Here is a 56363-nt window from a genome sequence, read left to right on the forward strand (position 1 = left end):
CTGCCTGGACATCACAACTAGGCGGCGGCGATCCAGAGCACGGCGCCGTCGCGCCAGCCCAGACCGGCCCTACCCTCAGGGATCGGCTCCTCGTGCCGCGGGCGGACGACGCGCATCCGCTTACCCGCAAGCTCCACGATGTAGACGATGTCGGCGCCGCGGTAGACGTGCGCGACGACCTCGACGCTCACCGGGGCATCCGCACCCACGACGGGGGAGAGGCGCAGGTCCTCCTGGCGGAGCACCACTTCTCCCGCTCCATCGGGACCGGCGCCGGTCATCGGCACCCGGATCGTGGTGCCGTCGAGGGTGGCCACCGCTCCGGAACGGGTCGCCGGAAGCAGGTTCGCCGCGCCGATGAAGTCGGCGGCGAAGGGGGTGCGGGGAGCACCGTAGAGCTCGGCGGGTGCGCCCTCCTGCTCGATCACGCCCGCGTTCATGAGCACGATGCGGTCGGAGAGGCTCATCGCCTCCTCCTGGTCGTGCGTGACGAACACGGTCGTGAGCCCGAGCGTGCGGTGCAGTTCCTTCAGCTCGACCTGCATGTCCTCACGCAGACGGGCGTCGAGGTTCGACAGCGGCTCGTCGAGCAGCAGTACGCGGGGCTCGAACGCGATGGCACGGGCCAGAGCGACGCGCTGCTGCTGTCCGCCCGAGAGCTGCGCAGGCATCCGATCGGCGAGGTGGCCCATCTGCACGCGCTCCAGCGCCCGCACGGCGAGCTCCTTCTGCTCGGCCTTCGACTTCTCGCCGGACATCCGCAGGCCGAAGCGCACGTTCTCGGCGACGCTCATGTGCGGGAAGAGCGCATAGCTCTGGAACATCATGCCGAGGTGCCGCTTCTCGGGCGGGAGCTTGGTCACATCCTGCCCCGCGATCTCGATCGTGCCGCTCGTCGGCGACTCGAGGCCCGCGATGCAACGCAGCAGCGTCGTCTTCCCGCACCCCGAGGGGCCGAGCAGGGAAACGAACTCTCCGGACTGCATGGAGAGATCGATGCCCTTGAGCACCGAGGTCCCCTTGAAGTCCTTGGTGAGTGAGGTGATGGTGAGTGTTGTCATCAGACGAACAACCTTCCCAGGCCGATGATGCGTTCGAGCACGATCATGAGGACGACGGTGAGCAGGACCATCAGGGTCGAGACGGCCGCCACGGTGGGCGACGTGCTGAACTCCAGCTGGCCGTAGATGGCGATGGGCAGCGTCTCCAACTGCGGGGTGCGCAGGAAGAGGGCGATGACCGCATCGTCGAACGAGATGTTGAAGGCGAAGAAGGCGCCGGCCGCGATACCGGGACGGGCGATGGGGAGCACGACCAGGCGATAGCGATTCCAGGTGCTGGCGCCGAGGGTGCGCGCCGCCTCTTCCGTGAAGTGGTCGGCGCGGGTCATCACCCCGGTCACGGTGCGCATGACGTAGGGGATGGCGATCACCACATGGATCGCGATCAGCACACCCACGTTCGGCGCCCCGATCGTGAGGGACGAGATGGACAGCGCCCCGATCGCGAGGATGATCGTGGGGATCGTCAGCGGCGACATCAGCAGACCCTGGATGGCGGCACCGCCGGGAACATTGAAGCGCGTGAGCGCGAGCGCAGCCGCGGTGCCGACGGAGGCGGCGACGATCGCGACCGTGACGCCGACCAGCAGGCTCAATCGGAACGGCTCGAGGTAGGTGTCGGAGGTGAGCGCCTCGACGTACCAGTCGAGGGTGAAGCCCTGACCGGGGAACGTCAGGAAGCGGTTCTCTCCGATGGAGGCACCGGCGACCACCATGAGCGGCACGAGCATGTAGAGCGTCACGACGACGCCGAGGATGATGGCGAGGACCCTGCCGAGGATCGGAACGGAACGGACCATGGTCACACCTTCTGCTTCCCGAGTCGGGACGTGGCCGCGAGCACGAGCATGACCCCGGCGAACAGCAGCACGGCCTGCGCGGCCGCGAACGACCAGTCGAGGTTGGTGGTCGCATCGATGTAGATCGTCTGGGCGAACACCGGGATCTGCGCTCCGCCGATGAAGCGCGGGGTGATGAACGAGCTCACCGAGAGGACGAACACGAGCGAGGCGCCGGCCACGATGCCGGGGATCGCGAGGGGGAGGACGACGTGCCACAGCGTGCGCCAGAACCCGGCACCGAGGGTGCGTGCGGCTTCTTCGAGCTGCGGGCGGATACCCGAGATCACGCCGAGGATGCTGAGCACCGCGAACGGCAGGAGCACCTGGACCATCGCGATCACGACGCCGGTCTCGGTGCCGAGGAAGCCCTGTGTGCCCCCCACGAGGAACTCGGCCCCGGGGATCTTCATCAGCAGCCCTGACGGGCCCATCAGGACCACCCAGCCGAACGTGCGGACCACGACGCTGGTCATGAGGGGCAGGATGACGACGATCAGCAGGAAGGAGCGCACCTTCGAGCCGGCGCGTGCCATGACGTAGGACAGCGGGATGGCGATGATCAGCGTGATCACCGTCTGGATCACCCCCAGGCGGAGCGAACGGAGCGCCGCCTGGAGGTGATATTCACTCGTGAACAACCGGGTGAAGTTGTCGAGGGTGAACCCGCCTGCCGACGACTGCACGCTCATGAGGAGCATGCCGGCCACCGGGGTGACGAAGGCGAGCGCGAGCAGCACGATCGCCGGCAGGAGCAGGAGCCAGGGCTCCCTACGGGTTCGCACACTCATTTGGTGATCAGCGCATTCCACTCATCGGTCCAGGCCGGTCGCGAAGCCGCGACGTCGCCGGGAGCGTAGACGACGACCGTCTCGAGCTCGTCGCCCGTCAGCACGTTGTCAGCGGCTTCGTCGGAGAGCTCGGTCTTGGTGTTGACCGGCGAGTACCGCATGTTCTCCGCGAAGACGGCCTGCGCTTCGGGGCGCAGTTCGAAATCGATGAAGAGCTTCGCGAGGTCGGGGTTGTCCCGGCCTTCGACCACGTTCGCCGTGATGAGAGAGGCGGTGACGCCCTCTTCCGGGACGATGAACTCCACCGGAAGGCCCGCGTCCTGCAGCGTGCCGGCGTAGTCCATCGCGTACGGTGCGAGCCACGTGTCGCGCTGTGCGAACGCGGTCTGCAGATCGGGCGAGGTCGGGACGACGATCGCGTCACCCGACGACGCCAGCGCACCCAGGTCGGTGATCGCCTGCGAGGTGTCGTCGATCCCGCCGCCGAGGGCGTCCGCGACACGGAGCATCGAGAGCACGCCGTACGTGTTCGAGAAGTCCGTGAGTGCGACGTGACCGGCGTAGGCCTCGTCGAACAGGTCGAGCCACGAGGTGGGCGCAGGAGCGTCGGCCTCGGTGTTGTAGACGAGTCCGATCGGTGCGAGCTGGATGACCGGGCCTTCACCGCGCTCGAGCCCGGCGGTCGCCAGGTCGATCAGGTCGCCGGTCTCGGAGAGGTCATCCGCGGCGATCGGGGCGATGAGCCCCTGCTCCGCAGCGGTGAATTCCTGCCCGCCGGAGAAGTGCACGACATCGATCTGCGGGCTCGCCTTCTGGGCGGTGACCTGCGCGAGGGCGTCGGCGCTGTACAGCGTGATCAGCTCGACCTTGGCGCCGGTCTCCTCCTCGAAGGGATCGACGACGGCCTCGATGAAGGCCTTCTCCCAGTCGCCGCCGAACGACGTGACCACGATGGTCTCGCCGGCGAACTCCTTGTCGCCGCCCGACGCTGCGGTGTCGTCACCGGTCGAGCATCCGGCGAGGACGAGGGCACCGGTGGCGACGAGCGCTCCGGCGGTGAGGATTCTTCGGGTATTCATGCACTGCTCCTTCGGGATGGGTCCAGCACTGAGTGAACGCCTTAGACCAGGCGTCCGATGGTGAGCTGCTTCGCTCCGTCGATGCGGATGGCCGCGCTCTCCTTGGCGAACTCGGCGAGTCCTTCGGTGATGCCGCCCCAGATGTTGACGGGTGTCCATCCGAGCGGGCCGAGAGTACGGGCACCACGATCGTAGAAGACGCCGATCTCGTACCACTCGAACGGCAGGCCGCCCATCTGCATGGGACGCTGCCAGTACCACTGCAGGTCACCCGGCGCCGGCACGACCTGCTGGTTCTCGAACGGTACCTTCTCGGGGTCGAAGTTCTGCGCCTCCTCGGGAAGGCCGACCATGACCTCGGGGCCTGCGTACATGGCGTGCATCGCCTGCATGGTGACCGGCTTCTCCAGCGCACCCCACATGGCCTCGCACGTGCGAGGGGCGAGGTCCTCGAACAGGGTGGCGACGGCGCGGACGCCGTTCTCGTACTCGAGGAAGACCTGCTTGGTCATCGTGTTCCTTTCTCTGCCGCGGGGTGTTCCGCTGCTCTTTCACGGGCGGCCGAGACGAACGCCGCGAACAGCGGCATCTCCTCTGCGGCCTCATCGGGGGCGATCATCTTCTCGGGGTGCCACTGCACAGCCCAGAACGGCCAGTCGCCGTCGGCCTCCACTGCTTCGATGATCCCGTCCGGTGCCCAGGCGACCGGGCGGAGGCCGGGTGCGGGGGCGTCGATCGACTGGTGGTGGATGGTGTTCACGGTCCGCTGTCGGGTGCCGTAGAGCGAGGCGAGGCGACTGTCCTCGGCGAGGAGGACCGGGTGCCGCGCCGCGAGCTGCTGGTCGGCGCCGCGCACCGGCTCGTGGTGCTCGGTGGCCGGGATGTCGACGAGGAGTGTGCCCCCGAAGGCGATGTTGCTCACCTGGAGCCCGCGGCAGATCGCCAGGACGGGGATCCCCCGGCGCCGAGCACCGAGTGCGAGCGCGATCTCATAGCCGTCGCGGGAGGGGTCGTAGTTCTTCCCCTCCTGCGGCTCGGCACCGTAGCGGGAGGGGTGCACGTCCTCGCCACCGGAGAGCACGAGCCCGTCGAGGCGGTCGAGCACCTCGTCGACCCCCGCCGTGGGAGGCAGCAGCACGACCGCACCGCCGGCCGCCTCGACGGGAGAGGCGTACTCGGTGCCGAGGGTGTGCGCCGGGCGACCGCTGCCCAGGTCGGTGTCGATGGAACGGCGCCAGGTGGTGATGCCGATGAACGGGCGGGTCACGAGAGCTCGATCCACGTGGTCTTCAGGTCGGTGAACTTCTCGAGGGCGTGCAGGCTCTTGTCCCGTCCGAAGCCCGACCCCTTGACGCCGCCGAAGGGGATCGTCATGTCGCCCTCCTCGAAGCAGTTGACCCAGACCACGCCAGCCCGGAGCCGCCGAGAGAGGGTGTGGACGGCGTTCAGATCGTTGCTCCAGAGCGCCGCGGCGAGGCCGTACTCGGTGCCGTTGGCGATGGCGAGCGCGTCTTCCACGTCGTCGTAGGCGATGACCGAGAGCACGGGTCCGAAGACCTCGCGCCGGGCCACCTCGTGCGCGGGCGTGACGCCGAGCACGACGGGGGCGAAGTAGCTGCCGCCGTCGACGGCCTGGAATCGCTCGGCGCTGCCGGCGGCCAGCTCCGCGCCCTCGGCCTGGGCGCGCTCGACGAAGCCCGCGATGCCCGCGAGCTGCTTCTCGCTCACGATCGCCCCCATCGAGGTGGACACGTCGAACGGGTCGGCGGGAAGGCTCGTGCGGGCGACCTCGGCGGCGATCTCCAGGGCGAGGTCGCGCTGGGAACGCGGTACGAGCAGCCGAGAGGATGCCGTGCACATCTGGCCCTGGTTGTAGAAGCAGCCGTCCGCGGTGGCGCGGACAGCACGCTCGAGATCGGCGTCCGGCAGCACCAGGCTCGCGGTCTTGCCGCCGAGCTCGGGCCAGACGCGCTTGCCGTTCGACGCGGCCGAGTAGCCGAGGAACATGCGGCCGACCTCGGGTGAGCCGGTGAAGGTGACGACGTCGACGTCGTGGTGCTCGCCGAGTGCGCGACCGGCGACCTGCCCGGTGCCCGGTGTGACGTTGAGTACACCGGCGGGGATGCCGGCCGCGTGGGCGAGCTCGGCCAACCGGAGTGCGGAGAAGGTCGTGTGCTCCGCAGGCTTGAGCACCACGCTGTTGCCGACCGCGAGTGCCGGGGCGAGCTTCCAGGCGGTCATGGTCAGGGGGAAGTTCCATGGCACGACGGCCGCGACGACGCCGGCCGGTTCGCGGGTGACGAGCGCGAGGCTGTTCGGGGCGGTGACGGGCATCTCGTCGAGCACCTTGTCTGCCGCCTCGCCGTACCAGCGGAAGCAGTTGACGACGGCGCGGAGCTCGGTCTGCAGCGCCTCGCGCACGGGCTTGCCCATCTCGAGGGAGATCGTGAGGGCGAGTTCTTCGGCGTTGTCGTGGATCTTCTGCGCGAAGGCGATCAGCAGCTGGCCACGCTCCCTGGGGGCGATGCGCGACCAGGCGCCCGAGTCGAAGGCCGTGCGAGCCGACCGGACGGCGCGGTCGACGTCGGCGACGGATGCGGTGCTGATCGGCGGAAGGGCACGACCGTCACGGGGGCTCACCGGGATGAGGGGTGCAGCCGAGCCCTCCTCCCACACGCCGTCGATGAACATGCGCGTGCGCAGGGGCAGGGTCGCGACGCGATCCGCCCAATCGTCTCCAGTAGCCGTGAACACGGTGATCCTCTCCAGGGGTGATGGCCCTGGAGAGGATACTTGCTCTATTTCGCCACTAGGTCAAGCTGTTAAGAACGATCTCGCCATTTCGTTACATGTCAGTAACAGAATCAGACTATAAGCGGATCGCGCCGGTCGGCATATCGTTGGCCAGCGCTTCGGGTGCCTCATCGACGATCAGCGATCCGCGCAGCACCGGAGTGATGACCACCAGCGACTCCACGACTTCGAGGCCCTCGTGACCGGCCACCGCCGGGCCCGTGAGGAAGTCGTAGAACTCATCGGCGTCCTTCACGAGCACGTTCGCGAGCAGCTGTGAGGTGCCCGTGGTGGCGGCGATGAACTTGACCTCGGGCGCGGCCGCCAGAGCCGTGCCGACCTTCTCGAGGCGCGCCATCGGCACCCGAAGCCACACGAGCGCCTCGAGGCCCAGTCCGAACAGACTCGGCACGACCTCGGTGCGCGGATGCATGAGGCCTCGACGGCTCAAGGACTCCATGCGACGCCGCGTGGTCGTCACGTTCAGACCCAGGGAGCGGGCGAGCTGAGCCACCGGCATCCGCCCGTCCTTGAGCAGCAGTCGGATGAGGGCCTCCTCGTCCTCACTCAGGGAGTCGGCGGGATCGACCTCGGAGCCGGAGGACTCGTCGAGCATGCGGGCCTGCTCGTCGCTGAGAACCCCTGCACGCCAGTCGTGCCCCGACCGGAAGAACTTCAGCACCGTCGTGACATTGATCGAGTCGATGCCCTCGAGCTCGGGGAAGTCGGTGAACAGCAGCTCGCGGATCGAGGCGTCATCGTGAGGGAGCAGCATCCCGGCGATGTCGCTGCTGCCCTCGAGCACCGAGACCGAGGAGGCATCCGCGCGCCGGGCCAGGGTGCGCGCGACCTGCCACAGCGCGTGGGGTTCCGTCGTGATGCGGAAGAGCACTGCGCGGGCATGGAGAACGCGGGCGGGATCGACGTATGTGGAGACCCGCACCAGTCCGCGGTCGAGCAGCCGTTGCCCTCGCCGGGCGACCGTGCGCTCGGGCAGGTCGACCACGCGGGCGATCTCACCCCACGACGCGCGGCCGTTCACCTGCAGAGCCGCGGCGACGATCCGATCGGTCTCGTCGGCCATCACATCGTTCGCGGGCACGTGCTCTCCTTCACCGGGGACTCGGTGGAAGGTTATCTCAGTCGGCGGTGCCGTCGCGTGGCGGGAAGGGCTGGGTGGCTGGGGGGGGGCTGGGGCGGAAACGGAGACGATCCGAGCAGCGCAGGGCGTGTCGCGGAGCGAGGCGCCGGGTGCAAGCCCATGGATCTGGGTTTTCACCGGCTTCAGCGGCTGGGAGAGGGGCGCCGCCCGGGGTCGAGGCCCGGACGACGCCCCCTCTCGGACTACTCCGCCTCGGTCGTGTCCACCGTGGCGTGCCGGCGACGGCGGCGCATCGCGAACAGGCCGAGGCCCGCGGCGAGGAGCACGACGGCAGCGGCGATGTAGGGAAGGCTGTCGGCTCCCGTGGTGGCGAGGTCGCCGCCGGTGGAGCCGCCGTTACCTGCGGATCCGCCGTTACCCGCGGAACCGCCGTTACCCGGTGTCGTCGCTCCGCCACCGGACGCGGCCGTGACGCTCAGAGCTGCAGTGGCCTCGGTGCCGTCGGGCTGGATCACGGCGAGCGTGTGCGCACCGGCCGGAGTGTTCGCCGGGATGGTCACCGTGCGCTGGAACGAGCCGTCCGCACCGGCGGTCGCCGTGCCCAGCTGCACCGGGTCGGAACGCAGCTCGAGCCGCAGCTGAGCGCCCTCTGCGAAGCCGCTGCCCGTCACCGTGACCGTGCCACCGGCCTGCACGGATGCCGCGCCGAGTTCGACCTTCGCCGGAGCCTCGGGCTCGGGGGTGACCGGAGGTGTGACGCCGGCCTCGGTCACCCACTTCTCGCCCGCATCCGACTTGGTCACCGTGAACGTGTCGTAGACGGCACCGACGGGGAGGTCCGTCGTGGCGTCCGGCTGCTTCTCGGCCAGGTACGACCGGTAGACCAGCTGATTCTTCGAGACGTCGATCACCTGGTAGGTCGTCACGCCCTGACCGCGCAGCACCTGGGTGGCGCCGTTGTTGGTCCAGACGTTCTTCTCCGGCGTCTCCAGGTCGTAGTGCTTCGCGCCCGAGTTCGAGACGACGTAGACCGGGCCCGTGGTGAGGCCGGGGGTCTCGGTCGCGTCGGTGTTCACGTATCCGCGGGCGTACGTGTGGTCGTGTCCCATGAGAACCAGGTCGATGTCGTTGCGCTGGAAGACCGGCAGCCACTCGGCGCGGAGGATGGGCTCATCGCGCCCGGCCGAGGCCGAGAACACGGGCTGGTGGAACGTGACGACGTTCCACTTCGACGGGCTGTTCTGCAGCAGCAGGTCGAGCCATGCACCCTGGAAGCGCGTCCACAGGGTGCCGATCTGCGACGAGGGGCACTCCGCCCCCGTGCACGACGGGAGGCCGGCCGGGGTGAGGAACGTCGTGTCGCGAGTGGCGTTCAGGGTGATGAAACGCACGCCCTGGTAGTCGGTGTAGTACGCGGTCTCTGCGGCGAACGAGCTCCAGTGGTCGAAGAACGCGCGGTACTGCTGCGCGACCTCGGAGTCGCCCTTCGCCAGGTTCGCGAGTTCGCCGATGGAGCTGGTCGACGGGTTGTTGCGCGGGTACTCGAACGCCGCCTTCCACGCCGTGAGCAGCTTGTCGCCGGAGTACTCGTGGTTGCCGGGGGCGGCCATCACGTTCGTACGGACGGCCGAATCCTTCATGCCCTTGAACCAGTTGACCCACTCGTTCTCGTTGCTCGACGTGTTGATCAGGTCACCCGCGTGCACGGAGCCGATCGAGCGGGGAGCCTGCGCCTCGGCCTGCTTCACGACGCTCGGCCACGTGGTGTCCAGACCGATCTGGGCGTCGCCGTAGTAGATGAACTGGAAGTCGGTCGCGGACGGATCCGCGGTGCGGAAGGTGAACCAGTCGCTCCAGCTTCCGGGCAGGCCGACGCGGTAGCGGTACTCGGTGGCAGCGGTGAGACCCGTCACAGTGGCCGAGAAGTGCTTGTTCGGGTTGCCGTTCACGACACCCGCGTCGTACGCGTCGACCGTGCGGGTCTCTCCGCCGGCGGACGGGGCGATCTCGACCTGTCCGACCGTGTGCGAGGCGTCGCCTGCGAGCCAGGAGAACGACTGCGAGACGGCCGGCTGTTCGGTCGGGGTGAGGATGACGCGCGTCGGGGGTGCGACGACCGGAGTGCCGGGTGCTGAGGCCTTGACGAGGGTCAGCGACGACATGTCGAAGAAGATGTCCGAGCTCGACGCCCGGTCCTGGAAGAGCGACACCGCGATCGTGTTGGTGCCGTCGTGCAGGAGGGTTCCCTCGGCGCTGAACGTGCTCGTGAGCGGGTCGCCGTTGCCATCGCCCGCGTACTCGACGTTGGTGGTGTCGGTGATCCTGCCGTCGACGTAGCGGGCCACCTCCTGGCCGTTGATCCACACGATGATGGCGTCGTCGTAGGTGATGGTGCTCTGCAGGGCGGCGACCTGCTCGGCGACGCCTGCCTCGAGCTCGAACGTCGTGCGGAAGAAGTAGGTCGGCACGGTCGGGGCCGCCGTGCCGTCGAGGTAGTGGTTGAGCAGGGTCTTGGGCGTCTGCGGGCCGACCGGTGCGAGCTTCCCGCCCTTGGCGCCGAACGAGCCCGGAGCCGTCTTCCACGCGCTGTCGTCGTAGGCAGGCAGTGTCCAGTCGCGGAGGGCTGCGGGTGCGGGAGACGGGTCGGATCCGTCGTCGAGGTAGTGCCAGGCGGTGTCGCCGGTGATCAGTGAGCCCGTCGGCACTTCGGGGTCGGGGGCGGCAAGAGCCGCGGGGGCGACGACGGCGCCGCCGAGCAGGGCGAGGAGCGCGACGGACGTCAGTCCGCGACGCCGCCACCGCACCGCAGGGGTGGGGGAGGTCATGTCAGTCCTTCGAGGTGGGGTTCCGTGCTCAGCCGCACGGGGCCCCTCCACCCCATCGAAGCGGGATGACCGGGCGCTGATCTCCTGGCGACAGGAAGGTGAACTCCGTTCACGATGAGCGCCGGGCCGAAACGGAGACCGACTGCGCGGGGAGCGGTGTGTCGAGGGATGGCGCGCCGGCGCGCGGACGGATGGTCGGGGTTTTCGCCGGGGCGGGAGACGGCCCCGGCGCGGACGGCTCGCCCCGGTACGCTGGAACCCATGCTCAACATGGCTGACGGCCTCGCTCGTCTCGGTGCGCTCGCCGAGAACCCGGTCGTCCGCACCCTGGCGACTGCCTTCGACGAAGCGGGCTTCGACCTCGCGGTCGTCGGCGGTCCGGTGCGTGATGCCCTGCTCGGCCGTGACACGCACGATCTCGATTTCACGACGAACGCGTCCCCCGACGACATCCTGGCCATCGTCACGCCCATCTCCACCGCGCAGTGGGACATCGGTCGCGCGTTCGGCACGATCGGCGCACGCGTGCAGCGTGAACAGGTCGAGATCACGACCTATCGCGCGGACAGCTACGACGGTGTGACCCGCAAGCCCACCGTGGAGTTCGGCGACACCATCGACGGCGACCTCGTGCGCCGCGACTTCACCGTGAACGCCATGGCGCTGCAGGTGCCGTCCGTGAAGCTCGTCGACCCGACCGGCGGGGTGGAAGACCTCATCGCCGGCGTCCTGCGCACGCCGGCGGATCCTCGGGTGTCGTTCGGCGACGACCCGCTCCGGATGCTGCGCGCCGCTCGCTTCAGCGCCCAGCTCGGCTTCCAGGTCGAGGAGGCGACGGCCGCGGCGATCACCGAGCTGCGCGAGACGCTGAAGATCGTCAGCCCCGAGCGCGTCCAGTCCGAGCTGGTGCGCCTCATGCAGACCGACGACCCGGTGCGCGGCATCCGCGTGCTGGTGAACACCGGGCTGATCGACGAGTTCCTCCCCGAAGTGACCGAGCTGCGCCTCGAAGTCGACGAGCACCACCACCACAAGGATGTCTACGAGCACTCGCTGACCGTGCTCGCCCAGGCCATCGAGCTCGAGCACTCCCGTCATCCCGGAGCCGTACCGGATGTGCCGCTGCGCATCGCCGCGCTGCTGCACGACATCGGCAAGCCGCGCACGCGCAAGCTCGAGGCCGGGGGCGTCGTCACGTTCCACCACCACGACGTCGTGGGTGCGCGGATGGCGCGCAAGCGGCTGCAGGCGCTGCGTTTCGACACCGAGACCACGAACGCCGTGGCCACGCTCATCGAGCTGCACCTGCGCTTCTTCGGCTACGCCGAGGGGGCGTGGACGGACGCAGCCGTGCGCCGCTACGTGCGCGACGCCGGCGACCTGCTGGAACGCCTGCACATCCTCACCCGTGCCGACGTGACCACACGGAACAAGCGCAAGGCCGGCCGTCTCGCGAGCGCGTATGACGACATCGAGTCGCGCATCGCCGCGCTCCGCGAGCAGGAGGAGCTCGACGCGATCCGCCCGGAGCTCGATGGCAACCGCATCCAGCAGGTGCTCGGGATCGGACCAGGCCGCGAGGTCGGCGAGGCCTATCGGTTCCTGCTCGACCTGCGCCTGGACGAGGGCGTGCTCGGGGCGGATGTCGCCGAACAGCGCCTGCGCGAGTGGTGGGCTGCGCGCGATTGACCGCGCACAGTGACCGCGCTCGGTGGCCGCGCTCGGTGGCCGCACTGTGGTGGCCGAACTGTGGCGGCTCAGACCAGGGGCGAGGTCACGATCGCTGCACTGTCGGGCGGCAGCGTCACGAGCGAGTCCTCCCGACGGAACCCCGACGTGGAAAGCAGCACCCTGGTGCGGGCTCCCACGTCGAACGCCTGCGACGTCGATGCGAGGTTGACCACCACGGAGAGGTCTCCGCGGTCGATGCGGTAGACCCGCCGTTCGGGCGTGCCGTCGGTCTCTCGGACCTCCACCGCGGTGTGCGTGGAGTCGGGGTCGGTGAGGCCGGGCCACTCTCTTCGCAGCGTCACGAGGTCGCGGTACAGGTCGAGCATCCGCGCGTGCTCCGGATCGTCGAGCTCGCTCCAGTCGAGGTGGGAGCGGGCGAACGTGTCGGGGTCCTGTGGGTCGGGCACCGCATCCGGATCCCACCCCATGCGGGCGAACTCGGCGGTCCGCCCCTCGGCGACGGCGCGGCCGAGCTCGGGTTCGGGGTGCGAGGTGAAGAACTGCCAGGGGGTGGACGCACCCCACTCCTCGCCCATGAAGAGCATCGGAGTGCCGGGGGCGGTGAGGGTCAGGACCGCAGCGACGGCCAGGCGATCCGGAGAGAGGGTGGCGGAGAGGCGGTCGCCTGCCGCGCGGTTGCCCACCTGATCGTGGTCCTGCGCGAAGGTCACGAGTCGCCACGTCGGCACTTCGGGTGGGATCGGCGCGCCGTGGGGACGTCCGCGGAAGGACGAGAACGTGCCGTCATGGAAGAACCCGTGCTCGGTCACCTTCGCCAGGGCATTCTCCGCGGCGAAGTCGGCGTAGTAGCCGCCGGTCTCCCCCGTGAGGGCCACATGGACGGCGTGGTGCCAGTCGTCTGACCACTGCGCGGTCAGGCCGTAACCACCGGCCTCACGGGGCAGGATGAGCGTCGGATCGTTGAGGTCGGACTCGGCGATCAGGGCGAGCGGACGATCGAGCTGCACCGACAGCGCGTCGACGCGTTCGGCGAGTTCGCGGAGGATGTGCACAGGGCTCTGATCGTGCAGAGCATGCACCGCATCGAGACGCAGCCCGTCGACATGGAAGTCCTGCAACCACATCAGGGCGTTGTCGAGGATGTAGTCGCGCACAGCCGGTTCGTCGAGGTTGATCGAGTCGCCCCACGCCGTGCTCTCGCCCTCGCGCAGGTAGGGGCCGAACAGGGGCAGGTAGTTGCCGCTCGGACCGAGGTGGTTGTAGACCACGTCCTGCACCACGGCGAGCCCGTGCGCGTGCGCGGCATCCACGAACCGCTGGTACGCGGCAGGGCCCCCGTACGCCTCGTGCACCGCGTACCAGAGCACTCCGTCGTAGCCCCAGTTCCAGCGCCCGTTGAAGGCGTTGACCGGAAGCAGCTCGACGTGTGTCACCCCCAGGTCCGCCAGGTGAGGCAGGCGCGTGATCGCGGCGTCGAGCGTCCCCTCCGGCGTGAACGTGCCGAGGTGCAGTTCGTAGACCAGGCCTCCGGCGAGCTGCCGTCCCGCCCATCCCGCATCGCTCCAGGCGAAGTCGCCGACGTCGAGCGCCGCGGATGCCGCGTGCACACCGTCGGGCTGTCGGCGAGAGCGCGGATCCGGCCGCAGCTCGGGATCGTCGTCGAGGAGGAACCCGTAGCGTTCGCCGGTTTCGAGCTCGTCGCCGGCTCGCCACCATCCGCCTGACGCCGGATCGAGATCGGTCTGCGTCGTGCTGCCGTGTCGAGAGGTTCGTCTCAGCCGCACCCTGCTCGCCTTCGGTGCCCAGACCTCGATCATCGATACCCGCCGTCACCGTGTGCCGTCATCGAGCACACGGATTTCATCGGGCGAGCTCGAGCAGAGCCACCGGATACGTGTTCAGCAGCTCGGCCAGCCGGACCGGCCCCGGTCCGATGCGTCGGCCGGTCAGCAGGTCGGTGGCGGGGAGGTCGGGGCGCATCATGACAGTGTCGCCCCATCCTCCGCGGCGCGCCAGCCCCATCGGAAGACGGGTGGCCACGACGGTGATCCCTCCGCGATGAGCCGCGACAGCGTGGTCGGCTGCCGCGCCCTCGACGACAGCGGGACGGTAGAACCGGAACAGCTCGGGGTTGTCTCGACGGGCGCGCAGTGCTCGCGACGTGACGAGCAGCTTCGCCCGCGCAGAGTCGTCGACGGCGGGGAGGATGCCCCGCGCGACCTCCGCGTCGAGCTCCGCGAGCATCCGCCTCCGCAGCTCGAAGTCGACCGGTCGACGGTTGTCGGGGTCGACGAGGGAGAGGTCCCACAGCTCCGTGCCCTGATACACGTCGGGGACGCCGGGCGCGGTGAGCTGCAGCAGCTTCGCGGAGAGCGAGTTGGAGCGGCCGGCCACCAGGATCTCGTCCATGAAGCGTTCCAGGATCGGTACGGCTTTGCCCTCGAGCGCCTGCGCGATCGTCGCGAGGCCCTCCTCGAACCGCGCATCCGGATGCTGCCAGGTCGTGGCCTCCGCGGCCTCGCGTGCCGCCTTGGTCGCATAGGCGAGGAAACGCTCGGAGGAGAGGGGCCACGCACCGACCGCCGCCTGCCAGAGGAGGGCATCCAGCGGACCGTGGCCGGTGGTCGCGATGGTGCGGAGTTCACCCAGCACCTCGGCCCAGCGCTCGGGGATCTCGGAGAGGACCGACAGTCGGGCGCGCACATCCTCCGAGCGCTTCGTGTCGTGCGTCGACAGCGTGGTCATCGAGTGCGGCCAGGCGCCGAGCCTGGCGTTCTGCCGCCGATGGAAGTCGTCGACCGTCACGGCGGGGATCGCGGGGTCGGCGCCCACCTCGGTGAGCGTTCCCAGTCGGGTCAAGCGGTAGAACGCGGTGTCCTCGACGCCCTTCGCCATCACCGCTCCGGTTACCTGAGGGAAGCGCTGCGCGACCTCGAGTCGGGGGTCGGACAGCAGCGGCTCGAGCTCGGCGAAGGCCGCCGAGAGGTCGGGGCGGCGTCGACGGGCCTCGGTGAACGCGACGCGCAGATGCTCGCGCCCCTCGGGGAGGTACGAGCGATAGACCGGGAAGCACGCCACGAGTTCAGCCAGGGCGTCATCGGCGTGCACGATCCCGTGGGGCAGAGTGCGCACGAGCCGGCGCACCTCCGCCTGCAGCAGCCCGTCGGCGATCATGCGCTTGGTGTCGTGGATCAGGTCAGGCCAGGCGGGGGCGGCCGGGAGCCCGGTCTCCGCACGCAGCCTCTCGTCGAGACTGTCGAGAGCGTCGACTCCCGCACGGTCGACGAAGAGCCGATCGATGTCGGCGAGAGCGTCGTATCCGGTCGTTCCATCGGTGCGCCACCACGCGGGCAGGGCTTCGCCCGGTTCGAGGATCTTCTCGACCAGCGTGTACGCCCGCCCCGTCGCGTCAGCCAGGCGCTCCAGATATCCGGTCGGATCGACGAGCCCGTCGGGGTGATCGACACGCAATCCGTCCGCGAGCCCGCTGCGGATCCATCGGATGATCTCGCGATGCGACTCCGCGAAGACGTCCGGCAGCTCGACTCGGAGGCCGGCGAGCTCGGAGACGGCGAAGAACCGTCTGTAGTTGAGATCGGTGTTCTGCTCCTCCCAGTAGCGGAGGTCGTAATGCTGGGCGGCGAGCAGTGCGGGAAGGTCGTCGGCCAGCTGCGCCGTGCCGGGGGCGAGCGGCAGCACGTGCTCGAAGTACGTCAGTACCCCGTCGGGCGCGTCGGGTGCCGGGGTCGTGTCGACGGCGAAGAGGCGCTCGGTGATCGCCTGTTCCGGTGATGAGCCCAGGATCGGCAGGATCAGACGCCCACCGCCGGCCGCCCAGTCGATGTCGAAGGCCGCCGCGACACGGGTCTCCCTCCCCAGACGCAGCACCTCCCACCACCAGGCGTTCTGGCGTGGGGCACCGACTCCCATGTGGTTGGGCACGATGTCGGCGAGGATCCCGAGCCCTGCGGCCCGAGCGGCGGCGGCGAAGCGCTCGAGTCCTTCCTCGCCTCCACGCTCGGGGTCGACGCGTCCGTGGTCGACCACGTCGTAACCGTGGTTCGAGCCGCTGACCGCCGCGAGCACGGGGGAGAGGTACGCCCAGGAGACGCCGAGGTCGGCGAGGTAATCGGTCACCCCTGCCGCGGAGTCGAGGGGGAAATCGGCGGTGATCTGCAATCGGTAGGTGGAGAGCGGACGCAGGGTCACGACGCCGCCTGCCCGCTCTGGGCGCGGAGGGAGGCGTCGACCGAGTCGTCGGCGGCCTCCGGCACTCCGTCGATCTCCTGCAGCACGAGGGTCGCCTTGCCGTCGAGCGGGATGCCGTCCCCGGGCTCCAGCGCGCGATCCGCGGCCAGTTCGCCTGCGGTGTCGACGACGATCCGCCATTGCGCACCGTGGCGCTCGTCGGGGATGACGAGGTCGATCGGCTCGTCGCCGCTGTTGAAGTAGACGAGGAAGTTCACGTCGGTGACGGGGCGCCCTCGCGAATCGTTCTCGCGGATGCCCTGTCCGTTGAGGAACATCCCCACGGAGCGCCCGAATCCGGAATCCCAGTCCTCCGGTGCCATCGGTCGGCCATCGGGGCGCAGCCAGACGACGTCGGGGATGCGGTCGTCGTCGGAGCGGCCGGGGCGACCGTCGAAGAAGCGGCTGCGGCGGAAGGTGGGATGCTCACGGCGGAGTCGGGCCACGGCGGCGGTGAACTCGACGAGGGGCAGGTCGGCCGCCTCCCAGTCGATCCAAGTGAGCTCGTTGTCCTGCGCGTAGCCGTTGTTGTTGCCGTGCTGCGTGCGGCCGAGCTCGTCGCCGTGGGAGATCATCGGCACGCCCTGCGAGAGCAGCAGCGTGGCGAGGAAGTTCCGCTGCTGACGCGCGCGGCGCCGGTTGATGTCGACGTCGTCGGTCGGTCCCTCCGCGCCCATGTTGTCGGAGCGGTTGTGGGATTCGCCGTCGTTGTTGTCCTCGCCGTTCGCCTCGTTGTGCTTCTCGTTGTACGAGACGAGGTCGCGCAGGGTGAAGCCGTCGTGCGCAGTGACGAAGTTGATCGAGGCGACGGGTCGTCGGCCGGAGTGCTCGTACAGGTCGGCGGACCCGGTGAGGCGGGAGGCGAACTCGCCGAGTGCCTGCGGCTCACCGCGCCAGAAGTCGCGCACGGTGTCTCGGTACTTGCCGTTCCACTCTGTCCACTGCGGCGGGAAGTTGCCCACCTGATAACCGCCGGGGCCGATGTCCCACGGCTCGGCGATGAGCTTCACCTGGGAGACGATCGGATCCTGCTGCACGAGCTCGAAGAACGCCGCGAGGCGGTCGACGTCGTAGAACTCGCGGGCGAGGGTCGCCGCGAGGTCGAAGCGGAACCCGTCGACGTGCATCTCGGTCACCCAATAGCGCAGCGAGTCCATCAGCAGCTGCAGGGCATGCGGGTTGCCCGCGTTCAGACTGTTGCCCGTGCCGGTGTAGTCCGTGTAGTAGCGCTTGTCCTCTTCGAGTCGGTAGTACGCCTCGTTGTCGATACCGCGCATCGAGAGCGTCGGGCCGAGGTGGTTGCCCTCCGCGGTGTGGTTGTAGACCACGTCGAGGATGACCTCGATCCCGGCCTCGTGCAGGGTGCGCACCATCGCCCGGAACTCCTGCACCTGCTGGCCGTGCTCGCCCGTCGCGGAGTAGGTGTTGTGCGGGGCGAAGAACCCCAGGGTGTTGTAGCCCCAGTAGTTCGACAGCCCCTTCTCCTCGAGCACGGAGTCGTCGACGAACTGGTGCACGGGCATGAGCTCCAGCGCCGTGATGCCGAGGCGCTGGAGGTGCTCGACGACGGCGGGGTGGGCGATGCCGGCGTAGGTGCCTCGGAGCTCTTCGGGGATGTCGGGATGCCTCTGGGTGAGCCCCTTCACGTGCGCCTCGTAGATCACGGTCTCGGCATAGGGGGTCTTCAGCGGTCGATCACCCGCCCATTCGAAGAAGGGATTGACCACGACGCTCTTGACCATCGCGGCCGCGGAGTCGTCGTCGTTGCGCGAGTCGGGGTCTCCGAAGTCGTAGCCGAAGAGGGGCTGGCCCCAGTCCATCCGCCCGGCCACGGCCCTGGCGTACGGGTCGAGCAGCAGCTTGTTCGCGTTGAATCGCTGCCCCTGGGCGGGGTCGTACGGTCCGTGCACGCGGTAGCCGTAGAGCTGCCCCGGCTGCACCGTGGGAAGGTAGCCGTGCCAGACGAACGCGTCCACCTCGGTGAGGGGCACGCGGGTCTCCGTGCCGTCCTCATCGAACAGGCACAGCTCGACGCGCTCGGCGCCTTCGCTGAAGAGGGCGAAGTTCGTCCCCTGACCGTCGAAGGTCGCCCCGAGCGGATATGCGGTTCCGGGCCAGATCTCGCCGCTCATCCGGCGACGGTGTGGTTGCGGGTGCCGGCTGCCATGGCATCGACGATACTCACTGCACGCTCGAAATCGTAGACCTGCGCGACCTCCACCGAGCGGGGATACGGGTGGCCCAGATAGCAGACGAAAAGCGGCGGCACGACGTCGATGTAGCCGACGGGACGATCGTGGCTGACGACGTAGCGGTCGAAGCCGACGCGCTCGCACACGGCTTCGACCGCGGGCCGGTGAGCCGGGCTGTCGGCGGGGTGCGCGGAGGCGTGGCGGGCAGAGCCAGTGGGGGTGGGGGTTCGGACGTTCATGGCGCCTCCTGACTCGTGGGGTGCTCCCACGCTAGGAACCAGACCGCCCTTCGGGAACACCGTTGCCAGGGCGGCGAGGAGGAGGTATGGCGCGTCCTTCTCCTCGCCGTCCGGGCGTCAGGTCTCGGCGGGATATCAGCTCTCGTGGGGGCGGCGTTGCAGTTCCGTGACGACGACGCCCGAGTCGTAGGCGACCGTCTGCACCGCATCGAATCGCTCGGGACGGTAAGAGCGCTCACGGAAGAGCGGGATGCCCGCCCCGAAGAGCAGCGGCTGCCGCTTCAGCACGAGTCGATCGATCTCGTCTGCGAGGGTTGCCGCGAGTGCGCCGCCGCCGCACAGCCAGATCGCTGCTCCCTCCTCCTGCTTCAGGCGTCGCACCACCGACACGGGGTTCTCCGCTGTCACTTCGAGGTTCTCGCCGTCCGCTGTCCTCGTACTGCTGAACACGATCTGGCGGAGGTGTCGATAGGGACTCGACAGCCCGCCCACGGCGTAGGTGTTCCACCCCATGAGGACGGTGTCGAACATCTCGCGCCGCTGCGGAACCCCGAGGGCTTCGGCGGCGACGGTCGGCAGCGTGTCGGCGAAGCGGGCATTGATGCCGTCCATGTGGTCGCCCTCGATGAGGAACGCGTCGAATTCACCGTTCGGACCGGCGATGTACCCGTCGAGGCTGACGGCGGCGTAGTACACGAGCTCTCGCATGGTTCTCCAATCACTACATCTGTAGCGGTTACAGTACAACAGGCGTAGTGATTGCGCTAGGGTTCCTTCCATGGTGAAGAACGACTCGCGACGACGGACCATCGCGGATGCGGGACTCGCCGTGCTCGCACGCGAAGGATCACGGGGGCTCACGCACCGAGCCGTCGACGTCGCCGCTCAGGTCCCGATCGGCACGACGTCGAACTACTTCCGCAGCAGGGACGCCCTGATCGAAGGACTGGTCGAGCGGATCGGGGAGCGTCTCGCACCGAGCGCCGATGATCTCGAACGCCGCGCGAAGGCCGAGCCGGGACCCGCGCTCTTCGCCGACTACCTCCGCGACATCGTGCGACGCCTGACCGACGATCGGGACGTGACGCTCGCGCTGTTCGAGCTGCGGCTCGAGGGCGGTCGGCGGCCCGAGGTCGCAGCCGTCCTCGGTGCGTGGCAGCGCGCCGGGTTCGACGCCGACGTGGCTTTCAACACCGCGGCGGGACTCCCGGGAGGACGCCGCGAGATCGCCCTGTTCCACTATGCGATCGATGGACTCCTGCTCGACAGGCTCACGACGCCCATCGATCAGGAGACCTCCACCGACGACGTCATCGACGACCTGGTCGCCGGGCTCCTCCGCTGACCCGACGAGGTGTTCCCTCGGGGGCGCGCTGCTCGTACACTGAGGCAACGCACGCTCTCGACGATCGGAGACCGCTGTGTCTGCGCCGTGGCAGGTATCCCGCGAGTCGCTTCCCCCGACATCGCGACTTCTCATCGAGCGTGCGCACGAGGAGCTGCTCGCCGGGAACCTCGAAGACCGGCGTCTGCAGGAGGTGCGGCCACTCGTCCGGGAGTCGTGGGAGCGGGCATGGCGCAGTCGCGTCGGCCCCGAGGGCGCTCCTCCTCTCGATCTCGTGAGCGACGAGCTGGACGCCTATCGGCTGGCGCATCCGCTCGCCTCCGTCATGGACATGATCCGTGCCCTCCTGCTGCCCGGCGAGGCTCAGGATGCCGGTGTCGTCATCGCCGTCGGCGACCAGGCGGGCCGTCTGCTGTGGATCGAGGGCGACAGGCAGCTGCGGTCGCTCACCGACGACATGGGCTTCGTCGCGGGAGCGAACTGGTCGGAGGATGCCGTCGGCACCAGCGCACCCGGAACCGCTCTGGTGCTCGGACAGTCCGTGCAGATCCGCGGCGCGGAGCACTACAACCGTCTCGTGCACCCCTGGTCCTGTACCGCGGCTCCCGTCCGCGACCCGGAGACGCACCGCGTGCTCGGGGTCATCGACATCACCGGGGGAGCGGAGGTCGTCTCGCTGCAGGCACGGCTGCTCGTGGATGCGACAGCCCGCGCCGTGGAGTCGGAGCTGATGGTGGCGCGTCTGCGGGCGCGCAGTGAGGCGCACCGGCCTCGTGCGTCGGCTGCGAAGTCCCGGGTGCCGGCAACGGCGCGGGCGACACTCCACGTGCTCGGACGCGATCGGGCCCGGTTGGAGACGGAGTCGGACCACGAAGAGTCCGTGATCGAGCTCAGCGCCCGTCATGCCGCGATCCTGCTGATGCTCGGCGTGCACCGACAGGGACTCTCGGCCGAGCGCCTGTGCGAGCTCGTGTACGGACCGGGCGTCTCGCCCGACACGCTCCGCCCCGAGATGGTCCGGCTGCGGAAGGTGCTCGAGCGCACGGCTCCCGACCTCGTGCCGGAGTCGCGACCGTACCGCCTTCCCGTCACCCTCGACACCGATGCGCACGACGTTCTGTCGCTGCTGGACCGAGGTGCCCACAGGGTGGCGCTCACCGCCTACCGAGGACCGGTGCTGCCCGAGTCGACGTCGCCGGGTGTGGAGGAATTCCGCGAGGCGGTGCGCGCGGCGCTGCGGGAGGCGATGCTGTCCGAGGCGAGTCTCGACGTGCTGCTCTCCTATGCGGAGATCCCCGAGGGCCAGGGTGACGCCGAAGCCCTCCGCCTCGCGCTGGAGATGCTCCCCGCCCGGTCGCCGAAGCGCGCGGGACTGGTCGCGCGGATCGAGCGTCTCGAGGCCTGAGGCTCTGCAACCGGTCGCAACGTTGCGCATCGGGTCGCAACGTCGGTCGACCTAGCTTCGGGGAAGAGCCGCAGCACCGAAGCGCGGCGCACCCGTCGAAGGAGACCCCCATGACCATCGTCGAAGAAGACGTGTCCGTCGCCCCGTCGTCCACCGCATACGCCGCCCCCGGGCAGCCCGGAGCCGTCGCGAACTATCGGGCGCGCTACGGCCACTACATCGGTGGCGAGTTCGTGGAACCCGTCAAGGGCCAGTACTTCGAGAACGTCAGCCCCGTCAACGGCAAGCCCTTCACCGAGGTCGGGCGCGGCACCAGCGAAGACATCGACCGGGCGGTCGAGGTCGCCTGGCAGGCATTCGCCGGCTGGGGCAAGACGAGCCCGGCCGAGCGGTCGGTGATCCTCAACCGCATCGCCGACCGCATCGAGCAGCACCTGGAGGAGATCGCGGTCGCCGAGACGTGGGAGAACGGCAAGCCCGTGCGGGAGACGCTCGCGGCCGACATCCCTCTCGCGGTCGATCACTTCCGCTACTTCGCCGGAGTGCTTCGGGCTCAGGAGGGCGGCATCAGCCAGCTCGACGAGAACACCGTGGCGTACCACTTCCACGAGCCGCTCGGCGTGGTCGGGCAGATCATCCCGTGGAACTTCCCGATCCTGATGGCGGTGTGGAAGCTGGCGCCCGCGCTCGCCGCAGGCAACTGCGTGGTGATCAAGCCGGCCGAGCAGACCCCGGCCTCACTGCTGTTCCTGTTCGACATCATCGGCGACCTTCTGCCCGCCGGCGTCGTCAACATCGTCAACGGGTTCGGCATCGAGGCGGGCGCTCCGCTCGCGCAGCACAAGCGCATCCGCAAGGTCGCCTTCACCGGAGAGACCACGACCGGGCGACTGATCATGCAGTACGCATCGCAGAACCTCATCCCGGTGACGCTCGAGCTCGGAGGCAAGAGCCCGAACGTGTTCTTCGAAGATGTCGCCCGCTCGACGAACGACCCCTTCTACGACAAAGCGCTCGAGGGGTTCACGATGTTCGCGCTCAATCAGGGCGAGGTCTGCACCTGCCCGTCTCGCGCCCTCATCCAGCGCTCGATCTATGACGGCTTCCTCGCCGACGGCCTGGAGCGGGTGGGCAAGGTCGTGCAGGGCAACCCGCTCGACCCCGCCACCATGATCGGAGCTCAGGCGTCGAACGATCAGCTGGAGAAGATCCTCAGCTACATCGACATCGGCAAGCAGGGCGGTGCGCGGCTGCTGACCGGTGGCGAGCGCGTCGACCTCGGCGGCGATCTCAGCGAGGGCTACTACGTGGCTCCGACCGTGTTCGAGGGCACGAACGACATGCGCATCTTCCAGGAGGAGATTTTCGGCCCGGTGCTGTCGGTCACCTCGTTCGACGGCTTCGACGACGCGATCTCGATCGCCAACGACACCCTGTACGGACTGGGCGCCGGGGTGTGGAGCCGCAGCGGCGACACGGCCTACCGCGCGGGACGGGCGATCGAGGCCGGACGGGTGTGGACCAACACGTATCACCAGTACCCGGCGCATGCGGCATTCGGCGGATACAAGCAGTCCGGCGTCGGACGGGAGAACCACAAGATGATGCTCGACCACTACCAGCAGACGAAGAACCTCCTCGTCTCGTACGCAGAGGGGCCGATGGGCTTCTTCTGAGTCACCTCTCCGGGCGGGCGCACGAGCGTCCGCCCGGAGATATTCTCTGAAGGGAACGAACCGTGATCGGCGAAGAGACCGTGGAACGCGTGGCCGTGACGGAAGCAGCGGCATCGCTCGTGCGCGACCTCACGGCCCAGCACGGACCCCTCATGTTCCACCAGTCCGGCGGCTGCTGCGACGGCTCATCACCCATGTGCTACCCGATCGGCATGTTCATCACCGGGCAAGGCGACGTGCTTCTCGGGGCGCTCGACGTCGGCCTGGAGCGGCCCGTCGAGGTGTACATGTCGGAATCGCAGTTCGAGTACTGGAAGTACACGCACCTGACGATCGACGTCGTGCCCGGCCGCGGTGCGGGTTTCAGCGTCGAGGGCCCCACCGGCATGCGGTTCCTGATCCGCTCCCGGATGCTCTGACCTACTCCGGTCGCGATATGACAACCGAATCGGCGAATCCAGCTGTCATATCGCGACGGGAGCCGCACTCAGCGCGGCAGCCGAGGAACAGCGTCGACGAGTGCCCGCGTGTAGGGGTCCTGTGGAGCGTGCAGCACGTCGGACGTGGCGCCCTGCTCCACCACGCGGCCGTCCTTCAGCACCACCGTCCGGTCGCAGGCCGAGGCGATCGCGGTGAGGTCGTGCGACACCATCACGAGCGAGAGGCCGTTCTCGCGGCGCAGTCGATCGAGCAGTTCGAGCACCTGCACGCGAGTGGTCACATCGAGCGCGCTGACCGGTTCGTCGGCGAGCAGTGCCCGGGGGCGGGAGACCACGGCTCGGGCGATCGCGATGCGCTGACGCTGTCCACCGGAGAACTCATGCGGGTAGCGGCGTGCGGTGTCGGCAGGAAGCCCGACCGCGTCGAGGGCCTCAGAGATGCGGCGCTGGGCATCCGCACCGGACGCCAGCCCCAGCGACCGCAGCGGTTCGCCGACGATGCGGTCGATGCGCTGTCGGGGGTCGAGCGAGGAGTACGGGTCCTGGAAGATCGGTTGCACGCTCGCGCGGAAGCGACGCATCTGGGCGCGGTCGCGCGGGCTCAGGGCGGTGCCCTCGAACAGCACCTGCCCGCCGAGCGGGGTGGCGAGCCCGAGCAGCAGTCGTAGGATCGTGGACTTTCCCGCACCCGACTCGCCGACCAGGCCGAGCGAATCGCCTTCATCGATGCTCAGAGAGACGTCGTCGAGCACGCGACGGGATCCGTAGGCGAAGCCGGCGCCGTGCAGTTCGAGGAGCGTCATCGTCCGCCCTCCTCGGCGTCGAGGAATGCGTCCAGAGCCCGGGCGCTGTCGACCAGCATCCTCGTGTACGGCTCGGCCGGCTCGTGCAGCACCTGCGCGACCGTACCCGATTCGACCACGAGGCCGTCGCGCAGCACGACGATGCGTTCGACCATGCGCGACACCACGGCCAGATCGTGGCTGATGAACAGCAGCGCCATGCCGCGCTCGTCGACGAGGCGTTCCAGCAGCGCGAGCACGCCGTCCTGCACCGTCACATCCAGCGCGGTGGTCGGCTCGTCGGCGATGAGCAGCTGCGGGCGCGCGGCGAGGGCGATGGCGATGGCCACACGCTGACGCTGACCGCCGGAGAGCTCGTGCGGGTAGGAGCGGGCGATGCGGGTGTCGGTCAGGGCGACCTCGTCGAGCGCGGTGGCGACGGCCCTCGCGAGCTCACCGCCACGCAGCCCGAGATGGCGTCGCAGGGGCTCCGCGATCTGACGCCCCACCCGCATCAGTGGATCGAGCGCGGTGAGGGGCTCCTGGAACACGATCTGAGCGACGGGACCGCGCAGCGGACGCAGCTCCGCATCCCGCGCGCCGACGACCTGGTGCCCGCCGAGCAGCACCGAGCCCGATGCGCTGAGGGCGTCAGGGAGCAGGCCGGTCGCCGCGAGCGAGGTCAGCGACTTGCCCGAGCCGGACTCGCCGATCAGCCCCAGGCGCTCACCCGCCGCGAGGGAGAACGAGACATCGCGCACCAGCGGCCCGGAAGCAGAGCGGACTGTGAGGCCCGTGACGTCGAGAATACTCATCGACTCCTCCGGCGGGTCGGGTCGGCGAGGTCGCGCAGACCGTCGGCGAGGAAGTTCACACCGAGCACCAACGCGATGATCGCGATACCGGGAGCGATGGCACCCACCGGGGCGACGAGGACGGTGCCCTGCGCTTCTTGCAGCATCCGTCCCCACGATGCGTTGGGCGGCGGGGCACCGAGGCCCAGGTACGACAGGCTCGCCTCGGCGAGCACCGCGGCGCCGAACTGCAGCGCAAGACTCACGGCGAGGGTGGGGGCGATGTTCGGCAGCACGTGCTGGAACACGATGCCGAGCACCCCGGTACCGCTCGTGCGCGCGGCGGTGATGTACTGCTCCTGCAGCACGCGGCGCGCCAGGATGCGGGTGAGGCGGGCCACGACCGCCGACATCGCGAGTCCGATCGCGAGCACCGCCGACCACAGCGACGCGCCCTGCACGGCGACGACCAGCATCGCGAGCAGCAGCACGGGGAAGGCGATCACGACGTCGAGTCCCGCCGAGAGCGTGTCGTCGACCCAGGGGCGGGCGAAGGCGGCGATCAGCCCGATGATCGTGCCGAGGAGTGCGGCGATCGCGACGGCACAGGTGCCGACGATGAGGGCGATGCGTGCGCCCCACATCAGCTGCGAGAACAGGTCGCGTCCGAGCCGGTCGGTGCCGAGCAGGTGCAGCGCGCTGGGCCCTTCGAGGCGGCCGCCACTGGTGTCGGCGAGCGGATAGGGCAGCCAGAACAGCGACACCAGAGCGATCAGCACGATGAGACTCGTGAGCACGATGCCGATCAGCAGCGTCGCCTTCGGACGTCGCCGCACGGGTACGGATGCAGTGACCAGCTGTTCGGCGACGCGGCTCATCGGTTCCCCGAGACGCTCGTGCGCAGGCGCGGGTCGATCAGGCGCTGCAGGATGTCGGCGGCGAACCCGACCAGCAGCACGAAGAGGGTGCTGACGACGAGGACCCCCTGGATCACCTGGAAGTCATGCTGCTCGATGGCCGACAGCAGCAGGCTTCCGAGTCCGGGCAGGGTGAAGACGCTCTCGACGACCACCGCGCCCAGCAGGGTGGTGGACAGCTCGATGCCGAGCACCGCGACGACCGGCACCGCGCCGTTGCGCACGCCGTGACGCAGCAGCGCCTCGCCCATGCCGGAACCTCCGGCTCGGGCGGTGCGCAGGTAGTCGCTGCCGAGCACATCGAGGGTGGCCGAGCGCACGTAGCGGCTGAGGGAGGCGCTCATGACGATCACGATCGTGATCACCGGCAGCGCGAGTGAGCGCAACGCGTCGGCCGGATCCTCCCAGTCCTTGCGGGGAAAGCCGCCGGAGGGCAGCACGCCCAGTCCGAGCGCGAACACCCAGACCAGCACCACGCCGACCCAGAACACCGGAACCGCGACGCCGAGCTGTGCGAACCCCGACAGCACGATGCCGTACCAGCGGTCGGACTTCACCGCGGCGGTGATGCCGATCACGAGCGAGACGAGCAGCGCGATCGCGAAGGCGATGAGCGTGAGCGGAAGGGTCACGGCAAGGCGATCGGCGATGTCCGGTCCGACCGGACGCGAGCTGAGGAAGGACTCGCCGAGATCGAAGCGCAGCAGTTGGCCCGCCCACGTCGTGAACTGCTGGAGCAGCGGCTGGTCGGAGCCGACCTGGGCTCGCGCGGCCGCGATCTGTTCGGGGGTCGCATTGACCGAGAGCAGGGCATTCGCAGGGTCACCGGGGAGCAGGCGCAGCAACACGAAGATCGCGATCATCGCGACGACGAGCGAGATCGCGAGGAACGCGAGGCGGCGCAGCAGATAGGCGAGCATGGCTTCTCAGGATGACGTGGGGGGATGCCGACGCGCGGCATCCCCCCACGCACGTCAGGACTTGACGATGTCGTAGGCGAAGAACTGCGAGTTCAGGCCGTTGACGGGGTAGCCGCTGAGGTCGCTGGAGGCGACCACGATCTGCGGGTACAGGTACAACCATACGCTCGCGGCATCAGCGGCGATCTTCTCGTTGACCTGCTTGAGCAGGGCGGTCTGCTCATCCGTCGTGGCTGCCTGCTCGGCGTCGGCGACCCACTTCTGCACGTCGGCGTCGTTGTAGCCCCAGTAGAAGTCGGGGTTGCCGTACCAGACCACATCGCGGTCGTTCACGTGCTCCTGCAGCGTCGCCTGGAAGTCCTGCTCCTTGAAGACCTTCGTGTACCACTCGTCGGCGCTGATCGTGTTGATCTCGACCGCGATGCCGACCTCGGCGAGCTGCGACTGCAGGAACTCCGCGACGGCGGGGTGCGGGTCGTAGCTCGGGGTGTCGAGGGTGAAGGTGAACCCGTCGGCGTAGCCCGCCTCCGCGAGGAGCTTCTTCGAGAGGTCGACGTCGTACGGGTTGACCTGCGTGAGGTCCTCGTACCAGGGGTCGGTGGGCGGCACCATCGATCCGATCAACGTGCCGTAGTCGCCCCAGATCGACTCGAGCAGCTTCTTCGTGTCGATCGCGGAGTAGATGGCCTTGCGCACGAGGGTGTTGTCGAAGGGAGCGACGCGGTCGTTGAAGGCGAGCAGCTCCTTCGTCGTGGACGTGCCCTCGCTGACGACGTAGTCGTCGGAGTCGAACTGCGTGAGCGAATCGGGGCTCTGCACGCTGGTGATGACGTCGATCTCGCCGGTGACGAGGGCGTTGTTCTCGGCCGTCGCGTCGGTGAAGTACGTGTAGACGACCTCCGCGTTCTTGGCCGGGTCGCCCCAGTAGTCGTCCCAGCGCTCGAGGGTGAGGGTCGAGCCCTTCTTCCACTCGTCGAGCGTGTAGGGGCCGGTGCCGTCTTCGGTGGTCGTGATGTCGCCGGCCTCGTCGTTCACGATCCAGACGTAGCTGAGGTTGTACAGGAACGAGATCGATCGCTGCGAGAGCGTGAACACGACCGTCTTGTCATCGGGGGTCGCGATGTCGGAGATCGTCTTGAAGCTCGACTTGCGGGCGGAGACCGAGTCCTCGGCGGTGACGGCCTCGATGCTCGACTTCACGTCGGCGGAGGTGAGCGGGTCGCCGGAGTGGAAGGTCACGTCGTCGCGCAGGGTGATCGTGTACGTCAGGCCGTCGTCGGACACCTGGGCATCTTCGGCGAGGAGCGGCTCGACCTCGCCGTCGTCGGTCAGCCGGTACAGGCCTTCGTAGACGTTTCCGGTCAGCGCTTCGGTCACACCCTGGCCGCCGCCCTGGGTGTTGCTGAGGTTGGTGGGCTCGTACAGCGAACCGATGAAGATCGTGGCGTCTTCGCTCGCGGTGCCGTCGTCGTTCGCGCCGGACGCGCAGCCGGCCACGAGGGCGAGCGTGGCGACGGCGCCGAGCGCGCCGAGGATGCGGGTTCTTCTCATGAGTACTCCAGGGTGAGCGGGTGCGGCGTCACGCCGCGTAGATGTCGAAGCCGTCGCGGAAAACGACGTTCTTCTCGCCTGCTCGGATAGGCAGGGGGAAGCGGTTGGATGCCGGCGGGAGCGGGCAGTTGTACTGGGCGCTGAAGCCGCAGGGAGGCACGAAAGCGCGGTTGAAGTCGAGGACGACGGAGCCTTCGTCGTCACGCAGCTCGACGAACAGGAAGCGCCCGGATCCGTAGGTCTCCGATCCGTTCGTCTGGTCGCCGAACACGAGCAGCAGCGTGCCGCCGTCGTCGAAGGCGGCGAGGGTGTACTCGTGGCCGTCGAGCTCGAGGCGGATGTCGCCGGGGACGACCAGGTCGCGCGTGCCGCCGTTGTCGCGGATGTGCTCGAACGACACCCTGCGGTCGCCGGAGACCGGGGTGAAGTGTCCTTCGAGCACCCATGCCGGGTCGTACTCGTAGGTGTCGATGCGGTCGAAGGCGCGGATGGCGGGGGAGTCGGCGTCCCAGACGCGCAGTCCGTGCTCGGCCGCGCCGGTCTCGATGTTCGTGCGCTCGATCGGCGTCACGGTGACCGTGTCGGCCGCGGCGCGCTGTTCGGCGTCGAGGTCGGGGCGCTCCCCGGTCCAACGGGTCTCGACCAGGGCGAGGTTGCCGGTCGCGGACGTGACGGCGGTGCGGCGCGCGGCCTGCCAGTGGGTGTGATCTTCGCGTTCAGACATCACTTTCAATTCTCTTGCATGCAGAACGCGGTGGGGTCGGGCGCGTCACTCGGGGTAACGCGCGTTGAACGGGAGAGATCCCACTTCGCGTACGGAGATCTGCCGTACACTTGGGTTCCATGACCGTATCTGCATCTCCGCTCAAGAGCGCCCGGCTGGAATTCCGCGTCACGGCGGATCAGAAAGCGGCGATCGAGGAAGCGGCCGCGATCGAGGGTCGCACGGTGACGGACTTCTCCGCGTCTGCGCTCGTGGAGCGCGCGCAGGAGGTCATCGAGCGCGAACGCCGATCGCAGGTCGACGCTGTACGGTTCGAGGCCTTCATCGAAGTCATGGAGCGTCCTGCGCGTTCCATCGATGGTCTGCGCGAACTGTTGCGACGCGAAACCGTCTTCGTTGACTGACTTCCTGACTCCGCGACCGCTCGCTGCCGGTGACCGGCTGTCGGAATTCCGTTGCGGCGAGGAGAGCCTCGATATCTGGCTGCGGGGCCGGGCGCGCTCGAACGAGAAGCGCGGGGCATCGCGCACAATGGTCTCCGCCACGCGGGAAGGGAGAGTGGCTGGCTACTACTGCCTGTCTTCCAGTGCCATCGACCGCGCAGACGGACCGCCGCCACTCGCCGCAGGTATGCCCGCGTCGATCCCCATCGTGCTGCTCGGGCGTCTGGCGGTAGACCTCGAGTATGCGGGCCGCGGGCTCGGCTCCTCGCTTCTGCAACACGCGACCATGCGGGCGCTCGAGGCCGCGGAGGCGATCGGCGTCCGGGCGATCCTCGTGCACGCGATCAACGACGAGATCGTGCCGTTCTACGAGAGATTCGGCTTCACGACATTCCCGGAGGCCCGGCGCACGCTCTTCCTCCTTGTCAAGGACGCGCGCGCGACCCTCGCCATCTGAGGCGAGTGGAGAGACCTCACCCGTTGAGGCGCTCGGTGAGATGCACCGTCACCTCGTCGCCGTCGCTCTTGCCGATGCGCTTGCGGATCGCGGCCGCGATCGGGAGCTTGTGCGTCCCGTCGCCGAGCGCCATGAAAGCTCCCCGGAAAGGCTCGCCGTCGACGGTACCGGCGACCTTCACGAGTCCGCGCGTGCCGAAGATCGTCGCGGAGTCGCCGAGTTGCACGCAGGTCCAGGTGTCGCCTTCGCGCACCTTTCCGAGGGTGGCGGTGAACGTGATGTCGAGTGGCGTGGGCATGGCGGTCTCCTTCTGGATCAGAGGAACGATCCGACGATCGCCCCGATGATGACGAGTTTGAGGGTCCAATCGAGCAGGTGGATGCCCGCCGCAGAGGGTGCGGTGCCCTCGTGTACGACACCGCCCATGAGCAGGGTGAGGGGGAGCGCGCTCAAAGCCAGCCCGAGGAGGGCCCCGGTGCCGATGCCGTGCCACCCGGCCGCGAGCATCAGACCGGCCACGAGGCACGAGGCGATGAGGCTGCGAAGCACGACGGCGTCCATGGACGAGGTGGCGAGGCGAGCGCGCATCTCGAAGGCGTCGCTGTACCGGGAGCACGACTCGAAGTCCGCTCTGTACGCGGCTGTCGTACGACACTGGGCGCTCGCGGGGCGAGACGCCATGCGACCCGCTCTCGAAGCGCTGAAGGCGAACCCCGACATCCGGGCGGGGCTCGTGACGCTCGGTGAGACCATGCGCGCCGGAATGCTGAGCGCTCCAGTCATGGCGATGCGTCGCCTCGTGGTCGCTGAGGCCCCCGCTCATCCCGAGGTCGCGCGAGATTACCTGGCGCAGAGCTGGGACACCAACATCCGCAATCTCGCTGAGGCGATGACCGGACTCTCCGATACGCACGGACTGGTCGTCGACGATGCGGAAGCCCTCGCGAGCGAGTTCACCTGGCTGGTCGTCGGTGCGCCGCTGAACGCCGGGCTTCTCGGTGGGGAGGGCGCTGCGCAGCCGGTGACCAGGGCCGTCGACCTGTTCTTGACCGCCTACGATCGTCGCTAGCTCGGAGCCAGGTACGTCGAGTCTCAGTCGCAACATATTGCAACCTCTGCCGGTATACCATTTGGGCATACGCCCAGCAGCGTCAGTCCCCAGCTGACCGTGGGCGGGGCGGCTCAGCCGTCATGCGGAGGGAGAGCGGATCTCTTTTCGATCCCGAGGGGGGATGGGGTGGGAGCTCGGTCCCCAGCCGGCACCCACCCCCACACTCGGGCTCTCCGCCACCGCCGCTCCGGCGCGAGCAGCTCAGTTCAGTCTGCTCAGGATCCAGAACCCGACGATCGCGAACAGGACGATGACGGGTATCCACGTCCCTCCCCGCTTCAGGCGACGACCCTGCGGTGCGACGCCCGGTGGTGGGATGAGCATGCCCGCGGGTGGGGAGAAAGGGAGGGCGGGCGTCGACGGCAGCGCCGTGGCCGCTGTCTCGGCCGCGAGGCGTTCGTCGCGCCACCGCGCCCACTGATCGAACTTCGTCAGCAGTGCTCCGACGGTGCCGAACAACCAGGCCCAGGTGGCGGGGTCGAGGGTCGCGACCTTGCGCTGCGTGTACAGGAACAGCCAGTCGTCGACGATCTCCACGTCGAGCTCTGCGGCGTTGTCGATGAACCGCGCCATGATGTCGGGCGTGAACAGGTACAGCGCATCGCGTTCGTATCCGCGGGGGCAGTAGAGCGTGAAGTGCTCGTCGAAGTCACCTTCGAGCGACAGCCGTTGGCTCTTCTGGAACGACGCCGGCAGATTCGATCCGAATCCGTTGTTGCCCTTGGCGTCGAGCACGATGTTGGGCAGCGGCACATCGAGCTTCACGGCCACGTACCCCCAGCGATAGGTCGTGGAGTTCTTCCCCGACTGCACCGTGTACTGGTAGTTGCCGAACTCGACGAATCGCGGCCTGGCGCCCCTGATCAGATCGGTCGCCTGCCGTGCGCGCCCCAGGTGGAAGATCACGCCGGGCAGGGGCGGGTCGGCGACCTTCGGCTCATAGGTCATGCCGTTCGCCTCGGCGAAGCCGTGCAGCCGGTACCGCCGCACCCGCGCGTTGCGGACGCTCATCCAGATCATCACCCCGACCGCGGCCAGGAGCAGCGCGATCAGCACGATGGGGATCGCCGCGGCGGCGGGAGACTCGCCGAACGACGCCAGGCTCAGCACCACGCCGACGAGGGTCGGGATCAGGACGACCGCGGCGATCGCGATGGCGACGATCCCGATGATCGTGGAGGCCGAAGGTCCCCCGGTGGGTCGGGAACGGAGCTCGGCCGCGAAGGCACGCACCTTCGCGGGATCGACGGGGTCGGTGAGGGGGCGGGCGTCGAAGCTCATCGGCGGGCGCTCAGCTGTTCACCGTGTCGGCGCCCCAGGTGAGGTCGGCGCCTTCCGGGATGGGGAGGGCTTCCAGCCGCTCGTCTGCGCAGAGCGCCTCGACCAGTGCGGGGGAGCCGGCCACGATCGTGGAGTCGAAGTCGACCTCGCTGACCATGACCCAGGAGCGGTCCTCCGGCCACAGCAGGCTCGGGCTCTGCGCCGAGGGCGGGAACCCGTGCTCCTCGGCAGGGCGATCACGCCACGGCACCTGCAGCACCCACTCCGGATCGGCGAAAGCGCGAGGGGGTGCGGAGAACAGCACGTGGTCGCGGCCGGGCAGTGCGAGCCTCGGGCCTTCGGAGATCTCCCTCGACAGGATGCCCTCCTGCCAGGTGGGCCTGCGGAAGACGTTGTTGAACGGGTCGCGCGCGCTGCGGTCGAGCATCGCCTGATGGTTCGGGTCGTCCGAGAACGCCAGGAAGGATCGTGAGGGGGTGATCCCGAAGAAACCGAGCAGTCCCCCTCGTCCCTCCCACAGCGCGGCGAACCCGGAGTCGGGGGTCTGCGTATGGTCCACGAGGTGCGCGGCGATGGCTGCCAGGTGCGCGGGGTCCAGCTCGCCCTCCATCGGGGCGGAGAAATCGCGACCGTCGGGGGCCATCCTCGTGCGCCAGTCGCTCTCGGGCGGGGTGCGCACCAGTCGCTGCCACTGTGCGAGCGGGTGCAGAGCCGTGCCGAACGCCGCTGCCGTCTCTGCCCACGAGACCTGCTCGTCGACGAACTCGGCCATGAGCGCGTGCTGCTCCGACTCGGGCATGCGCACCAGCTCTTCGGCCGTCGGGAGCGGTCGTCCGGGCAGCGATCTGACGATGGCGGGATGGAAGATGCGCGCGTACGCCGGATACCCGCGAGGCACGACGCCGTGCATGGTCTCGTAACCCGCGTCGAGCCGCTCACGCAGCCATGCCCCCGCCGAGGGATCGGCTATCCACTCCATGCCACCACGCTACCCGGCGTACTGCTGCCCACTACGGTAGGAGTCGCGTCACGCGGGGTGACCGCCGTGGGGGAGGGTTCGCATGCTGAATCAGGCTGAAGCGGTGTCCGGTGAACGGGTGTTCCGCCGGAACCCGCTGCGCTCAGCCGTCGGGGCGATCCTGCTCTCCGCTGCACTGTCGGCGGCGACACTCTTCGTGCTGCCGAAGTTCCTGCCGGGCACCATGAACATCTCCACCCGTGGCGTGGTGGTGCTCGTCGTCGCGATCGCCCTCACCGTGGCGGTGTTCGCAGGCTTCTTCTGGTTCCGCAACATCCGGATCGTGGTGCGCCCCGATGCGGTCGAGATCGGGAAAGCCGGCAGCCGTGAGACGTTCGCGCGCGCGTCGACGCAGTTCCGCTCCAAGATCACCGAGCATCGGACCAACGGACTCCCGAGCGGCACGACGCGCGCCCTGATCGTGCAGACGGGCGGCCGTGAGATCACGATCGAGTTGCCGGGGTACTCGCGGACGATGTTCAACGAGCTCATGGCGACACTGAATCCGATCGCGTTGCCCGTCTTCGACGATCCGGTCGCCGCGGCGCGGGCGGTGTCGCAGCTGCCGACGCAGTTCAGCGTCGACGGCTCCGGTGAGCGGCGCCTCGCCGCTCGGATCACGATCGCCGCGGTCGTCCTCCTCGTGATCGCGGTCGGTGTGGGCCTGCTCGCCGCCGTTCCCGGATTCCTCGACGGCGAGCTCTCCGCCCTCATCCTGCTCGCGCCGTTCGCCGCGCTCGCCGCCGTCGGGTTCGGCATCGCAGCGCTGCAGCGCCAACGCGTGGTGCGTTCGATCCCCACGCAGGTCGCGCTCGGTGTCCAGGGCATCCGGATCGACGACGTCGACACCCCGTACGCCCAACTCGATCGCATCTGGCTCACTCCGCCCGCTTACCCGGTCAGAAGGCTCCGACTGCAGCGAACGGGCGGCACCAGCACCCACCTGCTGGCGTCCTCTCGCGTGGAGATCGTGCCGGAGTACGACGACCTGCTGTTCGCGGTGCGTGCCAGGACCGCCCACGTGCCCGGTCTGCTCTCCTTGGACCTCGAATGACGACCGGATCGACCGTGCCGCCGGTGGGACACGACCCCGAGTACCCGATCGTCACGGAGCGCTTGCTCCTCCGCCCGATCGCACCCTCGGATGCGGTCGCGATGCACGCGTACAAGTCGGATCCGGACGCCGTTCGCTACGTGCCCTACCCGCCGCTGCAGCTCGCCGACGTCGAGGAGCGCATCGCCACCACCTGGGCGAACACACGATTCGCGGCCGAGGGCGATGCCGTGTGTCTCGCGGTCGAGGACCGTGAGACGGGATCGCTCATCGGAGACGTGGTGCTGTTCTGGCGCAGCGAGACCGACCGATCCGGCGAGGTCGGGTACATCTTCGACCCGCGCGCCGCCGGGCGAGGCTACGCGACCGAAGCGGTCCACGCCCTGCTCGCCCTCGGCTTCGACGGGCTCGGCCTGCATCGCATCGTCGCGCGGATGGACGAGCGCAACATCTCGTCCGCCCGCGTGGCCGAAAGGCTCGGATTCCGCCACGAGGCACGGCTGGTGGAGAGCGAGTGGTTCAAGGGCGAATGGACCACACTGCTCATCTACGCGCTGCTCGAGCACGAGTGGCGCGAGCGCTCCGCGGCGGCCGACGCCTGACGGCATCCTCCATAATCGAGGATGTGACTGCGACTGCAACCCTTCCCTCCCTCGACGGCCGCCGATTCCGGATGGTGTCGTCCACGACCTCGGCGGTCGACCCGGAATCCCCGAGCGTCTTCGAGTACTTCGAACGTGACGGCGCGATCTGGGGCGGGTACGAGGGTGACACGGTCACCTTCGGCAAGTTCGTCGGCACCCGCACGGGCGACACGATCTGGGTGTCGTTCGTCCATGTGCTCAAGAGCGACGGCACGGTCGTGACCGGCGACGGCGAGAGCGAACTGGAGCTGACCGACGACGGCGGCATCCGTCTCGTCGAGCACTACGAGATGCACGGTCTGCCGCAGCTGAGCGTGTGCGAGGAGATCTCGGCCTGACGCGGGTCAGCGCGGCGGAAGCGTGTCGCGCCCCGGCGAGGCGGGCGTCCACCGCGTCATGCCCAGTGGCGCGGTGACGCTGCTCCGTTCCGGAAGGTCGCCCGGCAGCAGGTAGGGGCGGCGGATCACCTCGTCGAGCACGACGACGCTGACCACCGTACGCACCTCGGGCAGCTGGGCGATCACCCCGGTGGAGAACTCGTGCACGCCGCTGACATCGACGGCCCGGATGAGGAGCATCGCATCGTGCTCGCCCGTCGTGATGGCGCACCATTCGACGTCCGGCATCTCCGTCACGCGTTCGCGGAACGACGCCCACGCCTGCGGCATCACCGTGACGAACACGAGCGCCCCGATCGACAGCCCGGCCTTCGCCTGATCCACGCGGGCACTGAAGCCGGTGATCACCCCCTCGTGCACGAGCGACTCGACGCGGGTGTAGGCGTTCGCGCGAGAGATGCCGACCTTGTCGGCGAGGGCGGCGATCGAGACACGACCGTTATCACGGAGCACTTCGAGGATTCTGTACGCCGTCTCGTCCAAGGGTGCGGCACTTCGTCCAGAATGCTTCGACTCTTCCGCATTCTTGCTGGACATATTGTTACCCACAATCGAGGTTCTGGACAGAGCGTGCCGACGTGACCCGCTCTTGCTGGACACATCGTCGCATATGATGCGAATCTGATCCACGGTCGTCCACATCGGTGGCGGCTCACCCGAATGTACTCCTCGCCCTTGGAGGCCCTCATGTCGTCACGCCGTATCACGCCGGTCATCGCGCTCGGAGCCGTCGCGCTCCTCGCGCTCGCAGGTTGCTCGGGAGGGAACTCGGCGAACAACGGCGGGTCTTCCGGGAGCTCCGACTCCCTCGTCATCGACACCGCGTTCTCGATCGAGACCACCGACCCGGGTCACACCTACGACCCGACCGGCAACATGATCGCCAAAGCGCTCTACGAGACCCTCGTCGACTTCGAGGGCTCCGACGTCTCCACCCCGGTTCCGGGCCTCGCGTCGTGGGAGCAGAACGACGAGGCGACCGAGTTCACCTTCACCCTCGAGGGTGACCGCGTCTTCTCCGACGGCTCGCCCATCGAGGCGAAGGACGTCGTGTTCTCGCTGCAGCGCATCCAGGGCATGGAAGACGCCAAGCCCAACTTCCTCCTCGGCGGCCTGACCATCACCGAGGTCGACGACAAGACGATCCAGTTCACGTCTGAGACCCCGCTGCTGCAGCTGCCCGCGATCCTCGCGAACCCGGCACTCGGCATCGTCAACTCCGATGTCGTGATCGAGAACGGCGGCGCGACCGACGGCACCGACTCGGCGCAGAAGTTCCTCGACGGCGCATCCGCCGGCTCCGGACCGTTCGTGCTCGACACCCTCGACCTCAGCTCGCAGGTCGTGCTCACCAAGAACGACGAGTACAACGGCGACGAGGCGACGGACTACAAGCGCGTCGTCGTGCGCAACGTCTCCGAGAGCGCGACGCAGCTCGCCAACCTCAAGGGCGGCGACTCGATGGTTGCGATGGACCTGAACGGCGACCAGGTCGCCGGTCTCGGCGACGACATCACCGTCGACTCCGTTCCTTCCGGTCAGACCATCTTCCTGCTGCTGAATCAGGGTGCCGCCGGCGGCGACCTGGCGAACGTCAAGATCGCCGAGGCGATCCGCTACGCACTCGACTACGACGCACTGCTGGAGCTGGCCGGTGCCGGCTCCGTCCAGGCGACCGGCGTCATCCCTCCCGGGTTCGAGGGCGCGCTCGACAGCGGTGTGAAGCAGGACCTCACCAAGGCCAAGGCCGCACTCGCCGAGGCCGGATACACGGGGCAGACGCTCAAGCTGCAGTTCCCGAACGACTACCCGGTCGGCGGCGTGGAGTTCACCCCCCTCGCCGAGCGCGTGCAGGCGCAGCTCGAAGACGCCGGCATCACGGTCGACCTCGCCCCCGCGCCGTTCGCGACCGAGCTCGACGCCTACGTCAACGGCACCGAGGGCTTCGGCCTGTGGTTCTGGGGCCCGGACTACGCCGACTCGGCGAACTTCCTGCCCTTCGCTCCGGGTCTGAAGGTCGGCCTCCGTGCCGGCTGGGCCGCCGAGGCCAACCCGGAGATCGCGGGCATCGCCGCCGGTGCTGCCGCAGCGACCGACTCCGAGCAGCGCACGTCCGCGTTCACCGCGTTCGCCGAGGCGATGCAGGCCGAGGGTCCCTTCGTCCCGCTCATCGTCCCCGGTCGCAACATCTCGTCTGCCGACAGCGTGAAGGGCGCCGTGTACAACTCCGTGTGGGAGATGGACATCGCCGAGATCACGCCCGCCGGCTGATCGGACGACTCATGACGACAGTGGCCGTGCAGAGGCAGGCGCAGCGGCGCCGCTCGCCTCTCGTCGGGCACCTGCTGCGGCGGGCCGGCACCTCCCTGCTCCTGCTGGTGGGCGTGACGATCGTCACCTTCGCGCTCACCAACCTGGTGCCGGGAGACCCGGTCTCGGCAGCGCTCGGTGAGGGCGCGTCGCAGAACCCCGCGACGCGCGAGGCGTTCATCAAGGCGAACGGACTCGACCAGCCACTGTTCGTGCAGTACTTCATCTATATGGGGAACCTCCTGCGCGGAGACCTCGGCACGTCGCTGGTGACCGGACGCCCGGTCACCAGCGACCTCGCCACCGCCGTTCCCGCGACGATCGAGATCGCGATCGGGGCGATCATCGTCAGCCTCGCGGTCAGCATCGTGCTCGGCACGCTTGCGGCCTACCGCCGCGGACTCGTCACCGACCAGGTCATCCGCGTGGTCACCCTGGTCGGCCTGAGCGTGCCGACCTTCTGGCTGGCGCTCGTCAGCTTCTATGTCTTCTTCCTCGAGCTGCGCATCGCGCCGGGCTCCGGCCGTATCTCGCCCTCGATCACGCCGCCGCCGCGGGTGACCGGGCTCTACACGGTCGACTACCTCGTGAACGGCGACGCGGTCGGGTTCTTCGACGCGCTCGCTCACCTGGCTCTTCCGGTCATGGTGCTCTCACTCGTGACCATCGGACTGCTGACCCGCTTCATCCGCACCTCGGTGCTCGAGGTGCTCGGCAGCGACTACGTGCGAGCCGCCCGCGCCAAGGGGCTCCCGGCCATGCGCGTCATCCTCGACTACGTGCTGCGCGGAGCCTCGCTACCGATCCTCACGGTGGTGGGCGTCGCGTTCGGTGCCCTGCTCTCCGGCACGGTGCTCGTCGAGTCGGTGTTCGCGTGGCCGGGTCTGGGAACCTACGCCTACAACTCCGCCGCGAACCTCGACCTGCCCGGCATCATGGGCGTCGGTCTCGTGGTCGGCGTCATCTACCTCCTCATCAACTTCATCGTCGACCTGCTCTACGGCGTGCTCGACCCGAGAGTGAGGATCGCATGAGCCGCATCGCCGCAGCGACCCCTGCCGGACGCTTCCGTTTCCGCTGGCCGCGTGCCTGGCGCACCCCGCTCGGCATCATCGGCACCGTGATCGCCGGTGCGTGGATCATCGTCGCCTTCACCGCGCAGTGGTGGGTGCCGTACCCGCCGAACGCGCAGGTGCTCCCTCGACTGCAGGCACCGGGCATCGACACGCTTCTCGGCACCGACGGCAACGGCCGCGACATCTTCTCGCGTCTGATGACCGGCGCCACCGTGAGCCTTCCGCTCGCGCTCATGCTCGTGATCGCCGCCATGATCATCGGCACGCTCATCGGCGCGCTCGCCGGATACTTCGGCGGCTGGGTCGACGAGACCCTCATGCGCATCACCGATCTGTTCATGGCGTTCCCGACCGTGATCCTCGCGATGGTGGTGGCCGCCTCCCTCGGGCCATCGCTGTTCAACGCCGTGATCGCGGCGATCGTGGTGTCGTGGCCGCAGTACTCCCGCGTCACCCGCAGCATCGTGCTGGGCCTGCGCGGGCAGAACTACGTGATCGCCGGTCGCCTGCTCGGCCACTCGCCGGCTCGCACGCTGTTCGTCGACATCCTCCCGAACATCGCCGGTCCGGTTCTGGTGCTCGCGACGCTCGACATCGGTGCGGCGATCCTGCTCCTCTCGGGACTCTCCTTCCTGGGCCTCGGCGCCCAGCCGCCGACTGCGGAATGGGGCTCGATGATCTCCGGTGCGATGCAGAACTTCGACGCCTGGTGGCTGGGCGTCTTCCCGGGCCTCGCGATCCTCACGGTCGTGCTGGCGTTCAACTTCCTCGGAGATGCGATGCGCGATGTGCTCGACCCGACGGCCGAGATCACGCATGAGAAGGCCGCGGAGCACAAGGCGTCAGCGACGGGGGTGGCGGCATGACCTCGGCGCAGGGAAACTCGTCCCTCAGCATCCGTGATCTGACCATCGACATCGGACGCCCGCTCGTGAAGGGCGTCTCGCTCGAGCTCGAGGCCGGCCGTATCCACGGTCTCGCCGGCGAGTCGGGGTCGGGCAAGACGCTCACCTCGCTCGCCGTGCTCGGGCTGCTGCCGCGTCAGGCGCGCGTCGGGGGATCGATCCTGCTCGCGGGGGAGGAGCTGGTGGGCCTGAAGCGCCGCTCCCTCAACACGGTGCGTGGCAAGCGGATCGCCATGGTGTTTCAGGATCCGTCGGCGTCGCTGCACCCGCAGCTGCCTGTCGGTCGTCAACTCACCGACCACATGCGCGTGCATCTCGGGCTCAAGGGTGCGGCGGCGCGGGCACGCGCCGTCGAACTGCTCGAGACCGTGCAGGTGCCCAATCCGACGGAGGCGCTGAAACGGTATCCGCACCAGTTCTCCGGCGGCCAGCGTCAGCGCATCGCGATCGCCTGCGCCCTCGCCTGTGACCCCGAGGTGCTGCTGGCGGATGAGCCCACCACCGCGCTCGACGTGACCGTGCAGGCGGGGATCCTCCAGCTGCTGCGAGACCTCGCCGTGGAGCGGAACCTGGCAGTGCTCCTCGTGACGCACGACCTCGGCGTGATGAGCGCGATCGCCGACACGGTGGCCGTGATGAAGGACGGCCGGATCGTGGAGCTCGCCGATCGCGAGACCCTGTTCCGCGATCCGCAGCACGAGTACACGCGCATGCTGCTCGCGGCCCTCCCGGGTTCGCGCATCGATGAGGCACCGGAAGGGCAGGCCGCAGATGAGTGAGGTCGCCGTCCTCGACGCGCAGGACGTGGTGGTGCGCTACCCGGGCAACCCGCCGGTGATCGCCGTGAACGGTGTGTCGATCAGTGTCGCAGCGGGCGAGACCGTCGCTCTGGTCGGTGAGTCCGGCAGCGGCAAGTCCAGCCTCGCCCGAGCCGTGGTCGGCATCGAGAAGATCGCCGCGGGGACCGTGCTCTTCCGGGATGCTCCGGTCGCCCCGCTCGGCATCCGGCGGCGGGGGCTCGCGCTCACCGGCATCCAGATGGTGTTCCAGGACCCGGCGACCTCGCTGAACCCCCGGCGCCGGGTCGGTGACCAGATCGCCGACGGGATCGCCACCGCCAAGGCGCGGGGTGCCGAAGGGTCCACGGTCGAGGAGTGGCTCGAGCGCGTCGGCCTGCCGACGAATGTGAGCACCCGCTTCCCGCACCAGTTCTCGGGCGGGCAGAAGCAGCGCATCGCGATCGCGAGGGCGCTGGCGGCTCGGCCTTCGCTGCTCGTGGCCGATGAGCCGATCTCGGCGCTCGACGCCTCGACCCAGACGAGTGTCGCCGGCCTGATGCGCGACCTGGTGGCCGAGTCCGGCGCGGGCATGCTGTTCATCTCGCACGACCTCGCCGTGGTGCGCCGCATCGCCGACCGCACGTTCGTGATGTTCGGCGGTCGCGTGCTCGAGTCGGGTCCGACGGATCAGCTCTGGGCCACGCCGAGGCATCCTTATACGCAGGCGCTCCTGGCGGCGATCCCCGAGCCCGACGGCGCCGGGCGCATCCCTGCCGCCCCCACGGTCGACGACCGCACCGTGTGGGCGGAGGTTCCCCCGGTCGCGTACTGACCCGCGGTGCCTCCTGCGAAAACGGAGACGACCCCTCCCTTGGGCGGAGTGTCGAGGTGCGACACTCCGCGCTGAGAAGGGATCGTCTCCGTTTTCGCGGGCGGCCCTGCGGATGCAGCTCCTGCGGATGCAGAGCGCGCGGATGTCAGAGTGGTGCGACGATGTCCTGCTTCACGTCCCACTCGGTGACTTCCTGGATGCTCTCGATCTTCTGGCCCTCGACCTCGGTGGAGGCATTGGCGGCGAGCACCGCGTAATCGCTCGTGACCTCGAAGACCATCGCGACGCTGGTGCCCTGCGCCTCCGAGGTGCCGGTGAGGAGGAACACGTCCTGGCCCAGACGCGTGCCTTTACCGGTGACGGTGTACTCGCCGGACAGCGTGTCGGCCACGCCCATCGGGTCGGACGCGTCGACGGCCTTCGCGGCCGTGCTGAGCGTGCTGATCTCCTGGTCGGTCGAGTTCTCGTCGGCGACCTGCCACTCGCCCGTCGCGGACTTGACCCACGCGTCATCGCCGATCACGATGACCGACCCGAACGTGGTGGTGGTCTCGACCGCGTCGTCGGCCGGGTTGTAGCGCGTGGTCGACTCCATGCCCAGGGTCGTCATCTTCGCGGAGAACCCGGCGGTGTCGGTCATGGCGGCCGTGACGCACTCCGCGAGAGTGGCACCGTCGATGGTCGTGCCCTCCTTCAACTCGGGGCAGTCCGCCTGCGGTGCTTCCGCCTCCTGCGAGGCTCCGGCACTGGGCTTCTTCTCGGCGGTCGAGTCCGATCCGCTTCCGGTGCATCCGGTGAGCAGCACGGCGGCGGCGAGCACGACGCCGACCCCCCATTTGTTGACGCGCATCGCGTCCCCCCTCTGGTCGAACGCCCGATGACCGTCATCGGGCACTCTTTCCAGCATGCCAAACACCCCAGGAGTTCCCGTCACCACCGACCGCTGTGTCGGGGTCTTGTTCGCGCCCGCACCGCTCTTCCGCTAGACTGTCGAGGTTGTCTGCCTTGCGGCGTCCATTCGGGATTCCAGAGGCGGGCACGTGCACACACCCTCCTGCTCCCGGGAAATTCCCGAGAGCCGTTCTAGTCCGAAGGAGGTGGGTAAGTGACGCACCAGTACGAACTCATGGTCATTCTGACCCCCGAGATCGACGAGCGCCAGGTCGCACCTACGCTCGACAAGTTCCTGAAGGTCATCACCAACGATGGTGGCTCTATCGAGAACGTCGACATCTGGGGCAAGCGCCGTCTCGCCTACGAGATCCAGAAGAAGACCGAGGGCATCTACGCCGTCGTCAACTTCACCGCGACCAGTGCCGCCACGCAGGAGCTCGACCGTCAGCTGAAGCTGAACGAGCAGATCATGCGCACCAAGGTGCTCCGCGCTGAAGAGGCTCAGGCGATGATCGCTTCCGAGGCCAAGCGCTCCGAAGAGAAGGCTGCCCGCAAGGCCGCCAAGGCTGCGAAGGCCTAAGTCTCATGGCCGGCGAAACCGTCATCACCGTGGTGGGAAACCTCACGGCCGACCCCGAGCTGCGCTACACGCAGAACGGGCTGCCGGTGGCGAACTTCACCATCGCATCGACGCCTCGGAACTTCGACCGTGCCGCGAATGAGTGGAAGGACGGCGACGCGCTGTTCCTCCGTGCATCCGTCTGGCGCGAGCTCGCCGAGCATGTGGCAGGTTCGCTGACGAAGGGCATGCGCGTCATCGCGCAGGGCCGTCTGCGTCAGCGCTCCTACCAGGACCGCGAGGGCAACCAGCGCACCGCGATCGAGCTGGAGGTCGACGAGATCGGCCCCTCGCTCCGGTACGCGACCGCGCAGGTCACCCGTGCGGCCTCGACCGGCGGTGCCGGCGGCGGTGGCGGTGGACAGTCTCGCCCCGCGCAGCAGCAGGTGTCGGAGGAGCCGTGGTCCACGCCCGGCTCGTCGACCAGTGCCGATGCCTGGAGCACTCCGGGCAGCTTCGGCGACGACACCCCGTTCTGAAAACACTTCTCTGGCCCTGAGCTGGACCCCTGGGTCCCTGAGCTCGTCGAAGGGCCGCTCATCACTAAGGAAAAACTATGGCTGGAAAGTCGAGCGGCGACCGCCGCAAGCCGCGGAAGGGTGGCAAGCCCACCGCTCCCGCGAAGTCCATCCGGGTCGGTGTCATCGATTACAAGGATGTCGCCACCCTTCGCAAGTTCGTCTCGGAGCGCGGCAAGATCCGCGCCCGTCGTATCACCGGTGTCTCGGTGCAGGAGCAGCGTCTGATCGCCACGGCGATCAAGAACGCGCGCGAAATGGCGCTCCTGCCCTACGCTGGCGCCGGCCGGTAAGGGGTATCGAGATGGCAAAGCTGATTCTCACGAACGAGGTCGCCGGGCTCGGTAGCGCCGGTGACGTGGTCGAGGTCAAGAACGGGTACGCCCGTAACTTCCTCATCCCGCAGGGCTTCGCTACGGCGTGGACCCGCGGTGGCGAAAAGCAGGTCGCTTCGATCCAGGCCGCGCGTCAGGCACGCGCGATCCACGATCGTGACGACGCTGTCGCACTGAAGAACGCTCTCGAGGGCACCAAGGTGCGCCTCACGGTCAAGGCCGGCAAGGAGGGTCGTCTCTTCGGCTCCGTCAAGACCGACCACGTCGCGGATGCTGTCGCAGCCGCGGGCCTGGGTTCGATCGACAAGCGCAAGGTGCACATCCCGTCGCCGATCAAGGTGACCGGTGAGCACGAGGCGACCGTGCGTCTGCACGACGATGTCACCGCAGTCATCACGCTGCAGGTCATCGCCGCCAAGTAAGCACACGCGGCAAAGCCCCCTGTTCTTCGGGACGGGGGGCTTTCTGCATCCTCGGATGAGGGAACGCCGCCTCAGAGGTCGCGGCCGTGCACGGGTCTGGCGTTCGCCGGGGGATCACCGACCTCGTCGACGGTGTGGCCGGTGCAGGCCGCCGCTGTCACGCTCGCTCGTTCGACGCGCGAGACGGCGAACCACCGGATGGCATCGCGCAGTCGACACCAGCCGACCAGGTACCACCGCCCACCTGTGGAGGCGAACAACACGGGTTCGACGTCTCGGGTGGTCGCGACGCCGTCTCCCGAGGTGTAGCGGATGCGCACGACGCGCTGCTCCGACATCGCCTCCTCCAGCGCCGACCGGACCGCGCGCGACGGCGACGGGGGTGCGTCGACCCAGACGCGGTGGGCGAGCTCGTCCGCACCGGCGCGGGTGCGCGGGTCGAGGACGTCGATGATCTTGCTCACGGCGGCTGCGGCCAGATCGCCGTACGGGGCATCCGGGCTCGCCGACACGGCCGCCATCAGGGCCACGGCCTGCGCGGGGGAGAGCGTTACGGGTGGCAGGGACGCGCCCGCCGCCAGCCCGTAGCCCCCACCCGGGCCGGGGCGTGACCACAGCGGCGCGCCGCTGCGCCCGAGAGCGGCCAGGTCGCGCTTGACGGTGCGCACGGAGACCTCGAACTCGCGCGCCAGACGCTCGGCCGACACGCCCCGCGAACCGCTGCGGCGCAGCATCTCCGACAGGGCATGCAGTCGCTCCGCACGTTTCACGGGCGGACCATCACAGAATTCATGACATAGATAGTGACACACACCTGTCTGCCGTGCAGCGCAGGCTGGTGGCATGACACACACGAAGAGCAGCCCGACCATCCTTCTCATCGCCGGACATTGGCTGGGGGCTTGGGCGTGGGACGAGGTCCTCCCACACCTGGACGATGACGGCACTCGCGCGTCCGCGATGACGCTGCCCGGCCTCGACGCGGACGACCCCGACCGCGCCGCGAGGACTCTCGACGACCAGACGGAGGCGATACGCGAGGAGCTCGCCCGACTCGAGGCTTCGGCGGAACGGCGCGCAGTGATCGTCGCGCACAGCGGTGCGAATGCTCCGGTCAGCCTGATCCTCGATCGGCACCCTGAGCTGGTCGCACGCGTCGTCTGGGTCGATTCGGGACCGCTCGCATCCGGGAGTGTGTTCGCGCCCGACCTGCCGCACGACGTGGACGAGCTTCCCCTTCCGCCCTTCGACGTGCTCGGGCAGCAGGCGAGCCTGGAAGGCCTGAGCCCAGAGATGCTCGCCCGCTTCCGTGAACAGGCCGTCCCCGAGCCGGGCCCCGTGCTGCGCCAGTCCGTCGAGCTCGTGAACGACGACCGTCGTGCCGTACCCACCACCCTGGTGTGCTGCTCGATCCGGAGCGGGCAGGTGCGGGAGTTGGCGCAAGCGGGTCATCCGATGTTCGCGGAGGTCGCGCATCTGAAGGACGTCGACATGATCGACCTCCCCACGGGGCACTGGCCCATGTGGAGCCGGCCGGGCGACCTCGCCGAGCTGGTCCGGGCGGCGACCGCCCGGACCAGCTGATCGAGTCGGAGCGCTACTCGCGCTCGCCTGCGACCTCGAAGATGTCGGTCGGGGTCTCCGCTGCCGCGGCACGCCGTTCCTCGCGCCGTGCGCGTCGCTCCGCGCGCTTCGCGATCCGGCGGTCCCGACGGCGCTCCACCAGTGTGTAAAGGATCGGCACGAGCACGAGCGTGAGCAGCGTCGAGGACACGAGCCCGCCGATCACCACGATCGCGAGGGGCTTCGAGATGAACACGCCGCCACCGGTCAGCCCGAGTGACATCGGGATCAGGGCGAACACCGTGGCGGCCGCCGTCATCAGGATCGGACGGAGTCGCAGACGCGTGCCGTGCTCCACGGCGTCGTCGAGACTCGCGCCCGCCTCGCGGAGGCGGTTCACCAGGTCCATGAGCACGATCGCGTTCGTCACGACGATGCCGATCAGCATCAGCAGTCCGATCAGCGCGGGCAGGCCCATCGGAGTGCCAGTGAGGAGCAGCCCGAGGATCGCCCCGGTCGCCGCGAACGGGATCGAGATGAGCAGCACGAGCGGACCACGGAAGTTGCGGAACGTCGCCACCATCACCAGCAGCACGAGCACGATGGCGCCGAGCATCGCCAGACCGAGCTGGCTGAACGCCTCGTCCTGCTGCGCCGAGGCGCCGCCCTGTTCGAAGGTGACCCCTGCCGGCAGGTCGGTCTCGGCGATGGCCTTGTCGATGGCCAGTCCGGCGGCGGACAGTCCGCCCTTCTCCGGCGTCACCGTGAGCGTGACCTGGCGCTCACCATCGGCGCGTGTGATGGTCGGAGCAGTGAGCTCCTCCTCGACCGTGGCGATCGCGGCGAGCGGGATCGGGGTGCCGGTGACCTCGGCGGCCGCCTTCTGCTCGGCCTCGGCTGCCTCGGCCTCGGCCTGCTGGGCGGCGGCGTCGGAGCGGCTCTGACGCAGGGCCTTGATCTGCTCGTCGGCGGCCGTGATCCCGGACTGCGCGCCCTCGATCGCGCCCTGGAGTGCGGCGAGCTGTTCTGCACGCTCCGTCTGGGCCTTGAGCATGGCCTCGTCGTCGGGGCTCAGTGGATCCGCCGGAACGATGGGTGCTGCCGACAGCTCGGCCAGTTGACGGTTGAGGGCACCGATCTGACCGGCCATCTCCGCTCGCTGCTTCGTGGCCGTGTTGATCTGCGAGTTGAGTTCGTTCTCCGCCTTGACCTTGGCCTCGTTCGCCTTCGCATCGGCCTTGGCCTGGAGGGCGTCCGCTGCCGCCTTCTGCGCTTCGGCGGTCTGCTGGGGCGTGACCGGAAGCATGATCTCACCGAGCTTGTCGGCCGTGCGTGCCGATCCCGGCGTGCGCACGACGATGTCCCGCTCCTGGCCCTCGTACATGAGGGTGCCGACCGTGGTTCCGGACAGCGCCTCCTGAACGGCCTTGGCGATCATGGAGCGGTCGAATCCGAGGCGCGTGGCCAGCGGCTCGTCGACCTTCACGCGCAGCACCGGCTGTTCACCGGAGAGCTCGCTCTTCACGGAGCGCACTCCGTCGGCGTCGGCCAGCTGCTTCTCGAGCAGGTCGCTCGCCGTCCGCAGCGCGGTGGGGTCGTTGCCCTGGATCTGGAGGTCGATGCCGTCGCTCGCCCCTGCGAGGGACGCGTCCTGCGCGGCGAGCTCGATTTCTCCGCTGTCGGGCAGCCCGTCGAGGGCCTTCTGCACCTGTGCTTCGACATCCGCGACCTCGGCGCCGTCCTCCACACGGAGGTCGTACGTGATCGAGGTGGGTGTGCCGGGGGTCGGCACCGGGATCGACGTGGTGATGTCGGCGATGCCGTCGATCTTCCCGAGCGTCTTCTCCACCGGTTCCGCCGCGGCGACCAGATCGGCCGTGGCCTCCTTCGGCGGGGTCTGCACGACCTGGAGGCTCGCCTGGCCGGACGACCCCAGGAAGTCCGTCTGGATGAACGGGGTCATGCCGAGGGTCACGACCAGCAGCAGCGCGGAGGCCACGAGTGTGATCACCGGGTGCCGACGGGTCGCGTTGAGGGCCGGCATGAACGTGCGCTGCAGGCGGTCCGGAGCGGAGTGGATCTCGTCGAGCTCCGACGGGATGTCGCTCTCGCGGGCGGGTTCGGCGAAGGAGGAGGCCGTCCCGAGCGCTGCCGTCACCGCTGTCGTCGTCGCCGCGGCGGCAGTACTCCCGTCCTCGACCGACTCCGCCGACGAGGGCTGCGCCTCCTCGGGGGTCGACGTCCGGTGTCGGGGTGCCTTGTTCAAGAACCACGAGGCGAGCACGGGCACGATGGTGAGCGACACCACGAGCGACGCGAGCAGGGCGATCGAGACGGTCACAGCGAACGGGCGGAACAGCTGACCGGCGATACCCGAGACGAACGCGATCGGAAGGAACACCGCGACGGTGGTGAGCGTCGATGCGGTGATGGCGCCGGCGACCTGCCGCACGGATGCGACGATGCCGTCGATCGTGAGCGGACCATCGCCGCGTCGCCGCGAGATGTTCTCGATCACGACGATCGAGTCGTCGACCACGCGTCCGATCGCGATCGTGAGCGCGCCGAGGGTCAGGATGTTGAGAGTGTTGCCGCTCCACCACAGGCCCACGAGAGTGATGAGCAGCGACAGCGGGATCGAGACCGCCGCGATGATCGTCGAGCGCCATGAGCGCAGGAAGGCGAGGATCACGAGCACCGCGAAGAGCAGGCCGAGACCGCCTTCCACGGAGAGGTCGTGGATCGACTGCTCGATGTAGGGCGCCTGGTCGAAGATGGTGACGAACTCGGCGTCCAGGATCGGTGCGAGCCGGTCGAGCTCGGCGTTCACGCCGTGCGAGATGTCGACGACGTTGGCGCCCTGAGAGGGGATGACCTGGAGAGTGAGGGAGGGCTTGCCGTTGACGCGCGAGATGGTCTGCGCTGGAACCGTCTCGATCGAGACGTCGGCGAAGTCGGCCACCGCGACCGCGCCGTCGGGGGTGGGGACGGAGAGGGTCTGGATGTCCTCCAGGGTCGCCAGCCGGGATCCGACCGTGATCGAGAGCGGGCCCTCGGCCGAATCCGCCTGGCCGGCGGGGAGCGCCGCTCCGTGGGCCTCCAGGAGCGGTCCGAGTGTGGAGGGCTCGACCTTGAGGCGCGTGACGTCTGCGGAGCGGAGGTCGATCGTGATGCGCTGCGTCTCCTGACCGGCGAGCGTGACGTCGCGAACACCTGAGACGGTCTTCAGCGCCGGGACGACCGTCTGCTGCAGGGCGTCCCCGAAGGCCTCCTGGTCGCCGGTGGTCCCCGCGCTCAGCACCATCGCGGGCAGGTCTCCCGCGCCCCCCGAGGCCACATTGACCTCGGTGCCGGAGGGGAAGCCGGGCTTCAGGGACTCCGCCGCGCTGCGGATGGTGCGCAACGTCTCCTCGTCGTCTTCGCCGAAGGTCCACTCGACGAGGACCTGCGCGTCGCCGGTCGCCGTCGTCGAGGTGACGCTGGTCACGCCGGGTACGGCGCGGACCGCCTGCTCCAGCGGCTCGGTGATGGTGCTCGCCATCTCCTCGGGGGCAAGACCCTGCGACTGCGCCGTGATGAAAGCCATGGGCGCCTGCAGCGACGGCATCAGCTCCTGCTTGAGCGAGTTCATCGATATCAGCCCGAGGGCGACGATCGCGAGCGTCGCGAGCGAGAGGATGAGGCGGTTCTTGAGACTGCTGCGGGTGAGGAACGACATGGCGCGTTGGCGTGCTTTCGTGTGAGGCGCGACGGACGGACAGGCGGACGCGCGGCGGGTGCGGCCGGCGGGCAGCCGCCAGTCGTCGGGCCGTACCGGTTCCCGCCCGGTTCCTGCACAGATCGATGAGAGGCGACTGCGCAGCGGCGACACGGTCGATGCTTCGAGCCTGCCGGGTCGGCCGCACCGGGACATCCCCCCGAGGGCTGATACCGGTCATCCCGCGGGACGATGATCGGCCGGGAAGAGCACGGTTGCGGGAGCGTATGCGGTTCTGCATACACTCCCGCAACATCGGCTGCGCTTGGCTCGAAGGCATGAGTGCTCTCCTGGTGAACTCCACGTCTCGTCGCCGAACCGGCCTCCGCGCGTGACCGTGGTCTCGTCGCCACCGCGGGCGGCGTGGGGAGATGCCGCGAAGGGGCTGCTGATCGTCCTGGTGGTCTTCTGGCACGTCGTGCTGAAGACGTACCTGCAGGTCGATTGGCGCATCGGCATCCCGATCCCCGGTGTCTGGGGACTCGCCAGCGATCTCATCTGGCCGTTCCTGATGCCGTTGTTCCTGCTCGTCTCCGGCTACTTCGCCGCCGGTGCACTGGCGCGGCCATGGGCTGCCGTGTGGCGACCTCGGGTCGTGCGCTTCCTCTACCTCTATCTGGTGTGGACCCTCATCCACATGCTCGCGATGTGGGCGTTCCCCGACTTCCCCACGTTCGTTCCCCGCAGCGTGTCCGAGTTCGTCGAAGGGGTGACGATCAGCCCGCCGAACACCTGGTACCTCTACGCGCTCGCGCTGTACTTCCTCGTGGCCAAGGGGCTGCAGCGTCTTCCGCGCTGGACGCTCCTGGTCGCCGCATCGGCGCTGTCTGTCACAGTCGCCGCCGGCGTGGTCGACGTGGTGAGCAATCGAGGCTCGCTCCTCTACAACCTGCTGTTCTTCCTGGTCGGGGCCTATCTCGCGCCGCGGATCGGTCGTTTCACGGCACGGCCGCGGCGTCTCGCGGCAGGGGTGCTCCTGCTCGCCTACCTTGCCGCCTACGCCGTGATGCGAGTGACGGGCGCGGAGCAGGTGCCCGGCGTCTGGCCGATCGTGTCGTTCGTCGGAGTGACGATGGGTCTCGCCGTCGCGACCCTGCTCCCGGGGGTGCCGTTGCTGGGGAGAGGGCTGACATGGCTGGGGGCACGCACCCTGCCGGTCTACCTCCTCCACATGCCGCTCCTGGTGCTCGCGGATGCCGCACTGGTGGGTCCCCTGTCCGACGCAGGGAACGCCGCACAGCTCGTGGGCGCGCTGGTGCTCCCGCCGTTGCTGACGGGTGCACTCGTGGCGGCCTGCGTCTTCCTCGCGCGGCTCACGGAGCGCGATGGGCTGTCCTGGCTCTGGGGTCTTCCCCGGTTGCGGGCCGACCGGAGGAGTGGTGCCGCTCGCCCGCGCATCCCCTGGCGCAGTCCGGTGGCGGTGCTGGTGCTGGTCGCCATCGCCGTCGGGCTGAGCGCGGCGGCGGCGTTCCCGGCGCGCACGTCAGAGGCGCGCGCTTCGTCTGCGACGCGCTCGGGGGAGGTGAGCATCGGAGCGGTCGGGGACGTCCTCCTCTACGACGTGCAGCACGCCGTGCCGGATGATCGCGGCCGGGCATACTTCGACGATGTCCGTCCGTGGTTCACGGAGGACATCGTCACGGGGAACCTCGAACAGGCGATCAGTGCGGAGACCGGGTACGACAAGTGCGGCCGCAGCGCGAGCTGCCTGGCGTTCCGGAGCGATCCCGATGCCGCCGCCCACCTGCAGGGCTTCGACCTGCTCAACCAGGCCAACAACCACAGCCACGACTACGGGAGGACGGGTTTCGACGAGACGAGGACGCTCCTGCGTGCGGTGGGGATCGACGCCGTGGGGGAGCGCGACGAGATCGTCGTCACCCGCGTCGGGAGCACCTCGGTGGCGATGGTCGGATTCGCGCCCTACAGCGGCTTCAACCGCATCACCGACCTGCGGCACGTGCGGCAGCTGGTGCGCGCTGCTGCGGCGCAGGCCGACATCGTGGTCGTGCATGCGCACATGGGGGCGGAGGGCCCCGGAGCCGACGCGGTGACACCGGGCACCGAGTTCATGTACGGCGAGAACAGGGGAGACCCGATCGCGTTCGCGCACGCAGTGGTCGACGCGGGCGCCGATCTGGTGATCGGACATGGCCCGCATGTGCTCCGCGGGGCGGAGTTCTACCGCGGGCGTCTGATCGCCTACAGCCTGGGCAACTTCGGGGGCGGGGGAGTGTTCGGCGCCGAGGAGGAGACACGCCACGGCGCCTATCTCTCCGTCCGGCTGCGAGCGGACGGCAGCCTCGTGGCCGGGCGGGTGCGACCCGTGCGGTTCGAGTTCGACGGTGGCGCGCCGCATCCCGACTCGACCGGTCGGGTGACCGAGCTGATGAACGAGCGGAGTCGGCGTGACTTCCCCGACACGGCGGCGCTCATCGACGAGGGCGGTGTGCTCCGGGTGCCATAGCGCGCGTCGGGGCTGGTCGAAGGTCGTCGAAGACTGGACGAAAGTCTCCCCGGTTCGGCGTAATGATCCGACCTCCCGTTCCATCTCTCAGGTGTGAGGGTTGCTCGGTCGAAAGGGGGCCGGGCATTGCGAGGGGTGAGGGAAATCGTGAGTGGTCGAAGCCCAGCGGATCGGCTTATGGATGAGTTGGAGGTCGAGTGCGGGGCGAGCGTGCAATGCGTCACGGATCGGGTCTCCGCCATGATGGGGATCGATATCGAAGTGCAGGTTCTCGGTGAGGCGGAATGGCAGGCGACGCCCAGGCACGTGTTGGTGGAGGGTGATCGCGCCAGGATCCCCGTCCGGGCTTCCGACCCGCGCTGGTATCGGTTGCATGTGGTCGTCCACGAACTCGCGCATCTGCTGAGCGGAGACTCCCGCTGCACCGCCCTTCCCATGTCGTTCGATCAGCTCCGGCGCCCCGCCCAGGCGCGAGTGCTCATGCATGCGGGTATCAGCGGCTTCGAGCCGGACGAACCGGGTGCAGGCGAGATCGCCGAGCAGCAGGCCGATGTCATCGCTCGTCGCCTGGGCGCCTTGCTCTGAACCATCGCGCGGGAGCGCATGAACCGCCCTGGCATCCGGGCGCGACGGATGCCCCGTGGGTGGGGATTCCACGGGGCATCCGCCCTTCTGCGCCGGCGTCGAACGACGGTGTGAGCTGGGGGCTACGACTCCGTCGACGTATGGGGTGGACGCAGCGGCGCACCGGCGGTGCGGGTCTCCTCCCCCGAGGACGAGCGCACCGCCGGCGTCATCGCTACGCCGTCAGCCGGCGGCGTCGCAGCAGTCCAGCGCCTCCGAGGAGAAGCAGGATCGCGGCGAGGGCGATCAGTCCTTCAGTAGGCGCTCCACCCGTCATCGCGAGCCCGTGGGCCTGGCCGGTGGTCGCTGCGCCCGAGGCGAAAGCGGCTCCGGACGTGCCGGGGGTCGAGCTGGCGGGGTTCGTGCCCGGGATGGTGCCGGGGTCGGTGCCCGGGTTGGTGCCGGGATCCGTGCCTGGATCCGTTCCTGGGTCCGTACCGGGGTTGGTTCCCGTGCCGGGATCGGTCACCGTGGCCTCGCCGATCACGGAGATGGCGTTGCCGCCGAGCGTGATCGGCACGTTGACCGGCAGCGCCACCTGCGTGCCGCCGAGGATGCCGTCGGTTCCGGTGGTGGTGTTGCCTCCGGTGGCCGGGGCGGGAGTGGTGGTCCCGCCGGTTCCGGTGCGGGTGACGGTGGCGTCATCGAGGACGGAGATCGCGTTGCCGGTCACGCCGATCGGGGCGGTGACGGGTGCGGTGATCTGGGTGCCGCCGAGGACGCTGTCGGTTCCGGTGGTGGTGTTGCCTCCGGTCGCGGGAGTGGGGGATGCGGTCGCAGCCGCTCCGCTGCCCGAGGCCGAGGTGTCGCCGAGCAGGGAGATCGCGTTGCTCGACACCGTGACGGGTGCCGTGACGGGCGCGGTCGCCTGCGTGCCGCCGAGGATCGCGTCGTCGCCCGAGGTGCCCGCCGACGTGGCCGGAGCGGACGAGCCAGACGGACCGGCGGTGCCGGCGCCCGTCGAGCTCGTGTCGCCGAGCAGGGAGATCGCGTTGCCCGACACCGTGACGGGTGCCGTGACGGGCGCGATGACCTGTGTGCCACTGCCGACGCCGTCCTCTCCGGACGTCGTCGATCCGGTCGGGGTGGAGGGCGCCGGTGCTGCGGCTCCCTGCCCGGTCGGAGCCGTGCTCTCGGTGTCGCCGAGAACCGACACGGCGTTGCCCGTCACGGTGATCGGCGCGTTGACCGCGAGCAGTGCCTGGGTGCCCGAGAGCACTCCGTCCAGGCCGTTCGTGGTCACGAGAGGCGCCCCGGCCGAAGGGTCGGTCTGGGGAGCCGAGCTCTGGGGAGTCCCGGCCGGGGCGCTGGTCGTCGACGTGTCGGTCACGCTCACGGCGTTGTTCGACACGGTCACGGGAAGATTGACGGTGACGGCGGCCTGAGTACCGGACGCCGTCCCCGACTCGCCGCTCGTCTCGGCAGGTGCCGGAGCGGGTGCAGGTGCAGGTGCCGGAGCGGGCGCAGGTGCCGGGGCGGGCGCCGGCGCGGGGGTTGGCGAGCTCGACACGACGGCGTCGCTCACCACGGAGATGGCGTTGTTCACGACGGAGACCGGGGCGGTGATCGCCGTCTCCGCCTGGGTTCCGGAGAGCAGTCCGTCGTCTCCGGTCGTCTCGGCCGCGTTCGCGACCGTCGCGCCGAAGAGCGTGATGCCCCCGGCGATGAGCGTGCCCCAGAGGGCCCGCTTCAAGGAAGTACGCATGATGGTTCTCCTGACTGGGTGGATCGTCTGATGGGTGCACGCGATCGGAGTGCGCGTGCAGCACGGCATCTGTCGTTCCTCGGAAGGAACGACGTGACGATCCGTCAGTCAGGAGAGACGTCGGTGTCGGCGACCGGCGAGGAGGGTACCTCGTCGTCGGAAGCGCCGGAGGTCCGCTCGCCAGCACGGAGCGGAGAAGCGTTCGCGTCGCTGAGACGCGCGGGGGACGTGCCGCTTCCGCCGCCGGAACCGGCAGAGGAAGACGCGGGAACCGCGGTGCCGAGCGCGCCTCCGGGCGGAGACCCCGCGGGCACAGGAGTGGTGTGGTCGAGGGCAGCGGTGGTGCTCTCGCTCGCTGAGCGCAGGGTCGATGGAGGTGCCACGGGGGCGGACCCCGAGGTCGGTGTCCCCGATGGTGTCGCGGCGGCAGGCTGCGTCGCGAGGACGGCGGCCGCCACGACCGCGGGTTCGGCGATGACGCCGGAGACCTCGCCTGGTTCCTGGATCGGTTCCTGGGTCGTCGGAGGATTCGTCGGGTCGATGGCTTCCAGTACGGGAGGGACGGTCTCGTTCGTCACGTTCCCGAGGAGGGCCGTGGTGTCGTCGACGACATCGACCACGTCGCCGACCGCCGAGATCAGGCCGAGGTCGGCGACGAGTCCGCCGACGACGGGGATGCCGGACACGGCCTCGAGAACCGGGTCGGTGATCTGCGAGACCGGCGCTCCGGTGAGGGTATCGGTGACCGGGGCGACGACGGTGGCCGCCGTCTCGGTCACGGCGTTCACGACGGGTGCCACTGTCGGCCCGACGACCGGTGCACTCGTGACAGGCTGCGTGACGGCGGCGACCACGGCGGGGGCGGCCTGCTGCACGGGGGCGACCACCTGAGTGACCACGGGAGCGACCACCTGCGTGACCACCGGAGCCACGGGGGTCGTGACGGTGGACACCGTCTCGCTGACCAGTGTGGTGAGTCCGTCGAGGGGGCCGTCTTCCTGTTCGTCCGCGTGCGCGGACCCGCCCGCGAAGAGCACGGCGAGCGTCGTCAACGCGAGCACGCCGATGCCACCCCAGAAGACGCCGGCAGATATGCCGCGTCGGGTGGCTCGAGCGTCCACGTCAACCTCCCCCTCAGAAGGCCAAGCACGTGTGCCTCCCCCTCAGAAGGCAACGCCTGTCGACGCAGGTGCGTCGATTGCGGGTGACGATACTCGCGCAAAGGCGATCTGTCTAGGGGGTTATCCGCGGGTTTCTGCGGATGTCAGCGCGTGACGCGCCCGAGGAAATCTCGGCTTGACTTTCCCCAGGTTCTACACATCCCGAACGCGCAGAGGGCAACCTTCAACGCCCGATTTAAACTGATTTTCATCCACAGCCTGGGGAATCGATAAAAGCCTGTTCAAAGGCGATAAAAAAGTTTGGATACGCGCTCCTCCACGGGGTTATCCACACCCGTTGTGCACAGACACTCCAGGCTTGTTCGCACGCTCTCCACAGAGTTATCCACAGCCCGTCTTGCATGGGGAAACAGTCGCTCGTAGCGTGGGCGAGCGACCGAATGTCGGAAGCCTCTGTTCTGCTGTTCAGGACGGCGTGAGCGCCGAGACCCGAGGGGCCCGCCCCCGGCCGTCGCACCACGACATCGCATCGGAAACGTCGCATCGAAGGGAAGACTGTGTCGATCGCCGACATCTCAGAGGAGCGCATGGGCGCGAAGCGCGCGCCGGAGCGCA

General features: G+C 68.8%; 54 protein-coding genes (1 of these 54 running past the window's edge). 24 read left to right on the plus strand and 30 right to left on the minus strand.

All coding sequences use genetic code 11. The features are described 5' to 3' along the window. Positions 1-17 precede the first annotated feature (17 nt). From AAY78_RS11685 to AAY78_RS11725, 9 genes are all read right to left on the minus strand, one after another. On the minus strand, positions 18-1061 hold the full coding sequence (locus tag AAY78_RS11685) for an ABC transporter ATP-binding protein (RefSeq protein WP_046748491.1): 1044 nt from the start codon (positions 1059-1061) through the stop codon (positions 18-20). Continuing rightward, the gene (locus AAY78_RS11690; protein WP_046748492.1) at positions 1061-1861 is read right to left on the minus strand and encodes an ABC transporter permease; all 801 of its coding nucleotides are present in this window, start codon (positions 1859-1861) and stop codon (positions 1061-1063) included. The genes AAY78_RS11685 and AAY78_RS11690 overlap by 1 nt, the downstream gene beginning before the upstream one ends. A 2-nt stretch (positions 1862-1863) precedes the next feature. Beyond that, the gene (locus tag AAY78_RS11695; protein ID WP_046748493.1) at positions 1864-2691 is read right to left on the minus strand and encodes an ABC transporter permease; all 828 of its coding nucleotides are present in this window, start codon (positions 2689-2691) and stop codon (positions 1864-1866) included. Continuing rightward, a complete protein-coding gene (locus tag AAY78_RS11700) occupies positions 2688-3770 on the minus strand; it encodes an ABC transporter substrate-binding protein (RefSeq protein ID WP_046748494.1) in 1083 nt (360 codons plus the stop codon). Before AAY78_RS11700 ends, AAY78_RS11695 begins: the two co-directional genes overlap by 4 nt. 41 nt (positions 3771-3811) lie before the next feature. Then, the gene (locus tag AAY78_RS11705) at positions 3812-4282 is read right to left on the minus strand and encodes a DUF3830 family protein (protein WP_017829890.1); all 471 of its coding nucleotides are present in this window, start codon (positions 4280-4282) and stop codon (positions 3812-3814) included. Next, complete coding sequence (locus tag AAY78_RS11710) at positions 4279-5037, minus strand: gamma-glutamyl-gamma-aminobutyrate hydrolase family protein (RefSeq protein ID WP_197077694.1); 759 nt, start codon at positions 5035-5037, stop codon at positions 4279-4281. The genes AAY78_RS11705 and AAY78_RS11710 overlap by 4 nt, the downstream gene beginning before the upstream one ends. Continuing rightward, the gene (locus AAY78_RS11715) at positions 5034-6524 is read right to left on the minus strand and encodes an aldehyde dehydrogenase family protein (RefSeq protein ID WP_046748495.1); all 1491 of its coding nucleotides are present in this window, start codon (positions 6522-6524) and stop codon (positions 5034-5036) included. The genes AAY78_RS11710 and AAY78_RS11715 overlap by 4 nt, the downstream gene beginning before the upstream one ends. Before the next feature lie 115 nt (positions 6525-6639). After that, positions 6640-7665 carry an Lrp/AsnC family transcriptional regulator gene (locus AAY78_RS11720; RefSeq protein ID WP_046748496.1) on the minus strand — a complete coding sequence of 342 codons (1026 nt, stop codon included), beginning with the start codon at positions 7663-7665 and terminating at the stop codon, positions 6640-6642. Between the two features lie 242 nt (positions 7666-7907). Beyond that, positions 7908-10490, minus strand: coding sequence for a fibronectin type III domain-containing protein (locus tag AAY78_RS11725; RefSeq protein WP_046748497.1), 2583 nt, complete (start codon positions 10488-10490; stop codon positions 7908-7910). Between the two features lie 261 nt (positions 10491-10751). On the opposite strand from AAY78_RS11725, the gene AAY78_RS11730 reads away from it, so the two are divergent. Continuing rightward, positions 10752-12179 carry a CCA tRNA nucleotidyltransferase gene (locus tag AAY78_RS11730; RefSeq protein WP_046748498.1) on the plus strand — a complete coding sequence of 476 codons (1428 nt, stop codon included), beginning with the start codon at positions 10752-10754 and terminating at the stop codon, positions 12177-12179. A 68-nt stretch (positions 12180-12247) separates the two neighbouring features. Here the strand turns inward: AAY78_RS11730 and treZ are convergent, their stop codons facing one another. The 5 genes from treZ to AAY78_RS11755 all read right to left on the minus strand — a co-directional run bounded on the left by treZ (position 12248) and on the right by AAY78_RS11755 (position 19569). Beyond that, positions 12248-13999 (minus strand): malto-oligosyltrehalose trehalohydrolase, encoded by a 1752-nt coding sequence (gene treZ, locus AAY78_RS11735; RefSeq protein WP_046748499.1) that lies wholly within the window; start codon positions 13997-13999, stop codon positions 12248-12250. A gap of 43 nt (positions 14000-14042) precedes the next feature. Beyond that, complete coding sequence (gene treY / locus AAY78_RS11740) at positions 14043-16391, minus strand: malto-oligosyltrehalose synthase (protein ID WP_046748500.1); 2349 nt, start codon at positions 16389-16391, stop codon at positions 14043-14045. After that, a complete protein-coding gene (glgX, locus tag AAY78_RS11745; RefSeq protein ID WP_046748501.1) occupies positions 16388-18562 on the minus strand; it encodes a glycogen debranching protein GlgX in 2175 nt (724 codons plus the stop codon). Before glgX ends, treY begins: the two co-directional genes overlap by 4 nt. Beyond that, complete coding sequence (locus tag AAY78_RS11750; RefSeq protein WP_046748502.1) at positions 18559-18861, minus strand: hypothetical protein; 303 nt, start codon at positions 18859-18861, stop codon at positions 18559-18561. Before AAY78_RS11750 ends, glgX begins: the two co-directional genes overlap by 4 nt. A gap of 135 nt (positions 18862-18996) precedes the next feature. Then, positions 18997-19569: a dihydrofolate reductase family protein gene (locus AAY78_RS11755; RefSeq protein ID WP_046748503.1), complete on the minus strand. Its 573-nt coding sequence runs from the start codon at positions 19567-19569 to the stop codon at positions 18997-18999. 70 nt (positions 19570-19639) lie between these two features. On the opposite strand from AAY78_RS11755, the gene AAY78_RS11760 reads away from it, so the two are divergent. The 4 genes from AAY78_RS11760 (at position 19640) to AAY78_RS11775 (ending at position 23706) form a co-directional block, all read left to right on the plus strand. Continuing rightward, the gene (locus AAY78_RS11760; protein ID WP_046748504.1) at positions 19640-20206 is read left to right on the plus strand and encodes a TetR/AcrR family transcriptional regulator; all 567 of its coding nucleotides are present in this window, start codon (positions 19640-19642) and stop codon (positions 20204-20206) included. Positions 20207-20282: 76 nt separating this feature from the next. Then, the gene (locus AAY78_RS11765) at positions 20283-21611 is read left to right on the plus strand and encodes a transcriptional regulator (protein ID WP_046748505.1); all 1329 of its coding nucleotides are present in this window, start codon (positions 20283-20285) and stop codon (positions 21609-21611) included. Positions 21612-21721: 110 nt separating this feature from the next. Beyond that, positions 21722-23287 (plus strand): acetaldehyde dehydrogenase ExaC, encoded by a 1566-nt coding sequence (gene exaC / locus AAY78_RS11770; protein WP_046748506.1) that lies wholly within the window; start codon positions 21722-21724, stop codon positions 23285-23287. A 62-nt stretch (positions 23288-23349) separates the two neighbouring features. Continuing rightward, on the plus strand, positions 23350-23706 hold the full coding sequence (locus AAY78_RS11775) for a DUF779 domain-containing protein (RefSeq protein WP_231589709.1): 357 nt from the start codon (positions 23350-23352) through the stop codon (positions 23704-23706). Between the two features lie 68 nt (positions 23707-23774). Here the strand turns inward: AAY78_RS11775 and AAY78_RS11780 are convergent, their stop codons facing one another. Genes AAY78_RS11780 through AAY78_RS11805 form a run of 6 tightly spaced genes read right to left on the minus strand, consistent with a single transcriptional unit; the run spans position 23775 to position 29415 of the window. Continuing rightward, entirely contained in the window at positions 23775-24530 is a 756-nt protein-coding gene (locus AAY78_RS11780) for an ABC transporter ATP-binding protein (RefSeq protein WP_046748507.1), read from the minus strand. Then, the gene (locus AAY78_RS11785) at positions 24527-25324 is read right to left on the minus strand and encodes an ABC transporter ATP-binding protein (RefSeq protein ID WP_046748508.1); all 798 of its coding nucleotides are present in this window, start codon (positions 25322-25324) and stop codon (positions 24527-24529) included. The genes AAY78_RS11780 and AAY78_RS11785 overlap by 4 nt, the downstream gene beginning before the upstream one ends. Further along, entirely contained in the window at positions 25321-26181 is an 861-nt protein-coding gene (locus AAY78_RS11790; RefSeq protein WP_046748509.1) for an ABC transporter permease, read from the minus strand. Before AAY78_RS11790 ends, AAY78_RS11785 begins: the two co-directional genes overlap by 4 nt. Beyond that, positions 26178-27140: an ABC transporter permease gene (locus tag AAY78_RS11795; protein WP_046748510.1), complete on the minus strand. Its 963-nt coding sequence runs from the start codon at positions 27138-27140 to the stop codon at positions 26178-26180. The genes AAY78_RS11790 and AAY78_RS11795 overlap by 4 nt, the downstream gene beginning before the upstream one ends. 54 nt (positions 27141-27194) lie before the next feature. Beyond that, positions 27195-28691, minus strand: a complete 1497-nt coding sequence (locus AAY78_RS11800) for an ABC transporter substrate-binding protein (RefSeq protein WP_046748511.1) — start codon at positions 28689-28691, stop codon at positions 27195-27197. A 28-nt stretch (positions 28692-28719) separates the two neighbouring features. After that, complete coding sequence (locus AAY78_RS11805) at positions 28720-29415, minus strand: DUF1684 domain-containing protein (RefSeq protein ID WP_046748512.1); 696 nt, start codon at positions 29413-29415, stop codon at positions 28720-28722. A 119-nt stretch (positions 29416-29534) separates the two neighbouring features. Here AAY78_RS11805 and AAY78_RS11810 point away from each other — a divergent pair, with 119 nt between their 5' ends. After that, complete coding sequence (locus AAY78_RS11810; protein WP_046748734.1) at positions 29535-29819, plus strand: type II toxin-antitoxin system TacA family antitoxin; 285 nt, start codon at positions 29535-29537, stop codon at positions 29817-29819. Continuing rightward, positions 29773-30315: a GNAT family N-acetyltransferase gene (locus AAY78_RS20200; protein WP_046748513.1), complete on the plus strand. Its 543-nt coding sequence runs from the start codon at positions 29773-29775 to the stop codon at positions 30313-30315. Before AAY78_RS11810 ends, AAY78_RS20200 begins: the two co-directional genes overlap by 47 nt. Positions 30316-30331: 16 nt before the next feature. On the opposite strand, the gene AAY78_RS11820 is transcribed toward AAY78_RS20200, so the two are convergent. Both AAY78_RS11820 and AAY78_RS19935 read right to left on the minus strand, forming a co-directional pair. After that, entirely contained in the window at positions 30332-30613 is a 282-nt protein-coding gene (locus AAY78_RS11820; RefSeq protein ID WP_046748514.1) for a DUF1905 domain-containing protein, read from the minus strand. Between the two features lie 17 nt (positions 30614-30630). Then, positions 30631-30864 carry a hypothetical protein gene (locus AAY78_RS19935; protein ID WP_164734135.1) on the minus strand — a complete coding sequence of 78 codons (234 nt, stop codon included), beginning with the start codon at positions 30862-30864 and terminating at the stop codon, positions 30631-30633. Between AAY78_RS19935 and AAY78_RS11830 the strand changes: the two genes are divergently transcribed. Next, entirely contained in the window at positions 30848-31384 is a 537-nt protein-coding gene (locus tag AAY78_RS11830) for a TetR/AcrR family transcriptional regulator C-terminal domain-containing protein (protein WP_197077695.1), read from the plus strand. The genes AAY78_RS19935 and AAY78_RS11830 overlap by 17 nt on opposite strands. 243 nt (positions 31385-31627) lie before the next feature. Here AAY78_RS11830 and AAY78_RS11835 read toward each other — a convergent pair whose 3' ends face one another. Both AAY78_RS11835 and AAY78_RS11840 read right to left on the minus strand, forming a co-directional pair. Beyond that, a complete protein-coding gene (locus AAY78_RS11835; protein WP_046748515.1) occupies positions 31628-32707 on the minus strand; it encodes a hypothetical protein in 1080 nt (359 codons plus the stop codon). Between the two features lie 10 nt (positions 32708-32717). Beyond that, a complete protein-coding gene (locus tag AAY78_RS11840; protein ID WP_046748516.1) occupies positions 32718-33686 on the minus strand; it encodes a hypothetical protein in 969 nt (322 codons plus the stop codon). 82 nt (positions 33687-33768) lie between these two features. On the opposite strand from AAY78_RS11840, the gene AAY78_RS11845 reads away from it, so the two are divergent. From AAY78_RS11845 to AAY78_RS11855, 3 genes are read left to right on the plus strand one after another with little or no spacing between them, the layout of a single operon-like run. After that, positions 33769-34779: a hypothetical protein gene (locus AAY78_RS11845; RefSeq protein WP_046748517.1), complete on the plus strand. Its 1011-nt coding sequence runs from the start codon at positions 33769-33771 to the stop codon at positions 34777-34779. Continuing rightward, the gene (locus tag AAY78_RS11850; protein ID WP_046748518.1) at positions 34776-35381 is read left to right on the plus strand and encodes a GNAT family N-acetyltransferase; all 606 of its coding nucleotides are present in this window, start codon (positions 34776-34778) and stop codon (positions 35379-35381) included. Before AAY78_RS11845 ends, AAY78_RS11850 begins: the two co-directional genes overlap by 4 nt. A gap of 23 nt (positions 35382-35404) precedes the next feature. After that, positions 35405-35761, plus strand: coding sequence for a hypothetical protein (locus tag AAY78_RS11855; RefSeq protein ID WP_231589711.1), 357 nt, complete (start codon positions 35405-35407; stop codon positions 35759-35761). A gap of 6 nt (positions 35762-35767) precedes the next feature. Here the strand turns inward: AAY78_RS11855 and AAY78_RS11860 are convergent, their stop codons facing one another. After that, positions 35768-36358, minus strand: coding sequence for an Lrp/AsnC family transcriptional regulator (locus AAY78_RS11860; protein WP_046748520.1), 591 nt, complete (start codon positions 36356-36358; stop codon positions 35768-35770). 150 nt (positions 36359-36508) lie between these two features. On the opposite strand from AAY78_RS11860, the gene AAY78_RS11865 reads away from it, so the two are divergent. From AAY78_RS11865 to AAY78_RS11885, 5 genes are read left to right on the plus strand one after another with little or no spacing between them, the layout of a single operon-like run. Further along, positions 36509-38092, plus strand: coding sequence for an ABC transporter substrate-binding protein (locus tag AAY78_RS11865; protein ID WP_046748521.1), 1584 nt, complete (start codon positions 36509-36511; stop codon positions 38090-38092). Between the two features lie 11 nt (positions 38093-38103). Further along, positions 38104-39165 carry an ABC transporter permease gene (locus AAY78_RS11870; RefSeq protein WP_046748522.1) on the plus strand — a complete coding sequence of 354 codons (1062 nt, stop codon included), beginning with the start codon at positions 38104-38106 and terminating at the stop codon, positions 39163-39165. Continuing rightward, complete coding sequence (locus tag AAY78_RS11875) at positions 39162-40073, plus strand: ABC transporter permease (protein ID WP_017203805.1); 912 nt, start codon at positions 39162-39164, stop codon at positions 40071-40073. The genes AAY78_RS11870 and AAY78_RS11875 overlap by 4 nt, the downstream gene beginning before the upstream one ends. Next, a complete protein-coding gene (locus AAY78_RS11880; protein WP_046748523.1) occupies positions 40070-40891 on the plus strand; it encodes an ABC transporter ATP-binding protein in 822 nt (273 codons plus the stop codon). Before AAY78_RS11875 ends, AAY78_RS11880 begins: the two co-directional genes overlap by 4 nt. Beyond that, the gene (locus tag AAY78_RS11885; RefSeq protein WP_046748524.1) at positions 40884-41723 is read left to right on the plus strand and encodes an ABC transporter ATP-binding protein; all 840 of its coding nucleotides are present in this window, start codon (positions 40884-40886) and stop codon (positions 41721-41723) included. The genes AAY78_RS11880 and AAY78_RS11885 overlap by 8 nt, the downstream gene beginning before the upstream one ends. A 145-nt stretch (positions 41724-41868) precedes the next feature. Here the strand turns inward: AAY78_RS11885 and AAY78_RS11890 are convergent, their stop codons facing one another. After that, a complete protein-coding gene (locus AAY78_RS11890) occupies positions 41869-42573 on the minus strand; it encodes a hypothetical protein (RefSeq protein WP_227751218.1) in 705 nt (234 codons plus the stop codon). Positions 42574-42828: 255 nt separating this feature from the next. Between AAY78_RS11890 and rpsF the strand changes: the two genes are divergently transcribed. From rpsF to rplI, 4 genes are all read left to right on the plus strand, one after another. Then, the gene (rpsF, locus tag AAY78_RS11895; RefSeq protein ID WP_021201450.1) at positions 42829-43197 is read left to right on the plus strand and encodes a 30S ribosomal protein S6; all 369 of its coding nucleotides are present in this window, start codon (positions 42829-42831) and stop codon (positions 43195-43197) included. 5 nt (positions 43198-43202) lie between these two features. Beyond that, positions 43203-43715 carry a single-stranded DNA-binding protein gene (locus AAY78_RS11900; protein WP_046748526.1) on the plus strand — a complete coding sequence of 171 codons (513 nt, stop codon included), beginning with the start codon at positions 43203-43205 and terminating at the stop codon, positions 43713-43715. 77 nt (positions 43716-43792) lie between these two features. Continuing rightward, positions 43793-44047 (plus strand): 30S ribosomal protein S18, encoded by a 255-nt coding sequence (gene rpsR, locus AAY78_RS11905; RefSeq protein WP_017829850.1) that lies wholly within the window; start codon positions 43793-43795, stop codon positions 44045-44047. An 11-nt stretch (positions 44048-44058) separates the two neighbouring features. After that, a complete protein-coding gene (rplI, locus tag AAY78_RS11910; RefSeq protein WP_045262454.1) occupies positions 44059-44511 on the plus strand; it encodes a 50S ribosomal protein L9 in 453 nt (150 codons plus the stop codon). Positions 44512-44582: 71 nt separating this feature from the next. Here the strand turns inward: rplI and AAY78_RS11915 are convergent, their stop codons facing one another. Next, positions 44583-45281, minus strand: a complete 699-nt coding sequence (locus AAY78_RS11915; RefSeq protein WP_046748527.1) for a helix-turn-helix transcriptional regulator — start codon at positions 45279-45281, stop codon at positions 44583-44585. Between the two features lie 73 nt (positions 45282-45354). Between AAY78_RS11915 and AAY78_RS11920 the strand changes: the two genes are divergently transcribed. Further along, complete coding sequence (locus AAY78_RS11920) at positions 45355-46095, plus strand: alpha/beta fold hydrolase (RefSeq protein WP_046748528.1); 741 nt, start codon at positions 45355-45357, stop codon at positions 46093-46095. A 13-nt stretch (positions 46096-46108) separates the two neighbouring features. Here the strand turns inward: AAY78_RS11920 and AAY78_RS11925 are convergent, their stop codons facing one another. Beyond that, positions 46109-49792, minus strand: coding sequence for an efflux RND transporter permease subunit (locus tag AAY78_RS11925; RefSeq protein WP_046748529.1), 3684 nt, complete (start codon positions 49790-49792; stop codon positions 46109-46111). A gap of 370 nt (positions 49793-50162) precedes the next feature. On the opposite strand from AAY78_RS11925, the gene AAY78_RS19275 reads away from it, so the two are divergent. Then, positions 50163-52298 carry a CapA family protein gene (locus AAY78_RS19275; protein ID WP_052748762.1) on the plus strand — a complete coding sequence of 712 codons (2136 nt, stop codon included), beginning with the start codon at positions 50163-50165 and terminating at the stop codon, positions 52296-52298. Between the two features lie 177 nt (positions 52299-52475). Further along, entirely contained in the window at positions 52476-52883 is a 408-nt protein-coding gene (locus AAY78_RS11940; protein WP_046748530.1) for a hypothetical protein, read from the plus strand. 214 nt (positions 52884-53097) lie between these two features. Here AAY78_RS11940 and AAY78_RS11945 read toward each other — a convergent pair whose 3' ends face one another. Beyond that, positions 53098-54627 carry a chaplin family protein gene (locus AAY78_RS11945; RefSeq protein ID WP_046748531.1) on the minus strand — a complete coding sequence of 510 codons (1530 nt, stop codon included), beginning with the start codon at positions 54625-54627 and terminating at the stop codon, positions 53098-53100. 104 nt (positions 54628-54731) lie between these two features. Further along, complete coding sequence (locus AAY78_RS11950) at positions 54732-55748, minus strand: hypothetical protein (protein WP_046748532.1); 1017 nt, start codon at positions 55746-55748, stop codon at positions 54732-54734. Positions 55749-56305: 557 nt separating this feature from the next. Here AAY78_RS11950 and dnaB point away from each other — a divergent pair. Beyond that, positions 56306-56363, plus strand: partial view of a replicative DNA helicase gene (gene dnaB / locus AAY78_RS11955; RefSeq protein WP_082066285.1) — the beginning only. The gene runs 1316 nt beyond the window's last position; the window shows 58 of its 1374 coding nt (coding positions 1-58); its start codon is at positions 56306-56308; its stop codon lies beyond the right edge, outside the window.

It is taken from the genome of Microbacterium sp. Ag1 (assembly GCF_001005635.1).
GTDB classification, from domain to species: domain Bacteria; phylum Actinomycetota; class Actinomycetes; order Actinomycetales; family Microbacteriaceae; genus Microbacterium; species Microbacterium oxydans.

Bases quoted from the DNA above. Each gene is read 5' to 3' on its own strand.
- AAY78_RS11865 (WP_046748521.1), top strand. From the start codon at position 36,509: ATGTCGTCACGCCGTATCACGCCGGTCATCGCGCTCGGAGCCGTCGCG.
- AAY78_RS11890 (WP_227751218.1), bottom strand. From the start codon at position 42,573: ATGCGCGTCAACAAATGGGGGGTCGGCGTCGTGCTCGCCGCCGCCGTG.
- AAY78_RS11945 (WP_046748531.1), bottom strand. From the start codon at position 54,627: ATGCGTACTTCCTTGAAGCGGGCCCTCTGGGGCACGCTCATCGCCGGG.
- AAY78_RS11835 (WP_046748515.1), bottom strand. From the start codon at position 32,707: ATGAGCTTCGACGCCCGCCCCCTCACCGACCCCGTCGATCCCGCGAAG.
- treZ (WP_046748499.1), bottom strand. From the start codon at position 13,999: ATGATCGAGGTCTGGGCACCGAAGGCGAGCAGGGTGCGGCTGAGACGA.
- AAY78_RS11845 (WP_046748517.1), top strand. From the start codon at position 33,769: ATGCTGAATCAGGCTGAAGCGGTGTCCGGTGAACGGGTGTTCCGCCGG.
- exaC (WP_046748506.1), top strand. From the start codon at position 21,722: ATGACCATCGTCGAAGAAGACGTGTCCGTCGCCCCGTCGTCCACCGCA.
- AAY78_RS11885 (WP_046748524.1), top strand. From the start codon at position 40,884: ATGAGTGAGGTCGCCGTCCTCGACGCGCAGGACGTGGTGGTGCGCTAC.
- AAY78_RS11880 (WP_046748523.1), top strand. From the start codon at position 40,070: ATGACCTCGGCGCAGGGAAACTCGTCCCTCAGCATCCGTGATCTGACC.
- AAY78_RS11900 (WP_046748526.1), top strand. From the start codon at position 43,203: ATGGCCGGCGAAACCGTCATCACCGTGGTGGGAAACCTCACGGCCGAC.
- AAY78_RS11785 (WP_046748508.1), bottom strand. From the start codon at position 25,324: ATGAGTATTCTCGACGTCACGGGCCTCACAGTCCGCTCTGCTTCCGGG.
- AAY78_RS11780 (WP_046748507.1), bottom strand. From the start codon at position 24,530: ATGACGCTCCTCGAACTGCACGGCGCCGGCTTCGCCTACGGATCCCGT.
- rpsR (WP_017829850.1), top strand. From the start codon at position 43,793: ATGGCTGGAAAGTCGAGCGGCGACCGCCGCAAGCCGCGGAAGGGTGGC.
- AAY78_RS11830 (WP_197077695.1), top strand. From the start codon at position 30,848: ATGAGGCTGCGAAGCACGACGGCGTCCATGGACGAGGTGGCGAGGCGA.
- AAY78_RS11790 (WP_046748509.1), bottom strand. From the start codon at position 26,181: ATGAGCCGCGTCGCCGAACAGCTGGTCACTGCATCCGTACCCGTGCGG.
- AAY78_RS11870 (WP_046748522.1), top strand. From the start codon at position 38,104: ATGACGACAGTGGCCGTGCAGAGGCAGGCGCAGCGGCGCCGCTCGCCT.
- AAY78_RS11690 (WP_046748492.1), bottom strand. From the start codon at position 1,861: ATGGTCCGTTCCGTTCCGATCCTCGGCAGGGTCCTCGCCATCATCCTC.
- AAY78_RS11805 (WP_046748512.1), bottom strand. From the start codon at position 29,415: ATGTCTGAACGCGAAGATCACACCCACTGGCAGGCCGCGCGCCGCACC.
- AAY78_RS11920 (WP_046748528.1), top strand. From the start codon at position 45,355: ATGACACACACGAAGAGCAGCCCGACCATCCTTCTCATCGCCGGACAT.
- AAY78_RS11730 (WP_046748498.1), top strand. From the start codon at position 10,752: ATGCTCAACATGGCTGACGGCCTCGCTCGTCTCGGTGCGCTCGCCGAG.
- AAY78_RS11725 (WP_046748497.1), bottom strand. From the start codon at position 10,490: ATGACCTCCCCCACCCCTGCGGTGCGGTGGCGGCGTCGCGGACTGACG.
- AAY78_RS11685 (WP_046748491.1), bottom strand. From the start codon at position 1,061: ATGACAACACTCACCATCACCTCACTCACCAAGGACTTCAAGGGGACC.
- AAY78_RS11750 (WP_046748502.1), bottom strand. From the start codon at position 18,861: ATGAACGTCCGAACCCCCACCCCCACTGGCTCTGCCCGCCACGCCTCC.
- AAY78_RS11875 (WP_017203805.1), top strand. From the start codon at position 39,162: ATGAGCCGCATCGCCGCAGCGACCCCTGCCGGACGCTTCCGTTTCCGC.
- AAY78_RS11940 (WP_046748530.1), top strand. From the start codon at position 52,476: ATGGATGAGTTGGAGGTCGAGTGCGGGGCGAGCGTGCAATGCGTCACG.
- AAY78_RS11820 (WP_046748514.1), bottom strand. From the start codon at position 30,613: ATGCCCACGCCACTCGACATCACGTTCACCGCCACCCTCGGAAAGGTG.
- AAY78_RS11810 (WP_046748734.1), top strand. From the start codon at position 29,535: ATGACCGTATCTGCATCTCCGCTCAAGAGCGCCCGGCTGGAATTCCGC.
- AAY78_RS11700 (WP_046748494.1), bottom strand. From the start codon at position 3,770: ATGAATACCCGAAGAATCCTCACCGCCGGAGCGCTCGTCGCCACCGGT.
- AAY78_RS20200 (WP_046748513.1), top strand. From the start codon at position 29,773: ATGGTCTGCGCGAACTGTTGCGACGCGAAACCGTCTTCGTTGACTGAC.
- AAY78_RS11850 (WP_046748518.1), top strand. From the start codon at position 34,776: ATGACGACCGGATCGACCGTGCCGCCGGTGGGACACGACCCCGAGTAC.
- AAY78_RS11755 (WP_046748503.1), bottom strand. From the start codon at position 19,569: ATGCGAGAGCTCGTGTACTACGCCGCCGTCAGCCTCGACGGGTACATC.
- AAY78_RS11925 (WP_046748529.1), bottom strand. From the start codon at position 49,792: ATGTCGTTCCTCACCCGCAGCAGTCTCAAGAACCGCCTCATCCTCTCG.
- AAY78_RS11795 (WP_046748510.1), bottom strand. From the start codon at position 27,140: ATGCTCGCCTATCTGCTGCGCCGCCTCGCGTTCCTCGCGATCTCGCTC.
- AAY78_RS11840 (WP_046748516.1), bottom strand. From the start codon at position 33,686: ATGGAGTGGATAGCCGATCCCTCGGCGGGGGCATGGCTGCGTGAGCGG.
- AAY78_RS11860 (WP_046748520.1), bottom strand. From the start codon at position 36,358: ATGTCCAGCAAGAATGCGGAAGAGTCGAAGCATTCTGGACGAAGTGCC.
- AAY78_RS11705 (WP_017829890.1), bottom strand. From the start codon at position 4,282: ATGACCAAGCAGGTCTTCCTCGAGTACGAGAACGGCGTCCGCGCCGTC.
- rplI (WP_045262454.1), top strand. From the start codon at position 44,059: ATGGCAAAGCTGATTCTCACGAACGAGGTCGCCGGGCTCGGTAGCGCC.
- AAY78_RS11800 (WP_046748511.1), bottom strand. From the start codon at position 28,691: ATGAGAAGAACCCGCATCCTCGGCGCGCTCGGCGCCGTCGCCACGCTC.
- glgX (WP_046748501.1), bottom strand. From the start codon at position 18,562: ATGAGCGGCGAGATCTGGCCCGGAACCGCATATCCGCTCGGGGCGACC.
- AAY78_RS11695 (WP_046748493.1), bottom strand. From the start codon at position 2,691: ATGAGTGTGCGAACCCGTAGGGAGCCCTGGCTCCTGCTCCTGCCGGCG.
- AAY78_RS11760 (WP_046748504.1), top strand. From the start codon at position 19,640: ATGGTGAAGAACGACTCGCGACGACGGACCATCGCGGATGCGGGACTC.